This window comes from Massilia sp. TWR1-2-2, assembly GCF_049897565.1.
Lineage (GTDB): Bacteria > Pseudomonadota > Gammaproteobacteria > Burkholderiales > Burkholderiaceae_D > JAFCUW01.
Map to the genome: position 1 here is coordinate 56,989 of NZ_JAFCWM010000012.1, position 54,599 is coordinate 111,587.

Consider the following 54,599-nt stretch of genomic DNA (forward strand, 5'->3'; position numbering starts at 1 on the left):
GATCAACCGGTTTTGCTCATCGGGTCTGCAGACGATCGCCACCGCGGCGCAGCGCATCATTGCCGGCGAGGGCGATATTTACGCCGCTGGCGGCGTTGAGTCGATCTCGTGCGTGCAGCAGGAAATGAACCGCCATATGCTGGCCGATCCGTGGCTGATGGAGCACAAGCCGGAAATCTACTGGCCGATGCTGCAGACGGCCGAGACGGTGGCCAAGCGCTACAAGGTCAGCCGCGAGCGCCAGGACGAGTACGGCGTGCAGAGCCAGCAGCGCGCCGCCGCCGCCCAGGCTGCCGGCCGCTTCGACGCCGAAATTGTGCCGATGACCACCACCATGGGCGTGGCCGACAAGGCCAGCGGCATGCTGCTGACGCGCGAAGTGACGATTTCGGCCGACGAAGGCATCCGCGCCGACACCACGCTCGAGGCGGTCTCGAAGATCCGCTCGGCGGTCCCTGGCGGCGTGATCAGCGCCGGCAATGCCAGCCAGTTTTCGGACGGCGCCTCGGTGGCGATCGTGATGAGCGCGCAGACGGCGCAAGCGAAGGGCCTGCAGCCGCTCGGCATTTTTCGCGGCTTCGCGGTGGCCGGCTGCGAGCCTGACGAGATGGGCATCGGCCCGGTATTCGCGGTGCCCAAGCTGCTGAAAAAAGCCGGCCTGTCGGTGTCCGACATCGGCCTGTGGGAATTGAACGAGGCGTTTGCCGTGCAGGTGCTGTATTGCGCCGACACGCTCGGCATCCCGATGGACCGCCTGAACGTCAACGGCGGCGCGATCGCCGTCGGCCACCCGTACGGCGTGTCAGGCGCGCGCCTGGTCGGCCACGCGCTGATCGAAGGCAAGCGCCGCGGCGTGAAGTACGTCGTCGTCACGATGTGCATCGGCGGCGGCCAGGGCGCCGCCGGCCTGTTCGAAGTCGTCTAGAACCCCTTCACCGACGTTCCCGCCTTCGCGGGAACGACGTGGCTGAGCAACCCTCAACTATCGCGCCATGCAATCAAAAATCCTTTCGCGCCGCGACCTCGACTTTTTGCTGTTCGAATGGCTCGACGTCGAATCGCTGACCGCGCGCAAGCGCTTCGAAGACCACAGCCGCGAAACCTTCAGCGCCGCGCTCGACACCGCCGAGCAAGTGGCCACCGACCTGTTTGCGCCGCATAACAAAAAAAGCGACAACAACGAGCCGCACTTCGACGGCACCGCCGTCACCATCATTCCGGAAGTGAAGATCGCGCTCGATGCTTTCGCCGCTGCGGGACTCTTGGCGGCGGGGCAGGATTACGAGTTCGACGGCATGCAGTTGCCATCGGTGATGGAGAAGGCGACCGTTGCCTGGTTCACGGCCGCCAACGTTGCTACCTCGGCCTACATCTTCCTCACGGTCGCCAACGCCAACACGCTGCTCAAGTGCGCCACGCCGCGCCAGGTCGAGCAGTTCGTGCGGCCTATGTTTGCCGGCAAGTTCTTCGGCACCATGTGCCTGTCGGAACCGCAGGCCGGATCGAGCTTGTCGGACATCACCACCCGCGCCGAGCCGGATCCGGTGGAAGGCCCCGACGGCGAGCGCCAGTACCGGCTGACCGGCAACAAGATGTGGATTTCGGCCGGCGAGCATGACCTGGCGGGCAATATCGTGCACCTGGTGCTGGCCAAGATCCCCGGCACTGACGGGCGTCCAATCGCCGGCGTCAAGGGCATCTCGCTGTTCATCGTGCCGAAGTTCGTGCTCGATGAGAACGGTGCACCGGGCGAACACAACGACGTCGTGCTCGCCGGCCTGAACCACAAGATGGGTAACCGCGGCACCACCAACTGCCTGCTCAACTTTGGCGAGGGCAAGTACACGCCGCGCGGCAAGGCCGGCGCAATTGGCTACCTGGTCGGCAATGTGCACCAGGGCCTGGCCAACATGTTCCATATGATGAACGAGGCGCGCATCGGCGTCGGCCTCGGCGCCGCCGTGCTCGGCGTCACCGGTTACCTGCACGCGCTCGATTACGCGCGCAACCGTCCGCAGGGGCGTCATTCAGCCGAGAAAGATCCGGTCAAGCCGCAGGTGGCGATCATCGGCCACACCGACGTGCGGCGCATGTTGCTGGCGCAGAAGGCGTACGCCGAAGGCGCGCTGGCGCTGGTGCTGTACTGCGCGCGGCTGGTTGACGAGCAACGCAGCGCCGAGTCGGACGAGGCGCGCCGTCACGCCGGCCAGCTGCTCGATTTCCTGACGCCGATCGCCAAGTCATGGCCATCGCAATGGTGCGTCGAGGCAAACAGCCTGGCGATCCAGGTGCATGGCGGCTACGGTTACACGCGCGAGTACAACGTCGAGCAGTTCTACCGCGACAACCGCCTGAACGCGATTCACGAAGGCACGCACGGCATCCACGGGCTCGACCTGCTGGGCCGCAAGGTGTCGATCCAGGATGGCGCGCTGTTCCGTGCAGTCAGCGCCGAGATCGGCAAGACGGTCAACGACACGCGCGAACATGGCGCCTCGGTCGAACTGCACGCGTATGCCGACCAGCTCGATGCAATCTGGCAGCGCGTCGCAACCGTTACTGCTGTGCTGTATGCCTGCGGCGACATGAACAAGACCTTGGCCAACGCCAGCGTTTACCTGGAGGCGGTCGGCCACGCCGTGATCGCCTGGATCTGGCTCGAACAGGCCTCGCTGGCCGAACGCGCGCTCGATACCGCGGCCGACAGCGACCGGGATTTCTACCGCGGCAAGCTGCAGGCGTGCCGCTATTTCTTCAAATGGGAACTGCCGAAGGTCGGGCCGCAGCTCGACCTTCTGGCCAGCATCGACACCACCACGCTCGACATGCAGGACGCGTGGTTCTAACCAGGAACAACAATGATCAAGCACATCGTCATGTGGAAACTGAAGGATTTCGCCGAGGGCGCCGACCGCGCCACCAACGCCGCGAAGATGAAGGAAAAGCTCGAAGCGTGCGCCGCGCTGGTGCCCGGCACGCTCAAGTTCGAGGTCGCCCTGGCCCAGCCCGGCCTCGAAGCGACCTACGACATCGTGCTGTATTCGGAGTTCGACAGCAAGGGCGCGCTCGACGCCTACGCCGACCATCCGACCCACCAGGCGCTGAAACCGTTCATCGGCGCCGTTCGCGAGTCGCGCCAGTGCATGGATTACCACATCTAACCATCGGGGTCAGTGCCGACATTCGGACACGGACTCAACCACCCCCCGGGGTGATTTATACCAATAGTTTGGAGACAATCGAACATGCGTACTTCCCAACAATTGTTTTCCCTCGCCGGCAAGACGGCATTGGTCACCGGCGGCTCGCGCGGGCTCGGCCTGCAGATGGCGGAGGCGCTCGGCGAGCAGGGAGCCCGCATCGTGCTGTCGGCACGCAGACAATCCGAGCTCGATGAAGCGGTGGCCCACCTGAAGGCGCGCGGCGTCGACGCATCGGCCATCGCGGCGGACCTGTCGAAAGACGACCAGGTGCAGCCGCTGGTGGACGAAGCGATGAAGCGCCTCGGCCAGATCGACATTCTGATCAACAACGCCGGCGCCAGCTGGGGCGCGCCGGCCGAAGACTATCCGGTCGAGGCGTGGGACAAGGTGATGAACCTGAATATCCGCAGCATTTTCCTGGTGTCGCAGGCGGTCGGCAAGGCGTCGATGATTCCGCGTAAGTACGGTCGCATCATCAACATTTCGTCGATCGCGGGCTTGGCCGGCAATCCGCCGGGCCCGATGAAGACGCTGGCCTACAACACGTCGAAAGGCGCGGTGATCAACTTTACCCGCACGCTGGCGGGCGAGTGGGGCGCCTACGGCATCACCGTCAACTCGATCGCGCCGGGCTTTTTCCCGTCGAAGATGACGCACGGCCTGCTCGCTGCGGTCGGCGCCGACAACATGGCGAAGGAAGCGCCGCTGAACCGCCTTGGCGACGGCGAGGACCTGAAGGGCGCGACCGTGCTGTTCGCTTCCGATGCGGGCAAACACATCACCGGCCAGACGCTGGCCGTCGACGGCGGCGTTTCCGCGGTCTGACAGGGGCATTGATGAAACATTTCAACGACAAGGTCGCCGTCATCACCGGCGGCGCGAGCGGTCTGGGCCGTGAATTCGCCAACCAGGCCGCCGAGCGCGGCATGAAACTGGTACTCGCCGACGTGCAGCAGGACGCACTCGACCAGGCGCGAACCGAACTCGAGGCGCGTGGCGCCGACGTGCTCGCCATGCAGTGCGACGTGCGCAAAGGCGAGCAGGTGCAGGCGCTGGCGGACGCAACGATGGAACGCTTCGGCGCCGTGCACCTCGTGTTCAACAACGCCGGCGTCGGTTCGGGCGGCTTGATCTGGGAAAATTCGGAAGCGGACTGGGAGTGGGTGCTGGGCGTCAACGTCTGGGGCGTGATTCATGGCGTGCGCATCTTCACGCGCCTGATGCTAAAGTGCGCGGCGCGCGATCCGGCCTTCGAGGGGCACATCGTCAATACGGCGTCGATGGCCGGCCTGCTCAATGCGCCGACGATGGGCGTCTACAACGTGTCCAAGCACGCGGTGGTGTCGCTGTCGGAGTCGCTGTACCACGACCTGCAGCTGGTCGAGGCGCCGATCGGCGCTTCGGTGCTGTGCCCGTACTTTGTGCCGACCGGCATCAGCCAGTCGCACCGCAACCGGCCGCGCGACGTCAGGATGACGGCCGGGCCGACCGCCAGCCAGGTGGCGGCGCAAGCGATGACGGAGAAGGCGGTGGAATCGGGCAAGGTGTCGGCGGCGGACGTGGCGCAGATCACGTTCGAGGCGATCGGCGCCGGCCAGTTCTACATCTACTCGCACCCGGGCGCGCTGGGCAACGTTGCCGAGCGAATGGACGAGATCGTGCACCAGCGCAATCCGAGCGACCCGTACAAGGCGGCGCCCCACATCCGCGACATGCTGCGTGCCAAGATGAAGCAGTGAGCTTCAGCCGCTGCCCGAAAACCGTCCTTCTGGCTACTGCAAAACGCGCTCGTGCAGCTCGGCTGGCGCGTTGGCGTACAGTTTTACCACCGTCGACGTGCGCGTGCCGTAGCCCGGCGTCTCGATGCACACGGCCGACAGCACGCGCTCGAGGTCGATCGCGATGCCGGTGTCGGGCAGCCGCACGTCCGGCGCGCACGTGGTGTCGGCCAGCATCTCGAAGTAGGCGTCTTCCGGTGCACCCTGGCACAGCAGGCTGGCGAACTGCGCCTTGGTGCGCGTGACCTTCGGCCACGGCGAATCGAGCAGCCCATTGGAAATGCCGTAGATGCCCGGCTCCAGCGCCATGCCGTTGCGCTCGTCGCCGTCGCCGCGGTTGGAGAACCAGTACAGGCCGTTGCGGTCGCCCAGCACCAGATTGAAGCCGTTATACGCGCCGGCGCCGTCGGCAATGCGCGCGATGTAGTCGGGCGCCGACAACCCGCCGGCGAGAAAATCGGCCACCAGCGCGCCGCGCGACGGTGCGTCGGGACGGCGTTCCTGCGGCCCGCGGATATTGGTCAGCGCGGCAAAGCGCGGCCCGCCGGCGCCTTCGTCCTCGGTGATGCCCATCCAGCTGCCGCCACCCTTGAGGTCACGGCCGGCATACACCTGCGGGTGCTCGGGCCAGTTGCCGGCGGCACTGGCGGGCCGGTCATAAAACTCGTCGCGGTTGGCGGCGGCGATCAGCGGCGCGCCGGGCACAACCTGCCACGCAAAAACAATCAAGCACATGGGTGTAAATCCGTAAAAATTTCGATGTGGCGTTTGCCGGCAATCAGCTCCGCCAGCGCGGCATCCTGCACCGCGGCGTCCAGCGCGGCATCGAAGCCGGCCGCTGTGCCCGGATAGATTTCCATCCACGTCTGCAAGCCGTCGGCCGCTTCCGGGCGCCGCTTGAGCTGGGCGTTGACGCCCCGTTCCCCTGCGAGCCGCGCCTGCATCGCGCGCACGCGCAGTTCAAGTGCCGCGGCGTGCTCTTGAGTCACCTGATAATAGATGTACAGGTCGTTCATGGTTCAGACCTCGATGGCGTCGAGCGGGTAGGGCATCGGCTTGAAGACCAACGGCGCGCCATCGGCCGAGCCGAGCCGGATGTTGCCCTCTTCCAGCGCCGCGAGCTTCATTTCCACCAGCGCATCGACGCCGCCGGCGCCATTTGGCGCGGCATTGACAACCATGCCGCACGGCTGGCCCGGGTCGCTGAGGGCGAATACCTCATCGCCGGCCAGCGCCTCGGCATTGTCGATCGTCACCAGCGCGGCGCGCCGCTTGAGCTTGCCAAGATACTGGCTGCGCGCGACGATTTCCTGGCCCGGATAGCAGCCTTTCTTGAAATTGACGCCGCCCAGCAACTCGAAGTTAATCATCTGCGGCACGAATTGCTCCTGGGTCTTGGCAGTAATCTGCGGCACACCGGCGTGGATGGCCGATAGCTCCCACGCCTGGCTGCCGCCCAGCGCGAGCGTGTCGCGTAGCGCCGGCAAGATCGTCGCGGCTATGCCAGACGGCAACAGCCACAGGTAGCGTGGCGCGCCTAAAGCGTCGGCCACGCGGATCAAGGTGCCCAGCGGGTTATCGACCTTGCTGTATGGACGGTCGGGCAGGGTGCCGATATGCTGCTGCAAGGCAGCTTGCGCCGCGGCGCCGCCCAGGCCCAGCATGACGACGCCGGCGCCGGCATCGGCCAGTTTGGCCTTGGCGCGCAGCACGAACATCGACAGGCGTTTTTGCAGCGCGGGTTGCAGTTCGCGCGGCAGTTGCAGGTAGATCGATTCAGCGTCGCGCCACATCAGGAAGGTGGCCTGCAGCCGGCCTTTCGGCGTGCAATAGCCGGCCAGGCGCGCTTCGTCGGCGCCTAGATGCTCGACATCGTTGGTCAGCTGGTTATGCAGGAAACTGGCGGCGTCCGCGCCGGTCACAGAGATGAGGCCCTGGTCGCCGATCACGGCCACGAAGCCGGCGGCAAGTTCGCCTATGCTCAATGCATGCGCAAAATGTGCCGGTTGCAAGGTATCATCCGGGCTGACGCGTGCGCCTTGGGACAGCAGATAGTCGTTCCAGTTATCCATAAATTCCCAATAGTTTCTGTTTAAAGCATTATCATTACGGGTTCATTATAGAGATGTCGAGAAATTCCCGCCGGACTCCGCGCAAAACCAAAAGAGTGAGAATGGGCTTCATAAAAAAAACGATCATCGTCGGCACTATCGTCTCCGTCGCTGCCGTGTCCGCTTTTGCATGGTGGGCGAAGCAGCCGATCTCGACACAGGAAGCGCCGATTCCATTTACCGTGCTCGCCGGCAGCGGCGTCAGCGCCGCCTCACAGCAAATCGCCGCCGCCGGCGTGCCGGTCAACCCGGTATTGTTCTCATTGCTGGCGCGGGTGACGCAGAAAAGTTCGCGCATCAAGGCCGGCAGCTACGAGCTCAAGAGCGGCACGACGCCGCGCCGCCTGATCGACCAGCTGGTGCGCGGCGAATTCGCGCAGGAGTCGCTGACCATCATCGAAGGCTGGACCTTCAAGCAGATGCGCCTGGCCATTGCCGGCAACAAAGGCCTCAAGCACGAGACGGCCGAGCTGTCGGACAAGGATCTGATGGCAAAGATTTCGCCTGAATACAAGGCGCCGGAGGGCTTGTTCTTCCCCGACACCTACCTGTTCGCCAAAGGGTCGAGCGACATGCATATTTACAAGCAGGCGCACACGACGATGATGTCGCACCTGAAGACGGCGTGGGAAAAGCGCGATCCGAGCTTGCCGTACGCCAGTCCGTACCAGGCGCTGGTGATGGCCTCGATCGTCGAAAAGGAAACCGGGCAGAAGTCCGAGCGCGCGATGATCGCCGGCGTGTTCGTCAATCGACTCAAGCTCGGCATGCTGCTGCAGACCGACCCGACCGTCATCTACGGCATGGGCGACAAGTACGAAGGCAAGATCCGCAAGAAGGACCTGGAAACCGATACGCCGTACAACACGTACACGCGGCCGGGCTTGCCGCCAACACCGATCGCCTTGCCTGGCGTGCAGTCGCTGCAGGCGGCGATGGGGCCGGCCAGGACCGATGCGCTGTATTTCGTCTCGCGCGGCGACGGCACCAGCAAATTTTCCGGCAACCTGACCGACCATAACCGGGCAGTGAACCAATACCAACGATAAGCGCAGCAGCCTTCATGACCCAGGATAGCACCGCATTACCAGGCAAGTTCATCAGCTTTGAGGGCATCGACGGCGCCGGCAAGTCGACCCACATCGCTTTCGTCGCCGATTTCCTGCGCGCGCGCGGCAAGTCGGTCGTGTCCTCGCGCGAGCCGGGCGGCACCGCTGTCGGCGAAAAGTTGCGCGACATGCTGCTGCACGAAAAAATGCACCTTGAAACCGAGACGCTGCTGATGTTCGCCAGCCGTCGCGAACACATGGCGCAAGTGATCGAACCGGCGCTGGCGCGCGGTGACTGGGTCATCTCGGACCGCTTCACCGACGCCAGCTTTGCCTACCAGGGCGGCGGCCGCGGGCTCGACCGTGCCAAGATGGAAGCGCTCGAGCAATGGGTGCACCCGCACCTGCAGCCGGTGCTGACCTTGCTGTTCGACGTCCCGCTCGAGGTTGCCCGCGCCCGGCTCGACGCCACCCGCACGCTCGACAAGTTCGAGCAGGAAAAGGTCGACTTCTTCGCCGCTTGCCGAGCAGAATACCTTCGCCGTGCCGCCCAGTTCCCGGAGCGCATCGTCGTGGTCGACTCCACCAGAAGCATTGACGAGACCCGCGCGACATTAACTGGCGTACTTGAGAAACTACTTTAAGTCTGCTCCTTCGTGCCCGCAGGCGGAACCTGTACCACGCTAGATAAGACTTAAAGTGAATAATCACATTAGAATGTCCGCGTAACATACTGAATATATGAGTAATTCAATCTATCCTTGGCAAGCCGCCGCCTGGCAGCAGTTGCAAGAAATGCGCGAACGCCTGCCGCACGCGATCCTGTTCCATGGCGAAGCGGGCACCGGCAAGGCGCGCTTCATCGAAGCGTTCGCCCAATCGCTGCTGTGCGAAAACGTCCAGCCCGATGGCGTCGCCTGTGGCGCCTGCGTCTCTTGCGGCTGGTTCACCCAGCATAACCATCCGGACTACCGCCGAGTTCGCCCGGAAGCGCTGGAAGATGAACCGCCGGAGGCCGAGGAGGGCACCGACGCCGACACCGGCAAGAAGTCCAAGTCGACCAAGGCGCCGTCCAAAGAGATCAAGATCGAGCAGATCCGCCAGCTGGCCGACTTCATGAACATCTCGACGCACCGCCAGGGCCTGCGCGTGGTGGCGCTGTATCCGGCTGAAGCGCTGAACACGCCGGCGTCGAACGCCTTGCTCAAGACCTTGGAAGAACCGCCGCCGGGCACCGTGTTCCTGCTGTCATCGAACAGCCTGGATCGGCTTCTGCCAACCATTTTGTCGCGCTGCCGCAAGTTTGCGCTGCCGATGCCCGACAACGCCGCCGCGCTCGGCTGGCTCAAGGAGCAAGGCCTGGCCGACGCCGACAGCTGGCTGCGCGAGCAGGGCGGGGCGCCCTTGGCGGCACTGGCGCAATCGGAAGCGGGCAACCGCGAAGACCTCGACACGCTGCTGCAGTTGCTGGCGCGTCCGAACATCGAGGGCGCCCTGAAAATCGCCGACAAGTTGAGCAAAGCGCCACTCAGCGCGCTTGTTTCTTGGCAGCAACGCTGGCTCTACGACCTGTTTTCGTTCAAACTATCGGGCAGCATCAGGTATTACCCGCGGTACAAGAAGGAACTTGCGGCGCTGGCCGGCTCGGTGCACACTGCTAAACTGTTGCAGGCAATCAAGAGTGCGAACGAGCGCCGCGCGACTGCCGACCATCCGCTATCGCCGAAATTATTTGTAGAAGCAATGCTGCTTGATTACACTGCATGCTGTACCCCTTGAGAGGAATTGAATGACCGGCAATCCCACCGACCCGAGCGCACCGACGATTCCTCGGCCATCGGTGTTGTCGCTTGCCATCAAGGAAAAGGCGGCACTGTACGCGGCGTACATGCCCTTCCTCAAGAATGGCGGCATGTTCGTGCCGACCGCCAAACCCTACAAGATCGGCGACGAGATCTACCTGATCCTGGCGCTAATGGACGACGCCAACAAATATCCGATTGCCGGCAAGGTGGCATGGATCACGCCGCCGGCGGCCAACAACAACAAGGCGCAGGGCATCGGCGTGCATTTCCCCGACGACGAAACCGGCCAGCGCGCCAAGCTGCGCATCGAAGAAATCCTCGGCGCCGCGCTGCGTTCGTCGCGCGCCACCCACACTCTTTAAACTACCAAGCTGCTTCATGCCGTCCTATACCCATCGCCTCGCCCATCCCGCAGACCTGCCCGTCATTGTCGACATTTACAACTCCACCATCGCCTCGCGCGAAGTGACGGCCGATACCGAGCCGGTCACCGTGGAATCGCGCGAAAAATGGTTTTCCGACCATAATCCCGACCGCCGGCCGTTGTGGGTCATTCACGCCGCCGACGCTACCGACGCCGAGCGGGCAGTCATTGGCTGGATGTCCTACTCCAATTTTTACGGCCGGCCTGCCTATTCCGGCACCGCCGAGCTGTCGATCTACATCGCCGAGGCCTGGCGCGGCAAGGGCATCGGCCGCTATTGCCTGGAGCAGGCGATCGCGTTCGCTCCCAACATCGACGTGCACACCTTGCTCGGTTTCATCTTCGGCCACAACGAAGCGAGCCTGGCGCTGTTCCGCAAGTACGGCTTCGACACCTGGGCCAACTTGCCGCGCGTTGCCAACCTGGACGGCATCGAGCGCGACCTGATCATCCTCGGCAAGCGCGTCGCCTAGCATCCGGCTACAATCGCCGGATGTTTATCGATTCCCACTGCCACATCAATTTCCCCGAGCTGGCCGCTCGCATGTCCGAGCTGCTGGCCAAGATGGAAGAAAACAAGGTTACTCACGCGCTGTGCGTGTCGGTGGACCTGCCCGACTTCCCGCAAGTGCTCGCGTTGGCCGAGCAATATCCACACATCTACGCCTCGGTTGGCGTGCATCCTGATTACGTCGATACGCCGGAACCGACTGTCGAGCAACTGGTCGAACTGTCGGACCACCCGAAAATCATCGCCATCGGCGAGACCGGGCTCGATTACTTTCGGCTCGAAGGCGACCTTGAATGGCAGCGCGAGCGTTTTCGCACTCATATAAGAGCTTCAAGAATCACGCGCAAGCCCTTGATTATTCACACAAGAGCGGCCAGCGCGGACACCATCCGCATCATGCAGGAAGAGGGCGCTGGCACCGACAAGGGCGGCGTCGCCGGTGTGATGCACTGTTTCACCGAATCGCTGGAGGTGGCCGAAGCGGCGCTGGCGATGGGGTTTTACATCTCATTTTCCGGCATTGTCACCTTCAAGAGCGCCAAGGACTTGCAGGCGGTGGCGCGCGCGGTGCCGCTGGAGCGCACGCTCATCGAGACCGATTCGCCTTACCTGGCGCCGATGCCGCACCGCGGCAAGATGAATGAACCGGGTTTTGTACGCCACGTGGCCGAATACATTGCGTCGCTTAAGGATGTGCCGCTGACGCAGGTTGCGGCGCACACGACAGATAATTTCTTCAACCTTTTCAATGTGGTACGGGGATAATCTCATGTCGAACCTGATCCGCAACTTGCACGCCGTCTGCGGTATTGCCATCGCCGCGGCGGTGGGTATGGGGCCGGCAATGGCCGCCGATCGCGACCAGCTTGCCGGTTTCTTCCGCTCGGTGCAGATCGATGACGCCGGCACTGTCGGGAAAATGCTCGCGGCCGGCACCGTCGGACCGAACGCTGTCGACCCGACCAGCGGCGAGACCGGCCTGATCCTGGCGCTGCGCGAAGGTTCGGCGCGCGTGACCAATGTGCTGCTGTCCCAGCCGGCGCTAGACCTCGAGCAGAAGGCGCCTAACGGCAACACCGCCTTGATGATGGCAGCGTTCAAGCACAACAAGCCGGCCGTGCTCGCCTTGCTGGCGAAAGGCGCCATCGTCAATCGACCGGGCTGGACGGCGCTGCATTTCTCAACAGCCAGCGGGGATGACGACATCACCAAGACACTGATCGATCACCACGCCTACATCGACGCCGAGGCGCCAGCCAAATTCACCCCGCTGATGATCGCCGCGCGCGAAGGCCACGAGTCCACGGTCCAGCTGTTACTTGACGAAGGCGCCGACGCCAGCCTGAAGAATACCGAATCGCTGACCGCCGCCCAGATCGCCGAGCGCGCCGACAAGCCCCGTATTGCCGCCGCTATCGCCGCCCACCTCGCCACCCGCCCTCGCTAAAGCGTTTTGCGATCGCAAAATCGCCTCACAGAAACCGCGCAGCTGAAGTCGGCGAACAAACTTCGGCACTGTCTTATTCGTCAATCCCCGAACTGATAGGTAAATCCTTCTGACCTCGCGGCATGGGTCACGTGCGTTTGTAACGATAATTGCCATGTCGTACTAGAAAACACACAGGCGCCGGTCCGGCACAGGGCAGGGCGGCTGGACCAAAAGGAACCCTATGTTGAACGAACGCGAAATCGAAAGCTGCTACCTGGGGCAGTTCATCCCCGTCCACTACCACCACAACATGCTGATGGACCAGAACCGCATGCACGGTTTCAAGTCGGCCATCAACTACGCCGTCAAGCCTGGGGCCAAGGTGCTCGAGCTCGGCGGCGGCACCGGGGTGCTGTCGTGGTTCGCCGCGGCCAAAGCCGACAAAGTCTACTGCGTCGAATTCAACCCGGACATGGTCAAGGAAGCGCGCAAGATGCTGGCCATGAACCCGAACGGCCACAAGGTCGAAGTTGTCCACGCCGATGCTTTCGAATACCTGCCGCCTGAGCCGATCGACGTCGTCATCTGCGAAATGATCCACGTCGGCATGCTGCGCGAAAAACAGGTCGAAGTGATGGAATCGTTCAAGCGGCGCTACTTGGCGCGCTTTGGCGGCCCGTTGCCGATCTTCCTGCCGGAAGCGGTCATCATGGCGGTCCAGCCATTGCAACAGGAATACGACTTTGAAGGCTTCTACGCGCCGATCGTCCAGTTCCAGGAAACCACCGTCATTTACCCGGGCACGATCGAACTTGCCCAGCCAGCCGTCTACAGCGTGCTCGATTTCAGCCAGCCGACCGACACCCAGATCGCCTGGGAAGGCCAGTTCCTGATCGAAAAAGCCGGCACACTGAACGCGATGCGCTTCGTCACAAAGAACATCCTGGCCGTGGTGGAAGAAGAGTCGAGCACCATCGACTGGCTGAACCACTACATGACGCTGCCGCTCGCGCAGCCGATCGCCGTGCGCCCGGGCGACGTGCTGCAGGTCAGCTTCCAGTATCGCGCCGGCGGGTCGATTCCATCGCTGCAGGCGGCGATCCGCGCCGACCTGGTGGTCGACACGGTTGCCCAGCCAGCACTGCGCACCGCAGAGTTTGCCTAAATCGTCATCAGAGTTCGGTTCGGCCGCCGCGGCCGGACCGCTTTTCATCTGCGCAATTGGCCGCCAGGACGTAAAATGTGGCCCTTGATTCCCACATTTGAGCATCTCCCATGGAAAACCTCGACCAGCGCTACATCGTCCAGCAAAACAAACTCAGCGATGGCGAAAGCAAACCGCCCGTGTTCGCCAAAGTCATGCGTGGCAAGGAAGGCAAGTTCGAGGGCGTTTCCTTCATCAAGAACAAGGAAAAAGCGTCGATCATGACGGTCGGCCAGGCGCAGGAAGTGATCGACTGGGCGTCGAATCGCAAAGCCAACGCGACCGAATACGCCACCAAGATCATCTGCGTCGGCCAGTAACGCACCGGGCTTGTCCCGCTTATCGCCGATTTTTACCTTCCAGCGGCACCTGCGCGCGTTCCGTCGCATGTCATTTGCACCACACAGCGCGCGGCACTACAGTCATACTCACATAAACGTTATCCTGAATGGAGCGCTAGATGCTGAGTTTCCTGGTGTGGTTGCTGATGTTGTTCCTGTGCTGGCCGCTGGCTTTGCTTGCGCTGGTCCTCTACCCATTGTTCTGGCTGCTGTTGTTGCCTTTCCGCCTGATCGGCATTGGCGTCGAAGCAGTCTTCGACTTGCTGCGCGCGATCGTCATGCTGCCTGCCCGCATTCTCGGTGGCGGGCCGGGCCGCTAGGACCCAGTGTGCAGCACTTAACAGACAGCACAACGCTGCTGGCTTAAAGTGAGTCTCGGACTTCGCTTTCGCCCCGAAAGCATTGGTCCGTCTTCACTGATAGGAATACACACCATGCGCCTGGACATTTACCGCAGATCCGAGCCCGAGCACGACGGCAAGTTTTCATACTTGGCCGTCCCCGAGGCCCGGAATATCCCCGAAGAAGTGACCAACACCGACTGGCTGGTAGAGGCCAGGGCGTTTGAAATGGACGACAGCGCAAACAGCCTGGACGACTACGCGATCAACAAAGTGTCCGAGCAGATCGCCGAAAAAGGTTACGCGCTAACCGCATTGCATTAATCTCCTGGCCCGCCAGTTGCGTGTCCAGTCGAATTGCCTCCCGGTGCCGTCCGGGCTGGCTGGACACGCGGCGTTTACCTATCGCCGCCACCTGCAAGCGATTGCAAGCTCCGCTTCAGTTGTATAATCAGTAATGAAAATTTGGCTGAATATAGTCGGTTGCATTGCCGTCGCGCTCGCCATCCTTGGCGTTTTCCTTCCTTTATTGCCGACCACGCCTTTCCTGCTGTTAGCGTCGGCGTGCTTTGCGCGCGGGTCGGATGCGCATGCATCGCTGGCTGCTGTCCAATCGCCTGTTCGGGCAATATTTACGCAATATGGAAGAGGGCGTCGACATGCCATTGCGGGCCAAGATCAGTGCCTTGGCCCTGCTGTGGGCGTCCCTGGCGTTCCAGGCGTCTAATCTCAATAGCGTTCCGCTGGCCGTGCTGCTTTCGGCGATCGGTATCGGTGTAACGATTTATCTAGTCAAAATCCTGCCTGCCAGGCTCGGCAGGATCCGCAAGCTTCGCGCTGCCGATCGCGCGCTCTGACCATTCTGCGACGCTTGGCGCGGCGAGCTCCTTGCCCAGATTCGCGCCCTGATCCGCGCCGAGATCAGGCAGGCTGATCCAGCTTGGCGGTGACGTTGAGTTCAGCGAAGAAACCAACGCACGCTTACTGAGTGCATCAGATGACTTCGCATAATTTATATTATGTCAAATGTCGTTTGCTACAGTGTTATGGGCCCCTTCGGCCCGTTCGTCGGCTGAAGCAAAAGTGCCCGATTTGCTGAAGCAAAAGTGCCAATTACCGGTGGCTGTGAAGCAAAGTGCCAATGCTGTCGGGTTTCATTTAGCCCTCTCCGCTATTAAAATACTGCGCCATCCAGTGAAAAAGCGAACTGTGCGTCGATCAACCAGCCTTCTCGAAACCCTTCGTTGAAGGAATTGTGCCTGACTGGTATTGCTCCCAGGAGGTGATGGTTTGCTTTAATGGCTTCCGTTGCGACGCTGTGTCCAGCGCGCTAACTTCTGCGGCGCACGACGTGTGCCGGTTAACCAATGATTAAACAACACATAGCGATTTTTAGTAACAGATTTCTTTCAATAAAGAAATTTTACGGCTACAATTTGTGTGCAAGTCGCGTCCTCCCTACCGCCATAGTTCTCTTGCTTCCTGCCGGCCAAGCCTCAGCCTCAGCAATATCCAATTAAACCGTTTGCCCTCGCGCCTTCCGCCGCCCCCTGCCGGACGCGTCTGGGCCCCGCGCATTTCGTGTCTTACCTGTGCAAAAAGAACGAACAAGGATCCCCCATGTCTTTCGCTATCAGCAGCAGTACTGGCGCCGTCCGCACCGCCATGGCAGCGACGCCCAGCCAGCTTGAATTTCTCTCGTTTACACTGAGGTCGGAAGAATACGGCGTCGATATACAAAAGGTCCAGGAGTTGCGCGGCTACGACGCGGTGACCCGGATTGCCAATTCGCCGGCCTTCCTCATGGGGGTGGTGAATTTGCGCGGCATCATCGTACCGATTGTCGACATGCGCATCAAGCTCAATCTGGGAACGCCGACTTACGACCAGTTCACCGTCGTCATCATTCTGAACGTGGGGGCGCGCCTAATGGGAATGGTGGTCGATAGCGTTTCCGACGTGATCACGCTTATCCCGGAACAGGTCAAGCCGGCGCCGCAGTTGGGCGCGGCGCTCGATACCGATTACCTGGTCGGCATGGGCACGCTGAACGACCGGATCGTGCTGTTGGTGGACATCGAGCAACTGATGTCCACCAGTGAAATGGGATTGGTCGAACAAATCGCAGCCTGACGCGCCGGACGGATGCGTATTCTGATCGATATAGACCAATTGATGTCGGGCGCCGACTTCGAACTTATTGAAAAGCTCGCCGCTTAAGGCGGGTTGCCGGCTAAGCAAAAAAACTACTTAAGGTGAATACAGATGAATTCAGCAAACTTGAAAATCGGGGGCGGATTGGCGCTGGTTTCCCGTGGTCGATGGCGTCTCCGATTTCACCATGGTCAATCCTGACCAGATCAAGCCGCCGCCATCGCTCGATTGCGACATTAGCTACGTGACAGGGATTGCCTCGATCGAGGGGCGCCTGATGATGTTGATCGACATGAACCTGCTGTTATTCAGTTCGACCCTGCTGACGCTCGACGCGCTCGGGACCTGACTTTTTTTCTTTCAAAGGACTTCTATTATGTTTTTTTCGAAACTGACGATCGGCCAGCGCCTGTGCGTGGTGCTGGGCGCGATTTTGTTGCTTCTGGTTACGGTTGCTGTCACGGGTATTACCGGCCTGGCAGCAATGAACACGGAAATCCGGACAATTTCCGATGACCGCGTGCCCAAGATCATTGCCGCCACGGACTGGCTGTACCGTGTCATGGAAACAGCGCGTCACACAAGGAACATGCTGATCCTCGATGACGCGGCCAAGATCGCCAAGGAAGTCGATGGCGTTATGGAGGACAAGGCAGCGCGCAAGAAATTCATGGAGGAGCTTCAGGCAACGGTGCAGTCGCCAGGCGGCAAGGCGGCCCTGCAGGCGGTAGTTGATTCGCGCGCCAAGTACACGCCTGCCGAAGATGCGTACCTGAAGATGATCCGTGACGGCGACAGGGTGAGCGCAAAGGCGTATCTGCTCGGTACCATGCGGCCGCTGCAGCTGGACTACATCCAGAGCCTGCTCGCCTTCGTCAACTCGCAAAAGAAATTGATTGCCGACGCGTCGTTGAAGGCCGCCGACCACTACGCCAACAACCGCACCAACCTCATTGCAATGACCGTGGTGGCCCTGTTGCTGGGCGTGGCCGCAGCCTTACTGCTCATCAATAGTCTGCTGCGCCAGCTGGGCGGCGAGCCGGCTGCCACCGCCGCCATTGCAGAGCGCATCGCCAACGGCGAACTCGATTTCGAGATCACCACGCGGCCTGGCGACCAAAAAAGCCTGTTGTACTCGGTCAAGCACATGCAGCAGAGCCTGGCCGGCATCGTGTCGACCGTACGCCAGGGCACGGACGCCATCAGCAACGGCAGCAGTCAGATCGCGGCCGGCAACATGGACTTGTCGTCACGCACCGAGCAGCAAGCCAGCTCGCTGGAGGAAACCGCGTCGTCGATGGAAGAGATGGCCTCGACCGTCAAGCAAAATGCGGAAAACGCACGCCAGGCCAATACCTTGGCGGTGGCAGCGTCGGCAGTGGCTGGCAAGGGCGGCGAAGTGGTGGCGCGCGTAGTCAATACCATGGACGACATCAATGCGTCCTCGCGCAAGATCGTCGATATCATCAGCGTCATCGATGGCATCGCGTTCCAGACCAACATCCTCGCCCTGAACGCCGCCGTGGAAGCGGCGCGAGCCGGCGAACAGGGCCGCGGCTTTGCTGTCGTCGCCTCGGAAGTGCGCAACCTGGCGCAGCGTTCGGCTGCAGCCGCCAAGGAAATCAAGACCCTGATCAGCGACTCGGTCGAGAAGGTCGACTTCGGCACCCGCCTAGTGGGCGAAGCGGGCCAGACGATGGACGAGATTGTCGACAGCATCCGCCGGGTGACCGACATCATGAATGAAATCAGCTCGGCCAGCCGCGAGCAGGAAGCCGGCATTAGCCAGATTGGCGACGCCATCAACCAAATGGACACGGTCACTCAACAAAACGCTGCACTGGTGGAAGAAGCGGCGGCAGCGGCCCAGGCCTTGCTGGAGCAGGCCAGCTCGCTGTCCGACGCGGTCAGCGTGTTCAAGGTCGGCGCGGCAACGGGCAAGCCGGCTCCCCTAGCCGCGGCCAAGCCATCGCGTGCGCCCGCCACCAGCACGGCGCGTGCGACCAGAACAAGCCCGCTACCGGCGCGCCTGCGCATGGCCAGCGCACGTGGCGAGGCGGGTGACTGGGAAAGCTTTTAAGTCAACAGTATAGGCAAACCAAACGGCACCGGCGACCGGATATCCGTGCCGTTTCGGCGACGCCCTGGCAGAGCATGCCGCGGCGTTTTGCAAGAAGACTTAGCGCCGGCGTGCGTCGTCGCTGGAACCCCTGGCTACACCGTTTTACAGGCACCACGGAGATTGGTTTCAGTTACATGTATGAACTGAAATCGCGAGTTCCGGGCAGACAGTTTAGCTGCCCTGCATAGCGTCATGGAGAGCGCGCAGCTAGATCATGACACGGTCGCTGGCGCAGGCGGTCAGCGTCTTCAGGCTCGATGGCGACGGCAGCGCCGCGCTGAAGGTGGCCGGCGTGACAGTGCTGTCCGGAAAAATCCGGCCGTCCGCGCCCGGCCGAGCTGGCAGAGCGCCGTGCCGGCTAAGCGGTTGGCGGTCGCCAACGCGGCCGCCGACTGGGAAGAATTTTAGGCCCAGCGCGCATGGCGGATGGCAGGCGATGCGCCTGGTAATATTGCCCTTCAGGCGCGCGCCCAGTTCCGCTTCGAATTGCGGCGGCGCCGCCTCGCCGCGAACTGGCGCACGGTCAGCACGCCGTCGTGCCAGCAGCTCGCGGCAAATCCCGCATGAGCTACTTGAGCCATGCGCTGATGGAGAACCGCAACGGCCTGGTGAACGATGCAGAAACGACGCTGGCGACCTGCACGGCGGAGCGTGACGCGGCGCTGACGTAGGACTGCTTGCACAGATCGGACAGGCCGCTTTGGGGACAGCGGCCCTTCGCGCAGGCCAAAAAGGGGGCTTGCCGTTATGGGTGGGCCGTCATTTGCAGTTAGCGTGAGCCGGCGGCCACGGAATGCGAGCCGTCGCCGTCGATTGCAAGCTCATTTGCAGATAGCGTGAGCACGCACCTGCCTTCGTTTGCAGTTAATTCGAGCCGAAATCGGCGTCGAATGCGAGCACGGTCAGTTTGAAATGCGAGCCGCTACAGCTAGCAGGCAGACGTCGCGCACCTTGAACGAGTCGCCAGCGCCCGAGCCGTGTGGCACCCATGCCCAGCGGCACGCCCAACGCGCCGCTGGCGGAAATGGCCGCAAGAAGGAAACCGAGCGCATTGAAGCGGCGTCCGAATCGGTCGCCCAACAAGCCCCAGATGAGCGCGCCAAGCATCGATCCAACGTGCATTGCGGTCATGGTCTTGCCCACCATGTCGGGCGAAAATCCGTGGTCTTCCTTTAGAAAGGTCGTGATCCAGCCGTTGAAGGCCTGGAACGCGAAAAAATTCAGGCCGCACAGCAGTACCAGGCGCAATGTCAGTTTCCAGTAGCCGTGGGCGAACAGTTCGACGATCGCGAAACGCGGCGCTTTGAGGGTCTGCGCGCCCTCTCCGCCCCAAGGCCGCAAGGCGTGGTCAGCCGGCACGAGCAGGAATACGGCGAGCGAGGCGGCGATCGCGCCGCAGCCGCCGAATACCATCACCGACTGCCATTGGTCGGCGTAATGGCGCCCGAACCAGGACAGGATGGCGTCGCCGCCGTTATAGACCAGCTGGACGATGCCGCCGATCAGGCCGCGCGAGGTGGCCGCGAACAGGCCGATATACAGACTCACTGCGCATCCGAACACGCCGCCCATGAAAAAGCCGATGACGAAGCGCTGTGCCAGCGCGCTCGGATAGCTGTGGACACCAAGTGAAAAAATCGACGCGATGCCGAAGCCGGCCGCTATCAGCGCAAAAGTATTGCGGCGACTGTAGCGGTCGGCGAAGTGGGGAACGATAATAGCGCCCACCAACGCCCCCAATGCCTGCAGACTGTAGAACGAGGCAACCTGTTCCTTGCTCAGACCGAGCGACTGCGCCATATAAGGGCGCAGAAAGTTTTCGGTATTCCAGCAAAATGCATAAAATACCTACACCGACATGATGGCCGCGAAGATGAGGCAGCGGCTCGACGCGCCAAGGTCTTCGGCGCGCACCGCCGCCGCGCTGCTCATCGGATCATGCCCATCACGTCGCAGCCCATCTGCAACAGTAAATCGAGCTGGTCGATGAACACCCAGTTCTCGCGCAGCAAGTCATCCTCGCGGCGCCAGAAATCCATTACCCGCATGCCGATCCGCCGCTCTGTGGCTGCGGCTCCCAACCACGGGCCACGGTGGGTGGCCCGCACCGACGGCCAGCCGGTCGAACCCACATAGGCGCCCTCGCCGATGCGTGCCTTGTGATCGCCGCCGATCCGGTCGGGAAATGCCGTGAGAAAGGTGCGCTGGTGAACATCCTGGAAGCCTTTCAAGCCGCGGCTGGTGCCGATGCCGGACGGACCGTACCACAGCATGCGCGGGTGCCAGAAGCGTTCCTGCGCCATGCTATCCAGACTCTTGCCGTCGTACTCCATCAGCCCCTTGATCATGGCCTCGACCAGCTTCAGGCTGCGCAGCCCCTCGCTTGGCCTGTGGCTGCCCAACATCACGCCGTCCATGCTGCCCGGCCCTGGGACACGGTCGTCCGGACCAGGACTGCGTGGCAGCGCTGCCGGCCAGCGACCAGCTTGGCGGAGCACGTCAAGGATGTCGAGGATCAGGTAAACTTCGCGAATCTTGCCGTCGTCGATCCTGCTGAATTCCCCGTAGCGGACATTGAGCACCTGACCAGTAGCCGGGATGCCGAGCCAGTCAGCGCTGAATGTGCCGGTGTAATACCCAGTCGCCCCGACCCACTGTCCGTTCTTGAACTCGCCGGAAAGAAGGATATCGTCGCGCCGCTCAAGGTCCGGCAGCGCGGCCAGGAACGGCCGCCAGAAGTTGGCGAGAACGGCGGCCGCACCCTGGTGCGAGTTGATGGGGTGCGGGCAATGCCAGGCCACGTCGGCATGGTACATGTCGCCCAAGGCCTCGGGCCAGCCCTCGGGCGCCAACTTCGCCAGCCCTGCGAGCGCGCTGGCGTACTGTACTTTTCCGTCGGGGCTGCGCCGCGAGTTGCCAGCGCTGCCGGCACCGGCGTGGCTGGCGGCGCTGGAACGTTCGCACGCGGGAGCGCACTGATGCACCCGGGCTGCCGCATCGACCAGGTCTATCTGTGCCGCGATCCGGTCGACTTCAGGAAGTCGATCGACGGACTCTCCGCGCTGGTCGAGTAGGAACTAAAGCTCGATCCGTTCGGAAGCGGGTTGTACGTGTTTGTCAACCGGCACCGCAACAAGATCAAGGTCTTGTACTGGCATCGCAACGGTTTCTGCCTTTGGCTCAAGCGTCTGGAGGCCGAGAAATGCGCGTGGCCGCGTGAGGCCGAGGACGCCACCCCAACGGTGACGATGCAGCAGTTTGAATGGCTGTTGGAAGGCTTCGATTTATGGCGAAATTCCCCGCATAAATCCTTGCATTTCGGTTCCGTTCGTAGGGAGATTTGGTAAAATAGTGCATGCCAAAAGCTGTCGAAAAATCCTCCATTTTACCCCCGCGCTACCAGCTCCCGGAGCTGGTCTTGCCGCCCGTTTTGCCCACCGACGCAGCCTCCTTGACGGCCCTGCTGCACGCGGTCATTGCCTCGCACAACGACGTCAAGGCGCAGGCGCTGAACCACATGCAGCACATGCTTGAACAGTTCATCCTGGCGCGCCACCGCATGTTCGGCGCCAGCTCGGAGCAGTCGGCGAACCAGGGGCGGTTGTTCGACGAGGCCGAGACGCTCGCCGCCGACAGCACCGAGGCGCAAGATGTGGCGCCGTTGCCACCCGAGTCGGAGCCGGGCAAGGGCAAACCGGCATCCAAGCCGGCGCGCGGCAAGCGCGCGCCATTACCATCGGAGTTGCAGCGCGTCGACGTGGTCCACGTCGTCCCGGCTGCTGAACGCACCTGCCCATGCGGCACCCCGATGGTCGAGATCGGGCAGGACGTCAGCGAACAGCTCGACATCGTGCCGATGCAGGTACGCGTGCTGCGCCACACCGCAAGCGCTACGGCTGCCCCGGCAGCGAGCACTCGCCTGTGACGGCGCCGCTGCACCGCAGCCTCTGCCCAAGAGCAACGCCAGCGCCGACTTCCTGGCCATGCTGCTGATCGTCAAGTTCATTGACGGCCTGCCGCTGTACCGCTTCGAATACGTGCTCGACCGCCACGGCGTGACCGTGCCGCGCCAGACTTTGGCGCGCTGGGTCATCGGCGCCGGCCAGTTGCTGCAACCGCTGCACAACCTCATGCGCGACGCGCTGCTCGAGTCGCCCTTCATCCACGTCGACGAGACGGTGGTTCAGGTGCTTGAGGCGCCGGGGAAGCAGCCAACGTCGAACAGCTACATGTGGGTGCAGACGGGCGGACCGCCGGGCCAGCCGGTGGTGCTGTTCGACTACGATCCGGGCCGCGGCGCCCAGGTGCCGGTGCGCCTGCTGCACGACTATCGCGGCTTTATGATGACCGACGGCTACGACGGCTACAACCAGCTCGCGCGTACCGACGGCATCGAGCACATGGCGTGCTGGGCGCACGTGCGCCGACGATTCGTCGAGGCCGTCAAAGTCCAGCCCAAGGGCCGGCGCGGCCTGGCAGACGAGGCCGTCGAAATGATCGGCAAGCTGTATGGCGTCGAGCGCGACTGCAAGGACGTCAGCGACACACAGCGCTTGCTGGCGCGCCAGGAACACAGCGTGCCGGCGCTGGCCGCGCTGAAGACGTGGCTGGACAAGTCCTTGCCCGGTGTAACGCCGAAGAGCGCGCTCGGCAAGGCGCTGTCGTACATGCGCGACTACTGGAGCCGCCTGACACGCTACACGGAGCGCGGCGACCTGCCGATCGACAATAACCGCTGCGAGAATGCGATCCGTCCGTTCGTGATTGGCCGAAAGGCATGGTTGTTTAGCGACACGGTGGCTGGCGCCAACGCGAGCGCGGTTATTTACTCGCTCGTGGAGACGGCCAAAGCGAATGGCCTGGAGCCTTACACGTGGCTGCGCCGAGTGCTGCGCGACTTGCCAGCGGCGAAAACCGTCGATGACGCGGCGGCGCTGCTGCCGTGGAATATGAAAGATTTGCATACCCCGGATTTGACCAGCGGCATGACTTCCCGAACAGTCTGGGGTTGATGAATCGCTTACGATGGAAATCGTAACGCCAAACGCTGCTTGTCTTTACAAATCTGCTCTCAAGCCTGTGAAAAATTTTGGTTATGCGCCGGCCTTTAGAATCGGGCAGCTCCGGTAGCGGTTCAGACAAGCCAACTCCGGCCGCCACATTACAAAGTTGTAATCAAGCGGACGGCTTGTTGTCAGCAACGCATGGGTAGACTACAGAAAAACGTGACTCGGGCGGCTATTTGCCGACAAAGGAAACTACATGTATTTGAAATTATTTTGTCCACTCATTGCTCTTGCCATTGCTCAACCGATGGCACTGGCGCAAATGCCGGGGCACGCCGGTCCCGCTGCGGCGCCTTCCCCTTCCTCCCCGGCGTATCAGTCAGCATTTGCGGACTACCAACCGTACAAGGAGCCCGTGGTAGGGTCTTGGCGCCAGGCCAACGACCAAGTGCGCGACGCGGGGGGGATGCACGGCCATGACATGGCAACCATGAAGTCGCAGTCGGACGATCCGCACGCCGGGCATGACATGTCGAAGATGGCGCCAGCAATGCCGAGCGCGGCCGTCCCTGCACAGCCAGGCGCACCCGCCACTGCAGAAAAGGCAAGCGTAGACCATGCCGCGCATCGCGTGGAACAAGCCCAGAGCGAAGATCCGCATGCCGGTCACGACATGTCGAAGATGACGCCAGCGAAACCGCGCACCGCCGCCGCAGGCGTGCCCTCGAGTAAGAATAAGACCAATCCAGCCCATCCCGCACCGCCAGCGCAGAGCGCAGATCCTCATGCCGGGCACGACATGTCGAAGATGCCCGTGCCGGCCCCGAAGAAGGCGCCCTCCGGTACCGACAAGGCGGCTGATCACGCGGCGCATGGCGCGCCGCCGCAAAGCCAACCGAATAGCACAAAGGAGCCGGAATGAAGCGTACGGCACTGCTCTTGAGAACCACAGCGCTTGGTGCGGCGACGCTCCTGCTGGCCGGATGCGCGTCCTTTTCACGCGACGGCGGATTTGACAGTGTTCAGACGCTGACCAAGGAACGCATCGGCAAGAACACGCGATGGGTCAAGTCCGATGCGGACAAGGCCGACGTCGCAGCGACCATTGCCCCGATGCTCGCCAAGCCGTTGACCCTTGACGACGCCGTCACGGTCGCTCTGATGAACAACCAGGGGCTGCAGGCATCGTACGCGGAGCTGGGAATCAGCGAAGCAAATCTGGTGCAGGCGGGGCGGATCCGCAACCCGGTGTTCTCTTTCGGGCGCCTGACGCGCGGCAGCGAGATCGAGATCGAGCGCAGCCTCATGCTTCCGGTGATGAGTTTGTTGACGATGCCGGTCGCAACGCGCATCGAACGCAGGTCGTTCGAGCGGGCCCAGCTCCGCGCGGCCGGGGAAGCGTTGCGCGTGGCCGATGAAACGCGCAGGACGTACTTTTCGGCTGTCGCCGCCCAGGAAACCGCCGTCTACATGGAACAGGTTAAGCTGGCGGCGGAGGCCGCGGCCGAGCTGGCCGGCCGCCTGGCCGCCGCCGGCAATTTCAGTAAGCTCGACCATGCACGCGAGCAAGCCTTTTATGCCGACGTCGTGGTGCAGCTGGCGCGCGCGCGCCTTACCAGCGCCGAACAGCGCGAACGCCTGACCCGTTTGATGGGCCTGACCGGCGCGGCCGCTTTCCAGCTGCCCAACCGCCTGCCTGATCTGCCCGCCGCTCCGCGCGAGGCGCAGGCTCTGGAGGCCGGGGCCATGCAGAACCGCCTCGACGTCATCATAGCGCGGCGCGAACTGTCGGGCCTGGCCAGTTCGCTGGGCCTGACGAAAGCGACCCGCTTCGTCAACCTGCTTGACGTAACCTACCTGCGCAATTCATTCAACGAGAGCCCCACGCGCGAGAACGGGTACGAAATTGAACTGCAGATTCCCCTTTTCGACTGGGGCAGCGCCCGCGTGGCGCGCGCCGAAGCCATGTACATGCAGGCCGTCCAGCGCGCGGGCGAAACGGCCGTCAACGCCCGTTCGGAAGTGCGCGAAGCCTATTCGGCCTACCGTACCACGTACGACATTGCCCGCCATTACCGCGACGAGATCGTGCCGCTGAAAAAACGCATCTCCGACGAGCAGCTGCTGCGCTACAACGGCATGCTGATCAGCGTCTTCGAGTTGCTGGCCGATTCCAGAAGCCAGGTGTTGAGCGTGAACGCGGCCATCGACGCCCAGCGCGACTTCTGGATGGCGGAGTCGGCGCTGCAGATGGCGCAGACCGGGCGCTCCGCCGCCCCAGTCGCCCGCGGCAAGGCCGCCGCTGCCACTGCAGAGCCGGCCGGACATTAACGAGATATTTGAGGGAATAGACAATGGTTTCACGCAGAGATTTTTTTGGTGGCGCCGGCGCAGTGGCGCTGAGCGCCGGGCTGGTCAGCCGCGTTGGCGCAGCTTCGCTCCCCGAGGCGCCGCAGATGGACAAGGCCGCGACCCAACCGCCGCTGAGTCCGCCTAACGGACGCCCATACAACCCCGTCGTCACGCTCAACGGCTGGACGCTGCCCTGGCGTATGAACAACGGCGTCAAGGAATTCCACCTTGTGGCCGAGCCTGTGGTGCGCGAACTCGCCCCGGGCATGAAGGCCCATTTGTGGGGTTACAACGGACAGTCGCCTGGTCCGACCATCGAGGTGGTCGAAGGCGACCGCGTGCGCCTGTTCGTGACCAACAAGCTGCCCGAGCACACCAGCATCCACTGGCATGGCCAGCGCCTGCCCGCAGGGATGGACGGCGTCACCGGGCTGACCCAGCCGGGCATCAAGCCGGGCAAGACGTTCGTGTACGAATTCATTGCCAAGCGGCCCGGGACGTTCATGTACCACCCGCATGCCGATGAAATGACGCAGATGGCGATGGGGATGATGGGGTTTTGGGTGACTCACCCGAAAGACGTCAATGCGCACCGCGTCGACCGCGACTTCTGCTTCCTGCTCAACGCCTATGACATCGAGCCCGGCAGCGCCACCCCGAAGACCGCGACCATGACCGATTTTAATCTGTGGACTTTCAACAGCCGGGTGTTCCCGGGCATCGATTCGATGGTCTGCGGCCTGAACGACAGGGTTCGCATTCGCGTGGGCAACCTTACAATGACCAATCACCCCATCCACCTGCACGGGCACGAATTTGTCGTGGCCGGCACCGACGGCGGCTGGACCAACCCGGCGTCGCGCTGGCCGGAAGTAACAACGGACATCGCGGTTGGCCAGATGCGAGCGATCGAATTCGACGCGACCGAGCCGGGCGACTGGGCGTTCCACTGCCACAAGTCGCACCACACAATGAACGCGATGGGGCATGACGTTCCCACGCTGATCGGCGTCGATCACCGCGGCATCGCCGAGAAAATCAACAAGCTCGTTCCCGACTACATGGTCATGGGGGACAAGGGCGGCTCGATGGGCGACATGGAAATGCCACTGCCGGAAAACACCTTGCCGATGATGACCGGCACCGGTCCGTTCGGCGGCATTGAAATGGGCGGCATGTTCACGACCGTGAAAGTGCGCAAGGGACAGGCGCGCGGGGACTACAAGGATCCGGGCTGGTACAAGCACCCGGCCGGCACCGTGGCGTATGAATGGCAAGGCGGCGAAGCGGGTCTGCCGGCGGCGCAGCAGTCGCCGGGCACCGCAGCGGCCGCGCCTGAGCCAGGCGAGAAAGTCTTGAAGGTCCGCAAGGGAAGCGGTCACGGGTCCCACTAGCACCACAATTCATTGGAGCCGCAGGCGCTATTACAGGAGAGAACAACATGATGAAACATATTTTGATCGCGGCGGCAACATTAGCTTTGATAAACGGCGCCGCCGCGCATGAGGGCGAGCACCCCGCAGCCGCGCCGCAGGCGTCGCCCGTCCAGTATCAGCACGACAAGAGCGCCGCCCATCCGCATGGCGCGGCCAAGGCAGGCCCATCGCATGGAGCGCCAATCGGGATTCCCGGCCAGGGCGCGGATGCGAAGCGCACCGTAACAGTCGATATGACGGACGCCATGCGTTTCAACCCGTCGTCCATCAAAGTAAAACGCGGTGAAACCGTGCGCTTCGTTGTGACCAATTCAGGCAAGCTCAAGCACGAAATGGTGCTGGGCTCGATGAGCGATCTGAAAAAGCATGCCGACCTGATGCGCAAGAACCCGGAGATGGAACACGCGGAGGAGAACATGGCGTCGGTCGAACCGGGCAAGTCCGGTGAACTGATCTGGAAGTTCACCGCTGCCGGCAAAGTCGACTTTGTATGCCTGCAGCCGGGACATTTCGACGCCGGCATGAAGGGCAAGGTCGCCGTGAAGTGACCGATGCACCTGCGCTGAGACCCAATATCTGCGAGCCACACATCGTTACCCAAAGGAATCACCATGAAAACCATATCGAAAATAATGCTTGGCCTGATCGTCGCCGCAGGCATTCCCGCCCTGGCCAAAGCTTCAGGCCACGACCATGGCGCCCCTTCCGCTGCGACGAAAGCGGCTGCAACGCAGGCCGCTCAGCCGCAATCGGACGGCGAAATCAAGAAAGTCGACAAAGAAGTTGGCAAAATCACGATCAAGCACGGCCGCCTCGCCAACCTGGACATGGCGCCCATGACCATGGTCTTCAAGGTCAAGGATCCGACAATGCTGGAGCAGGTCAAAGTCGGCGACAAGGTCAAATTTACCGCCGAAAAGTTGAGCGGAGCCCTGACTGTCACCGCACTGCAGTCAGCGACCATCGCGGGTCAATCCAAGGTCGCCGAAACAATGCCAGCGGTTGACACGAAGGCCGTCGCACAGCTGCAATCGGATGGCGAGATCAAAAAAGTCGACAAGGAAGCCGGCAAAATCACTGTAAAACACGGCCCCCTCGCCAACCTCGACATGCCGGCCATGACGATGGTCTTCAAGGTCAAGGATGCTGTCATGCTCGAGCAGGTGAAGACCGGCGACAAGGTGAAATTCACAGCCGAAAAGATTAACGGCGCTTTTACCATCACAGCACTCCAAGCCTCAATGTAAAGAAGCGCCGGTGTGGTCAGTCGGCTGCGCCGTTTCAATCATTAACCGGAAAGGCTGGCCATGCAACATGATTCCCCGACATCCCACGACATGCAGGCATGCATTCACGCGTGCACCAAGTGCCATCACCTCTGCCTGCAGACCGCATTGACCCATTGCCTCGAAGTCGGAGGCAGCCATATCGAGCCTGCGCATTTTCGGCTGATGATGAACTGCGCCGAACTTTGTCAGACATCAGCCAATCTGCAACTGAGCGGTTCGGCCTTCAGTGCCCAGTTGTGCGCCGTGTGCGCACAAGTGTGCGAAGCGTGCGCGGCCAGTTGCGAACAGATCGGCGGCATGGAGGCCTGCGTGCAGGCCTGCAGGTCTTGCGCCGAGAGTTGCCGCGCGATGTCCGGCGCCGTGCACTGAACACAATCGACTGAACCATTCACACACTAGGAGCTGCACCATGACCTTGACAACCAACCGTCGTTTCCTCTCAACCACCGCAGCGAAACTGATCCTGTCGGCCGCCGTGTCTGCAGGCGCACTGGCTGTTGCCGGTCCGGCTCTGGCGCAAAGCGCCGGGCACGCCCAGCACGATATGAGCAAACCTGCGCACGCGGCAGGAAAAACGTCGATGCCCATGCATGCTTCGATGGATGAGATGCAAAAGAAAATGAAAAACATGGCCATGACTGGAAACCAGGACATGGACTTCGCCATGATGATGGTGGGCCACCACCAGGGTGCCATCGACATGGCGCAAGCCCAGATCGAGCACGGCAAGGACAAACAAATGATTAGCGCGGCGAAGAAAATCATCGCGGCGCAGAAAAAGGAAATTGCCATGTTCGAGGCGTGGATGAAGAAGCACCCGCATCCGGCGAAATAACGTCTGCGCAAGAAACCCCGCCGTGCGCGTCAGTTCGCTCTGCAAGGAGCGGGCAAAAGAGTCAGGCCGGGAAACTGAGGCAAAACGTGGACAGGCCGTCCTTTGAATAGGCGGCCGCGTCGCCGCCATGAGCCCGGACAATCGACCGGGTGATTGCCAGCCCGAGCCCGGCGCCGTCGCTTTGCCGTTGGCGCGCGAAGTCGATCCGGTAGAACCGGTCGAACAGGCGCGGGAGATGCTCGGGGGCGATGCCATCGCCCGCGTTCTCAACCTGCAGCTCGGTTACCGCCGCCCCACGTTGCACGATCCGAACAGTGATCGTGCCACCCTCCGAAGTGTGCCTGACGGCGTTCGACACCAGATTGTTGATCGCACGGCGGATCATGAGGCGGTCGCCCGAGATCGATCCCTCGCCCAACAGCGCGACGGCAATGCCTTTTTCGTCCGCGAGCGCTTCGTAAAATTCCAGAACGCTCCTGACCTCGTCGGCCAGGCTGACCGGTTCACGGTTGGGCACCACGAGGTCGTTTTCCGATTTTGCGAGAAAGAGCATGTCGGAGACGATGCGCGACAGGCGCTCGAATTCCTCCGCATTGGACGCAAGAATATCGCGATACTCGGTGACGGTGCGCGATTTCGACAGCGTCACCTGCGTTTGCGTCAGCAGATTGCTCACTGGAGTGCGCAGCTCATGGGCCAGGTCCGACGAAAAGTTCGACAGGCGCCTGAACGAGTCTTCGAGGCGCGCAAGCATGGTGTTGAGGGTGTCGGCCAGCTCGGCCAGTTCGGCAGGCACTGTATCGACCGACAGCCGCGTGTCCAGACGGCGCGCCGTGATGGCGCCGGCTTCGCGGCCCATAGCACGCAACGGCGCCAGACCACGCCTCGCCGCGCCCCAGCCGAGCAAACCCGTCAGCACGGCTCCGAGCCCCACCACGCCCCATAGCGTGCGTTGAAAATCGCCCATGAAGCGCGCGTGGTGCCCGATATCGGTCGCGATCGCGATCGTTGCAGGGCTGGCGCCAGCAATTCCCGTTGCGGCATGCTTGGTGATGCCGCGCACCGGATGATCAGCCCCCTTGCGCCATACCGCGCTCCCGCCCACTTTCGAACTGGCCGCGCGCAGCACCGAGTCCGGAAATTGCGCTCCCGTGGTCGAGAACAGCACGGTACCGTCCGGGGAAATGAGCAGAATGTCCAGGCTGTGGTGCCCTACAAGAGAATCGCTCAGCAGCGAAGGCAGCTGGGCAAGCTCGTCGCGCGAACGCACTTTCTGGAGGGCGTGTTCGACCAGCTCCATCTTTCCGCTTAGCACTTCCATATCCTGCTGCTCGAAATGCTGCCCCACCGAGGTGGCGACCAGGTAGCCGAGGAGGAGAAGCACCGCAGTCGAGGCGGTTGCAAACAGGACGGTGAGCCGGACAGTGAGCGAAGTGCGCCCGCTTAACCCTAATCGCATGGATCGGCCTCCAGCACATATCCCATCCCGCGCACCGTGTGGATCAGCTTGGGCTCGAACCCTTCGTCGACCTTTGCCCGCAGGCGCCGCATCGCGACCTCGATGACATTGGTGTCGCTGTCGAAGTTCATGTCCCATACCTGCGAGGCGATGAGGGAGCGCGGGAGGACTTCACCCTGGCGCCGCAACAGCAGCTCGAGCAGCGCGAATTCCTTGGCCGTGAGGTCGATTCGCTTACCGGCGCGAAGGACGCGGCGTCGGATCAGGTCCAGCTCAAGGTCGGCCGCCTGCAGAAATGCAGCCTCTTTCCCCTTGCTGCCGCGGCGCAGCAAGGTACGCACGCGGGCCAGCAGTTCGGAAAAAGCGAACGGCTTGACGAGATAGTCGTCGGCCCCTTCCTCGAGGCCGCGCACTCGGTCCTCGACCTGGTCACGGGCGGTCAGGAACAGGACTGGCACATCCTTGCCCGCCTTGCGTACGGCAGCCAGGACCGACCATCCGTCAAGGCCCGGCAGCATCACGTCCAGGACCAGCAGGTCGTAGGCTTCCGTCAGGGCGTAGTGCAGCCCGTTCGCCCCGTCGCGCACCAGGTCGACGACGAATCCTGCCTCGACCAAGCCCTGTTTCAGGTAGTCGCCGGTCTTGACTTCGTCTTCCACAATCAGAATTTTCATGCTTCTCCCGTTCCAAGCGACATTTTGCGCTTATCAGGGCGTGGCGACAAAAAATAACAAAAATGTAATCGGGCCGACAGATTTCTATTATCCGGGCGCCGCGCGCTTTTCATGTTTGACCCGGGCGGGCGCGGCGCCGCCATTCGGAACAGATCCGGTTTCAGGGTCGCGCAGCGCGGCCGCCGGCCCCGCTTGCGACGCCCCGCCGTGATGGTGCTCCGGCTTTCAGCTGCGTTTCATAGCTACCTCCAGATAACGGGCCAAAGCGGATGAATATGCCACTGTTGGAACGGCTGCGGCGCTTGGGGTTCAACGGATAACCATCACTTGGCCTTGCGCGATGACCAATGAACATGCGTAATGACCCACTGGGCGCCCGTCTTTTCCAGCAAGGCTGTTTCCGTACCAAAGGAGTGGACCGGATTTCCACGGGAGGTTCCGGTTGTTTCCGTTTCTTCCCAGATGATGGCGGTATTGCCTGCCATTTTCTCGGAATGCCTGAGCACCTTGCGCGTCGAGGTCTTCGCGAATGCGATATCGCCGTCCACATGGTGATGCGCATAGTCGTCCCGCGATGCCTCGACGAAGCCCGACTCGTAGATCGCCACATTTGGCGCCAGCAGCGAGAGGGCTGTCGCCTTGTCGCCTCTGGCAAGCGCCGCGTGAAATGCGGACAGCGACGCGTTCGGGTCCCCGGCGGCAGGCGCGGCGAACGCGTGGATCGATGCAACTGCGAGCAATACTGAGAGTACCGAATCTCTAATCATTTTATTTCTTCCTTTAATTGTTTTCGGATCGGAAGGTAGCGCTAAGCCGCGGTGGGCGGCGATGTCGCGCTCAGAATGGCGGCGGCGACCAGGACTGCGAATAACACAACGGCTTCAATGCGCAAATTGAGCGTAAAACGCCGCATGGGCGCCGCGGCCCCGGCATTCAGCCCGCGCAAGCCGGCAAGCAGCGAAGGCATCACGCTGAAACGGTTGAAGGCGCCGAGCATGGCGGCAAGCGCTACCAGGGCCAGCTTGAACAGCAGTACGTTGCTATAGGCATTTCCGCTCCAGCCCGCTATACCGCCCAGGTTGTGCCAGGCGCTGAACAGGCCCGTGGCGAAGATGCCGGCAAGCGCAACCGTTGCCGACGACGACAAGTGCTCGACGTAGCGCGCTGTTTCCGCATGTGCGGCCGCAGGCTGGGCGACCGTACTGCTGAGCGTTACAAAACCTGCGACAGAGACTTCGCCCACCCAGACGCTGACCAGACACAAATGCATCCAATCGACGACAATCGCCAAGCTCAGATCGCCTTCGGCCGCCGCGTGGCTCACCATGCTGCGCGTGTAAAGCGCCACGGCCAGGGCAAGTAAATTCACAAGCGCTGCGGCGCGCAGGCGTTGCCTGGATACCGGAACGGCCGACGCCAGCATGGCCGTGAAAAGCGCACCCATGCCCACTGCCCAGGCCAGTCCGAAGTGGCTTTCGGTGAGCATCGCGCCCATCGCTTCACCGGCCTCGGCGATCGGCACCTCGGCCATGGACGCCGAGACGAACGGCAGGAGCGAACCCAAAGCAGCCATGGCAGCCACGGTCGCGCCAATGCGCGCCGCACGGACGAGGCGCAACTGCGATGCGGACCAGGCCGTCGTCCCTGTGGCCAGCCACAGCGCTGCCATGACAGCCCCAACCGCCACTGCCAGCGTCAGATTGAGCACGACGGTGGCGCTGTAAATGGCCATTTGCACGTCGAACGCCATCTTATTTGACGTTGAAGCGGTATTCCCCCTTCACCTTGTGGCCGTCGCGAGACATGGTCGACCAACGGACCAGGTATTGCCCGGCGCGAAGCGCAGGAAGCTGGGCCGACATCGTTTTGATGTCGGCTTTGTCGATAACCGTTTTCGGCAACTTGATCGCGGCGCTTTTAGCATCGAACAACGTGATCTTGCTAAAGGCGGGCTCGAGCGTTTCATTAAAATGTAACCGGATCTGTTTTGGCGCCGCGCTCAGTTCGCTGTCTGCCTTTGGTTCGGCGGTGTCTATTTTTACGTGGGCTTGGGCCAGGTTCGCAGTCAGGCCACCGATTGCCAGACTGAGGGCCAGGATAATGTTTCTCGTGTTCATGTTGATCTCCTTTTCGATTATCGTGTTACACGGCATTTTGGCGCTTCCCATAGTGTCAAGGTTAAGCCGCCCCGGTTCATCCCGCGCTCCGCTCCTGCGGTAGCGTCATATCTTGGAATCGTCGAACGAGCGGCGGGTCTCGGGCACGCCCATCTCGGACAGCATGTTTCTGGTTGTGTGCAGCATCGCGGGCGGACCGCAAACGTAGAAATAGCAGGATTCCAGGTACGTATGACGGTTCAGCGGCACCACCGTCATATAGACGCCGCTGGCCATCCACAACAGCGCCTGCACGCCCACGACCAGGGCAATCCACTTGTGGCAGCGCCGAACCGAATACGAAAATCCCATGCTTTTCCTGAAAGTTGCCCGATGCGTAAGTTGGTACTGCACGTCCCCGTCCGGGTGGCGAAAGGGCCGACGAAAACGGCACATTTTAGACCAAAAAAATCAGTGAATTATTACATTCAGATAACACGAGCATTCCGGGCCATTCACAGCTCCCCGGGAATCGCGGGATACACGAGCGCGTCGTGCCCCATCAGCTTGGCCTTCTGGCGCGGGCTATCCCAATCCGGGAGCTTGGCGGATAAAAGCCGGGAAGTACAATGGCCGCGCAATCGAAACCACACGGCAATCCAGGCGCGCTCCCAGGCACGCGAGGCTTACTCCGCGTATCGGACAACCTTTGACCTTGCCAAGCACTACCGCGACCAGATTGTCCCGTTAAGGAAGTCGATGTCGGAGGAAACGCTCCTCAGATAGAACGGTATGCTCATTAGTGTGTTCGAGCTGCTGGCCGACTCGCGCGCTCAAATTATCAGTGTCAACGTGGCCATCGAAGCCCAGCGTGACTTCTGGCTTGCGGAAACTGACCTGCAGGCTGCAATCAACGGCACTGGCGGCTCCGCGCTGCAAATTCGGCAACCCGTTTCTGGCGAAGCTGCCCCGGCACATTAATTGAATTAATGGATCATCCATGACTTCACGTCGAAATTTCTTTACCGGTGCCGCCGCCATGGTCGGAGCTGGCCTCGTCAGTCGCGCAGGTGCCGCAACGCTGCCCGAAGCGCCGATGATGAACACCGCGCAGACACAGCCGCCGCTGGCGCCTCCCAACGGCCGTCCATACAACGGGGTGGTCACTCTGAATGGTTGGTCCCTCCCCTGGCGAATGAACAACGGGGTCAAGGAGTTCCACCTTATCGCCGAACCGGTCGTGCGCGAAATCGCACCCGGCATGAAGGCGAACCTGTGGGGTTACAACGGCCAGAGCCCGGGTCCGACCATCGAAGTGGTCGAGGGCGATCGAGTTTATCGCCACCGATCCGGGCGACTGGGCCTTTCACTGCCACAAGTCGCATCACACCATGAACGCGATGGGGCACGAAGGCCGACCATGCCGCGACGTGGCCAAGAAGATCAACGACCTGGTGCCGGACTACATGGTGATGGGCGACAAAGGCGGCTCGATGGGCGACATGGAGATGCCGCTGCCCGAGAACACCTTGCCGATGATGACGGGCCAGGGACCCTTCGGCGGAGTCGAGATGGGCGGCATGTTCACGGTCTTGAAGGTTCGCAAGGACCAGAAGCCGGGCGACTACAAGGATCCGGGCTGGTACAAGCATCCGGCCGGGACCGTCGCCTACGAATGGAAGGGCGAAGCACCGGCGCCGGTGCGCAACAACTCTGCTGGCGGACAGGCAATGCCTGTCGCGACCAGGCGCCCGGAAGTCGAGGTCAACGTCCGCAAGCCATCCGGCCACGGCGCACACCACTGATAGCTGATCGAAAACGTCCTCCTGGTGCAAGCCACTGGACGCACCGACGTGTACAAGCACTACCACTTAAACAAAACGAAAGGAATCACCATGAACACACTCTCGCAACTTGCAGTCGCCACTATCGTCGCCCTCTCCTGCGCCGCAACCGCGGTCGCGCAGGAAGCCGGCCACGGATCCCATGCGGCGCATGGGACGCCAGCGGCGACCGTGCCGAATGCAGCTAAATCGGTCACCAAGGGCGCCGTGGCAGGCCGGCTCGTTGATGGCGAAGTCAAAAAGGTCGACAAGGAGGCCGGCAAGGTGACGCTTCTCCATGGCGAACTGAAAGCGCTCGCTATGCCGGCCATGACGATGGTATTTCGCGCGCAAGACCCAGCCATGCTCGATCAGGTAAAGGTGGGCGACAAAGTCAAATTTATCGCTGAGAAAATCGACGGCGCGATTACCGTGGTGCACCTCGAGCACGTGAAGTAACCACCGCCGCGCGGGTTCCGGTTAAACAAACCCGTGCACACTCTTGCGCGAGGTAGGCTGAAAAGCAAAAGGAGAAAGACTTGAACATCAAACACTTGGCGGCACTCGCCACGATGACGATCGCAACGGCCTTCAGCGCAAGCGCGCAGGCGCACGCCAGGCTCGAGGCGTCGTCGCCAAAGGCCGGTTCCGTTGTCGCTGCGGCGCCCAAAGAAGTTCGCTTGCAATTCAACGAACCAATTGAACTACCGTTCAGCAAAGTAAGGCTGCTGGACCAAAAAGGTGTTGCGGTTGAACTTTCAAAGCTCGGCCTGGACAAATCGGATCCCAAGGCCATGATCGCCGCCATCCCGCCATTGCACCCGGGTTCGTATCAGGTCCAGTGGGCGACGGTGACTCGCGACGGCCACAAGGTCAAAGGCGCGTTCTCGTTCAAGGTCAAATAGGATGGTGCTGGAAATTCCGTCGGCTCAACTCGCCGCGACTGTGGCGTTGAACCTGTCCGTCGCGGTCGTTACCGGTTCCAGCATGTCGACCGCCTGGCTCCGCGCCGGGCAGTCGACATGGTCCGCGCGCTGCCTCGTCCGATTGCGCGCGCTCGCCCAGGCTGCAGTCGTGGCCGCCATACTTTCCTATGGAATGGTGTTATGGCTCGAGGCCGCGGCCATGGCTGAGGTCCCGGTCACAGCGGCCGGCCCCGCAGTGTCTTCGGTGCTGACGGCTACTCATTACGGGCTCGGCTGGACGATTGGCATGTCCGCGTTGGCTTTGGTTGCCATGGTTACCGCCGTCCCATGGCGGCCTGATCACGCCCGCGCCGCGAACCTGGTTCGACTCCTGGCGCTCGGCGTCTTTCTCTACAGCCGCAGCATTGTCAGTCACGCTGGCGCAGGGGGCGACGCCAGCTGGGCTGTGGCAGCCGACTGGATTCATCTCGTCCTGATCAGCTTGTGGCTTGGTGAGGTCGTTGTCGCCGGCCTGGTCACGCTCCGCGAAGCCGCGGGAAGCGCCCAGGACGAGCGGCAAGAACGCGCTCGATACATCGCAGCATTGTCGCGCTCGGCCACTATTGCGTTGGTTGGCATCTTCGTTACCGGCCTGGTCGGCGCATGGCGCGGGCTCGGCAGTGTCGAAAATACGATCGGCAACCCGTACGCGACGACCTTGCTGATCAAATTAACGCTCGTCGCCACCGCGACCATGTTGGGGGGAGCGAACCGTTTTTTTGTCATGCCTGCTCTGCTTGTTCAGTTACGCGACTCTGCTGACAGGACATTGGACACCGGGCGCCGGTTTACCCTGGTGCTGCAAATCGAAGCAATCGTCCTGTTCGCCGCGCTCATCCTCGCAGCGGTCCTTAGCTCGACATCCCCCCCCGCAGCGGGCTAGTCGGCTCGATCAGGTCGGCGCTATTCAATCCCGATTTCAACGACTTGTTGGGTATAAGCGCATACGACGCTCTAAGCTCCGTCAACTCCTCCCGGATGGTGCATGCATGCTGATGCTCAACTGCGACCAGGTCTGCCAGGCGCTCCAAGATGCATTCCGTTGCCCGAAGCTCATAACGCTGTTCCGCCGCCGCTGCGGCGGTCGGCTCAGCTCGCCAGTGTCTCGGTGCGGCTTTCGACCGTCATCGGCGCCCGAAAGCGCTTGAGCCGGAGCGCGTTGCCGATTACAAAGACGCTGGAGAACGTCATCGCGGCCGCGGCGAAGATCGGCGAAAGCAAGGTGCCGTTCACCGGGTAGAGCGCGCCGGCCGCGACCGGGATCAGCACGGCGTTGTAGGCGAAGGCCCAGAACAGGTTTTGCTTGATGTTGCGGATCGTCGCCTTGCTGAGCGCGATGGCATCGGGCACGCCACGCAGGTCGCCCGACATCAGCACCACGTCAGCCGCCTCGATCGCCACATCGGTTCCCGTGCCGATGGCGAGCCCAACGTCCGCTTCGGCCAGCGCCGGCGCGTCGTTGATGCCGTCGCCCACGAAGGCGACCCGCGCGCCATTGATCCGAAACTGCTTCAGCGCCGCGACCTTGCCGCCGGGCAAGACCTCGGCCGCGACGTCATCGATGCCTAGCTGCCTGGCGATCGCCGCGGCCGTCGCTGCGTTGTCGCCGGTGATCATCGCGACCTTGAGTCCGAGCGCGTGCAGCGCCTTGATCGCCGCCGGCGTCGTTTCCCTGATCGGATCGGCGACCGCGATCACCGCCGCCAGGCGGCCGTCGATCGCGGCATACAGAGGACTCTTGCCTTGCTCGCCGAGACGCTGGGCGGTCGGCAGGAAGCTCGACACATCAAGACCGAGCTGCGTCATGAACCGGTCCGCGCCGACGGCGACGATCCGACCGGCGACCTTGGCCGACACGCCGAAGCCCGGTGTCGCGTCGAAGCCGTCGATGGGTGCGAGCGTGATGGCTCGCTGCTTAGCGGCTGCGACGATCGCTTCGGCGATCGGATGCTCGGAGCGGGTCTCGACCGCCGCAACGAGGGCCAAAACTTCGTTATATTCGAAGCCCTCGGCAGTAACGAGGTCGGTCAGCTCGGGGCGGCCCTTGGTCAGTGTGCCGGTCTTGTCGAGCGCGATGACGCTCACATCGCGCAGCGCCTGCAAGGCTTCGCCCTTGCGGAAGAGAATGCCGAGCTCGGCCGCGCGGCCGGTACCGACCATGATCGAGGTCGGCGTGGCCAGCCCCATGGCGCACGGGCAGGCGATGATGAGGACCGCGACCGCATTGACGAGCGCGAAAGTCAGCGCCGAGTCCGGACCGAACATCAGCCAGACCAGGAAGGTCAGCGCGGCCGCTGCCATCACCGCCGGGACGAACCACATTGTCACCTTGTCGACCAGCGCCTGGATCGGCAGCTTGGAACCCTGCGCTTGTTCGACCAGGCGGATGATCTGCGCGAGCACCGTGTTCGCGCCGACCTTGGTGACGCGGAAACTGAAAGCGCCGGTCTTGTTGATCGTGCCGCCGACGACTTCGGCCCCCACCCCCTTCGACACGGGCACCGGCTCGCCGGTGATCATGCTCTCGTCAACATAAGAGGCACCCTCGACGACCTCGCCGTCGACCGGAATCTTCTCGCCGGGACGAACGAGCACGACGTCGCCGGTCGTCACCTGATCGAGCGCAATCTCGACCGTCTCGCCGTTGCGCTCGACGCGCGCGGTCTTGGCCTGAAGTCCGACAAGCCGCTTGATCGCCTGCGAGGTTCGCCCCTTGGCGCGCGCCTCCAGCGTGCGTCCGAGCAGAATCAAGGTCACGATGACCACGGCGGCTTCGAAATAGACGTTGGCGGTGCCCGGTGGAAGCACTTCGGGGACGAAGGTCGCGACCACCGAATAGCCATAAGCCGCCGCCGTGCCGAGCGAGACCAGCGAGTTCATGTCGGGGGCACCGCGCAGCAACGCCGGTACGCCCTTGCGGAAGAAGCGCAAACCCGGACCGAACAGCACAAGGGTGGCGAGCGCGAACTGGATATACCAGCTCGTCTGCTCACCCAGGACCCCCATTATCCAATGGTGCATGGCGGGAATGAGGTGAGAGCCCATCTCGAGGATGAAGACTGGCAAGGTGAGGATGGCTGCAATGAGCAAAGCGCGCCGCAGCGCCCGCGCCTCGCTCTCACGACGCTCGGCGTCCTGATCGCCCGCTGTCGCCGTTTCGGCGGACAAGCGGCGGGACTTGTACCCCGCCCGTTCGACGGCCGCTTCAAGGTCGGCCGTGGAGACGAGCCCGGCAAGGTGGCGCACCGACGCGCGCTCGGTTGCCAGGTTGACAGTGGCTTTGAGCACGCCCGTGATTTTTGCGAGCGCCTTCTCAACCCTGCCCACACACGACGCGCACGTCATGTCGTCGATCGCGAGCTCGGTGGTCTCTTCGCGAACGTTGTAGCCAGCACTCTTGATGGCGTTGACAGCTGCCTGCGGATCGGCCAAGCCGGTGAAAGTGATGTCGGCGCGCTCGGTGGCGAGATTGACCGCCGCCGTCTGCACGCCGGGGAGCGCTTTCAGCGCGCGCTCGACACGGCCGACACACGATGCACATGCCATGCCCTCGACCGGCAGGCTCAGACGAGTGACTGAAGACATGGATGGATGAGCGCCTTGTTGGGCCACGGAAGCCATTTAACTACCCCTTCTTATAGATGTTGAAAAGAGTTTACGGCTTCCCACGATGGGAAGGTCAAGGCTGTTTGGGGTATATTTCACGACGTGCGTGCGATATCGAGGAGCCAGGTGTGTCTGCCCTACCCCGCTTGGCTTCGTTGGGGCGCCGCCAGTGCTACATTACTGGGCTGGAGTCATTCCGCAAACCATGGAGGCGAATAATGAATATTGGACAGGCGGCGAAAGCGTCGGGCGTCAGCGCGAAAATGATCCGCTATTACGAAAGCATCGGCCTGATTGCCCAATCCGAGCGCACTAGCGCCGGCTATCGCCAGTATTCTGAGAGCCAAGTACAGGCATTCCGGTTCATTAAGCGTTCGCGCGACCTTGGCTTTTCGATCGCTCGCATCAAGACTTTGCTGGGACTGTGGAACGACCGGGATCGGGAGAGCGCCGACGTGAAAACGCTGGCGCACCAGTACATTTCCGAACTTGACCAGGACATCGCGAATCTTCAGTCCATCCGCGACCAGCTTCAGCATCTGTCGGATTGCTGCCAAGGCAACAGTAGGCCCGAATGCCCGATTCTTGATAACCTGTCCAGATCAAATGCGCATGGTGAGCAGTTGTACGCCGCATAAGCGTTAACCACCCACCGTTAGAAGCGCTACCGACTCATACCTTAAAATCGTCAAAAGCGATGTGCTCCTCGCTGACGCCCAACTGGTGCAGCAGCTCGCGCGTCGCCGCAAGCATCGGTGGCGGCCCACAGAGGTAAAAATCGCAGGAGTTCAAATCAGGGTGCAAGATCAGGAACGCATCGCGCGCAGCCTCATGGACCAGCCCGGTTTTTACGCCCCCGGCACCGTCGGTTTCTTCTGACAACACAAGCTGCCATCTGAAGTTCGTGTGCTTGTCGGCGAATGTCTTCATTTCTTCGAGATATGGCGCGTCCCGTTCGCTGCGCGCGCCATACCAGAAGTGCATCGGTTCATCCGCTCCGTTTTCAAGTAGCGAGTGGATCATCGCACGCAAAGGGGCCATACCTGCTCCACCTCCAATGAATATCTTTTCTCGTCCCCCTGGCCTGATTGCAAAGTCTCCGAAAGCGCCACTGAACTTTACGATGTCACCTTCCTTCAATGTGTACATGTAGCTCGAGCCTTTGCCCGGATTTTGCCCCGGCAAAAATCGCACTAGCAACGTGAGCTGGCCGCCAACCTTCTCAACCGGGATAGCCAGCGAGTATGATCGCCGGATCGGATCGGGATTCACCAGTTTCGGCGGAAGCTGCAATCGATCCCAGTCGCCGCGGTGATGCTCAGGCATCGTAATATGCGCCGCATCGCGTGCGTAATCAGGTACGTGGATCTGGATGTATGCTCCTGGGCGGCACGCCACTCTCGTCCGGGGACGGATCGTAATCTCGCGCAAGAATGGCGTCAATGCATTCACGCTTGTCACTGTCGCTTCGTATTCGGTCGTCAGGACTGCCTCGCCAGCGACTTCGATGTCGACACTGCCATCGACCGGCAGGTTGCAAGCGAGCCGGTATCCTGCCGCCAGTTTTTGCGCCGACAGCAGCGCGCGGTCGGCACTGGTCGGCGCCGGCGCCTTGCCGATGCAGCGCACCTCGCACAGCCCGCAACTTTGGCCACCACCGCAATTGGACGGCAACTGGAGGCCGTCCCGGGCGAGCGCCTGGAACACGGTGTCGCCGTTCGACGCCGGCACAGTACGAAGCTTGCTGCCACCGTTCGCGAAGACGTTCACAGCGCCCCTGCGGCGCAAGCGCGCGGGAATCATTTCGGACAGACGGAAACTGGCGAACAGCAGCCAGACGCCGGTCAGCGCCATCGACAGTCCAGCAACCGCGCTCGTGACCAACAGCTTGTTGTTGAAGTCGGCACGCTCGGCGTAATCCATGATGTGCAACATCCAGAAAAAGTCGAACAAGCGCCAGGTACTATTCCGGTGCTCGAGCACATTGCCGGTATTTGCCGACACGTAGACGGAGGTCTCATCGGCGTCGTTGAAATCGACGCGCCAGACCGGCTCCTTGTGGCTGCGCGTTTCGAGCGTGTAATTGAGCAGGCGCGGTGTCGACGGCGTTGCGGTACCGGAATAGGACGCCTGCGCAATCGCCATCACCAGTTTGGCGTTCAGTGCGATCGGCTGTCCATCACGTGCCTCCACCAACCATGTCGCCTTGTCATTGACGAGGCGATAGACCGGCATATCGAGCAGCCAGCCCGATGTAATCATCATGACCTGCTTGCCGCTAATTGCCAGCACTGCATCGACCGGCAGCGCGTCGACCGGCCACTGCGCGGCGGGCGCAGGCTTGACGCGGAATTCACGCCCTCTTACTTTTTCAGCGTCGAGCAAGCTCATCAAAACACCGCTCGACATCCACAGCACAAACTGGATGGCGATGATCAGGCCCACCCATTTGTGAATCTTTCGCATCCATGGCGTCATGCGCGATTCCTCCGCTTGAAACTGTATAGCAGCAACCAAGCTCCGCTGAGCGCGAATGCCAGTCCTGTCAGCGAAGCGATCCGGAGCAAGGTGTTGTTCACGTCTTCCCGTTCCTGATAGTCCATGATGTGGAGCATCCACACGAAATCGAACCAGCGCCAAAGATTGTGGCGCCGCGCGACCAGGTCGCCCGTATGCGGCGAATAGTAGAGCGTCGTGTCGCCGAATTCTTCGTAGTGCACGGCCCAAAGCGGCAAGGGGCGCGCGCCGACTTCGCGCGGCGCTTTGACGACCCATTCGATACCGCTGATACTGCCTTCGCCGACATAAGCGTCGTCAGCCAGGGCCTTGATGGTGTCGCGGTCTAGCGGGCTGATCTTTTTCCCGCTCGTCGCGTCAACGAGCGCCGCGTCCTTGCCCTGCTTGATCTCATAGACTTCCCTGCCCAACATGTTCTTCAGGCGCAGTGACGTGATGCCGGGATAGAGTTTGGCCAGTTCGCCGTGGTCCACGCGCCTGGCGGCAGGATTAAGTGGAATTGTGGAAACGTGCGCAAGGTGATCGCCATGGATGACCTCGAGCGGAACCACTACCATGTAGAGGCCGCTTATCATCCAAAGCAGCGCTTGCACGCCGATCACCAACCCGATCCATTTGTGAGTGCGGCGCACCCAGAAAGATAATTGCATGTCAGATTCGCCGATAGCTGCGCCTCTCGAGTGCTGGCTCGATGGCGAGGACAGGAAATACCGCGGCCCCCGAGGGACCGCGGCGCAGGGGCTGCTTAAAAGCGGTATGCCAGGCGCGCATGCCAGCGCCGGCCGAGCAGATCATACGTCATCGTATCGGTGTTACCGTCGGTCCAGCTCTGGATATACGGTGGCTTTTTGTCGAACAGGTTATCGACTCCAAACGATACCGACATCGCTTTGCTGAACGCATACTTCACGCTGGCGTTATGGTACTGCACGCTCGGTGCGCTCGCGCCGATGTCGGTTGGGGCGGCGTTAATGTCATCGGCAGCGCCGATGTACTGGATGTTGTACGAACCGGACCAGGCGCCGTTCACCAACGTCAGCCCGGTCGACGAACGCCACTCCGCGTAGCTGCCGCGCCCGCCAGTGATCTTTCCTGCGTAAACGATCGTATCGCCGCCCGGAAAAGGCGTGACGTCAAAGCGGTTCAGGCGCGAGACATCCGCCGTCGCAGACGCATTCCAGCCGAACAGTCTGAAGTCATACATCGCGCCGAAGTCGACGCCCGAAACCCGTTGCTGCGCGGCGTTTGCAGGCTGCGAGGAAAGGAAATTGATTTCTCCCGTTTGCGGATCGCGGGTGAAGCTCGACGGGCTGCAGAACAGGTGCGACAAGTTCGGCGAGTTGTAGCACACCGACAGCTTGGTCGACCCTGGAACGGTCTCGATAGCGTTGTTGATTTCAATATTGAAATAGTCGAGGGTCACGGTCACCGCCTTCGACGGCGTCCAGACAGCGCCCACGGTGAACGTCTTGGCATCTTCCGGTTCCAGGTTGACGTTGCCGCCGCCTGTCGTAAGGATCGACGGTCCGAACTGCCGGAAACCACGCGGTAGGCGCGCAGCCTGGCAATTTTTATACACGGCCGAATTTGGGTCCTGAGTATTCCAGCTGTTGCAAGGATCGGTCGTGGTCAGGTTGCCTTCCGAGACGCCGCCGAAGAGCTCCGGTACGTTCGGCACGCGGAAAGCGGTGGACTTGTTGGCCCGCACCTTAAGCGACGCAATGACTTGCCAATCGAGACCAACCTTGTACGTACTCTTCGAGCCAAACAGGCTGTAGTCGGAGTAACGCGCGGCGCCGTTAAGCGTCAGCGAGTCGATCAACGGCAGCTTCGCCAGCAACGGGACCGACAGTTCTGCAAACACTTCTCGGGCCGCGTATTCGCCGGCGATCGGATCTTGTGCGTTGGTATTGGCGGCACCGGACACGATGAGGCTGTCGGGATCGCGCCAGCCCTTTTCTTTACGGTATTCAAACCCGGTGGCGACCCCTACCGTGCCTGCGGGAAGGTCGAACAGCTGGCCACTGATGCTCGCGTTAAAGCTTTTCTGGTCGTTGCCACCGTTGTCGCGGGTATTCGTGTGGATGTAGTCGAGCACACCTTTCGTCAGATTGCCGTACCCCAGATAGTTGCCGCACGGCGCCGCGGTCGGGCTGGAGCCGCAAGTTGCCGCATTCAGCGTCGCGTCTACCCGATCGAGATTGATGATGTTCGTCATGCCGTCGACGCCAGTGTTGCGGCCCCAGTTGGCAGATGCCGACCAATCCCATTTGTCGTTCAGGACGCCTTTTAATCCAGTCACGACGCGAAACGTATTGGTTTCCTGGAAAAAAATGCGCGGGCCGACTTCGCCCACGCGGCGACGTTCCAGCACCAGGTCTTGCCCGGTCGGGTTGGTCGGGTGAGATGCGGAAATACGGATCGGCCGGGTTGCACCGATCGCGCCCGGTGTTGCCAGCTGCTCGGACTGGCGGTTCGTGAACATCAATTCGGTGAAGAGCTCTACCTTGTCGTTCAAGCGAAGGTTGCCGAAGGCGCTCATGCCGATCCGCTTGATCGGGTTGACGGCGTTGAGGGATGGGTTGCTGTTGTAGCCGTGTTTGGCTGCCGAATACGTCTCGTAGCCGCGCGGATTGCCGTTCGGATCCTGGTTGAAGTTGACGCGGCGTCCGTTGGCCAGGCGTGCGCGCCCGCCGAGTGTGGAGGAGCTTCCCGAGCATACCAGCTGACCGTCATCTTCAAACAACGCACAAGGTGCGCGGGAGGCCAGATTGACTGTACCGCTTTCAGAAAAATTGAGCGACCCGATCAGGGAGCCTCGTTCACTGCGCGTTCCCCAGGTGAGATCGAGCGCCTTTTCCGAACCGTCGCCGCGTTCGGTTTTTCCGTAGCGCGCCGAGATTTCAACCCCTTCAAACGCTTTCTTGGTGATGATATTGACGACACCGGCAACTGCGTCGGCGCCATAAATAGCCGATGCGCCGTCCTTGAGCACTTCCACGCGCTCGATCATCGCGATCGGAATCATGTTCAGGTCGACCGAGCTGTTCGCGCCAGTGCCACCAGAGACGACGCGGCGGCCGTTCAGCAGCACCAGCGTACGGTCAGTGCCCAGGCCGCGCAGGTTCACTTGCGTTGTGCCGTAGCCATTGCTAGTCCAGTACGCACTGGACTGGTTGCCGGCGGTGCCCGCGGATGAAGGCAGCCGCTGCAGCAAAGTTTCCACGGAAATCGCGCCAGACCGCTGGATGGTATCGGCATCGATCACGGTTACGGGACCTACACCGGAAAGCTGGGCTTGCTTAAGGTTGATGCGGCTGCCGGTGATTTGCACCCGTTCAATGGGGCCGGCGGTATCTGAGGCGGACTGCGAATAGGCGCCGTTACTGAAAATCAAAAGACCAAGGGCTGTTGCTGTTGGAACGTACCTGTTAGACATTTACTCTCCTGCCTGAATATTTCTTGTCAAATTGACCGCCGTAGAACCGCAGTCCTGATAGACCGCTTCTGTCGGCATCCGTTGTTTCCCGCTGAGTTAAACCGACCACCTCGTTGCTGCGGCGAATGCCTCCACCGATCGCCGTTGCAGATGCTAGCTTGTCTATACAAGCTTCAATTTATACACTCTAGTCGTTGATTTGCGATAGCGCAAGAACATTTCATTTTATTGCGCAACTCTTCACAAAATAAAAAAACAGACATCGTTGGGTGAATTTAGTTTGCTCATATTCACAATAAAACGAGTTTTGTCGCGTTATTGCAACTTAAATGTAGTGTTCAGGCAAGCGTACTCCGGCGAAACGGCGGGTTTGTTTTGTCGCACTGCTGCTTTGCGAGGACGGCGATCCATTCGGCTCAAGCAAATGCACGGCTTGCGATGACCGGAGCGCAAACTGTCACCACGCCGCGAAGAAGTGGCGAATTTTATGGATGTACACAGCTTCATTTGGCCGCGATCAGCGCGCGGCACACTCGATGGGAAAGTCGATGAACCTTTCGAACCAGACGCACGAGCACAGTCATCGGCAGGGCAGGCCACACCCGCTGTCGCGCCACCGCCACCGCCCAGCAACCGCTACACCTGTCCGATGCACCCGGAGATTGTGCGCGATGCGCCTGGCAGTTGCCCAAAATGCGGGATGGCGCTCGTCCTGGTTACGGGCACGGCGAAAACTGACGATTCCGAATTGCGTGACCGCATGCACCGACTATGGATCGGTGTCGCGCTGTCGATCCCGCTGGTGGTGCTGGCGATGTCCCCGATGATCGGCATTCACGAGTTGTTCGGCCTTCAGCCGCGATTGCGCGGATGGGTCGAATTCGTCCTGGGCACACCAGTCGTACTGTGGGTCGGAGGGCCGATTCTTCTTAAATTCTGGCTTTCTCTTACGCACCGCGCACGCAATATGTACACGCTGATCGGGCTGGGCGTTGGTCTCGCCTACCTGTTCAGCCTCGCAGCGGTGCTCTTGCCGGGTCTGTTCCCGCAGGAATTTCGCCAACACGACGGTGCGGTAGGGACGTATTTCGAAGCAGCGGCTGTCATCGTGACACTGGTGATCCTCGGCGGGCGATGGGACAGACCAGCCAGGCGATTCAACTATTATTGAAGCGCTCTCCGAACCTTGCCTGGCGTTTGCGTGATGACGGCGCCGAGGAACAAGTGCCGCTCGACACGGTCTCCGTCGGAGATCGCCTGCGCGTCAAGCCGGGAGACAAAGTACCCGTCGACGGCACCGTGCTCGAAGGCGCCAGTTGAGTAGCCGAATCGATGATCACGGGAGAGCCGGTTCCAGTGGCCAAGGTTGCGACCAGCAAGGTCACGGGCGCAACCGTGAATGGGAACGGCGCTTTACTGATTCGTGCCGAACGTGTGGGGGCCGACACGCTGTTGGCACGCATTGTCCATATGGTCGCAGAGGCTCAACGCACGCGGGCGCCAATTCAGCGCCTGGCCGATGTCATCGCCGCGTATTTTGTCCAGGTGGTGATCGTTATCGCTATCGTGACGGCGCTCGCATGGTGGTTTCTTGGCCCCGAGCCGCAATGTGCTTACGCTTTCCTCAACGCGATAGCCGGTTTGATTATCGCCTGCCCCTGTGCGGTCGGCCTCGCCACGCCGATCTCGATGACGGTCGCAATGGGGCAAGGCGCCCGCGCCGGGATTCTGTTTCGCAATGCCGAGGCAATCGAACGCATGCGCGATATCGACACGCCAGCGTTCGGCTTGCTGCTGTCGCCTATGCTTGCCGGCGGGGCAATGGCGCTCAGTTCGGTCTCTGTCGTTACCAACGCCTTGCGTCTCAACCGGATAAAACTATGACCGGGAGCGCACGCATTCACTGGACGCGCCGGCAGCCGATTGTCCTCCACCGCGATGGTGAGCGGAGCACCGGCGCCGATGGCGGTAGGTGCCTCAGATATTGGGCGGCAAACAATGCTAGACTTGCCCGATGCCAGCATCTCATTCACATGATAACAACACAACAGCACGATGGAAACGCCTGGCGCACCAGGTTGGGCAAGGCCTCGTCTTTGTAATAAATATATCTCGGTCTGCCGCCCTCTTGGGCGGCGCTTTTTTTAATGTTGCGTACGCTCATGCTGCTACTCCGACATTGGTCAGAATTTCCCTATCCGAGGCGCCAACGCCTGCCGCGCTCGTGGGCGACAAACAATCAATACCAATGTTGACGGAATTGTTGCAAGCGCTGTTTCACTTCATTCCCGGTTACACGCCAGAGTTCCATGCGTTCCCGTGGACCCGAGCGCAACAGCTTGTTGCAATTGGTCGAATGGACCTCTTCGCAACGTCGCCGTCTGCAAGTCGTCTGCGTTACGCAGATTTTTCCCGCGGCATACTTTACACGTCGGATTACGGGAATCTGGTTTACGATCGCAAGGGCGACAAAGGTGCGCAGATTGAATCGGCAAAGAGCTTCGCAGACCTGAAAAAGCTTGTGTTTGTCAGTCAGACAGCTATCGAGTGGGAGGCCGAAAGTGTTCCACCATACATCGAACGACACATGGTGAATGTGCCTGCGTCATTGATGCACATGACTTTCCATCGGCATATGGGGGATTTCTTCATCATGCCTGCCGAACAAGCTGTTCACTATGCAAAGCAACTCGGTTACGAAGATAGATTGGGCATGAAGAAAGTCAGTTTCATCCCGAATAGCCTCGTTCATTTTCGTGTCGGAATCCGCAAAACCTATCCCGACAATAAAGATCTGATGGCCGCGCTGGAAGCTGGATTAAAAAACCCAAAATTCCTCGCAGAAAAACGGGTCATCGAGCTTAAGTACCACGGGCACCACGTTTCAGGCGCCGTTTCGAGGCCGTAACGGTCGCCGATCCGGGCCGCACGCGGCGCCGGATCACGCTTCATGCCCGACCGCATCAGCGACCCGCACGGTTGCTGCGTCCTTGCGTACCTGGCGGCGCCGCAACAGCAGAAACGCCGCCGGCACCACGAACATCGACAGCAAGGGGGCGCTGATCATCCCCCCGACCATCGGCGCGGCGATCCGCTGCATCACTTCGGAACCGGTGCCCTCATCGACCATGATCGGCACGAGGCCGGCGATGATCACCGCCACCGTCATCGCTTTCGGACGCACGCGCAGCACTGCTCCGTCGCGAATCGCGTCGAGCAGATCCGCTTCGCTTGCCTTGCCTGCCTTCTGCTGCGCTGTCCATGCGTTCTTCAGGTATAGCACCATGATGACGCCGAACTCGGCCGATACGCCCGCCAGTGCGATGAACCCGACGCCACTGGCGACGGACAGGTGATGTCCAAGCAACCACAGCAGCCAAATGCCGCCCGCCAATGCGAACGGCAACGTCGCCATGATCAGCGCGGCCTCATCGATGCGCTTGAAGGTCAGGTAAAGCAGCACGAAGATGATGAGCAATGTTGCCGGCACCACGACCTTCAGCTTGGCCGTCGCCCGTTCCAGATATTCGAACTGGCCGGACCAGGCGATCGAATAGCCGGGCGGTAGTTTCACTTCCTTGGCAACGACTTGCTGCATGTCACGCACAACCTCGCTGAGGGCGCGGTCGCGTATATCGACATACACCCAGCCCGACAGGCGCGCGTTTTCGCTCTTGAGCATCGGCGGGCCGTCGTTGATGCCGATCGCCGCCACGTCGCCCAGCCGGATTTGCGCACCGCGCTCGGTCAGCACCGACAACTGGCGCAGCTTCTCGACCGAGTCGCGCACCTCGCGCGGGTAGCGCACGTTGATCGGGAAGCGCTGCAAGCCTTCGACCGTTTCGCCGATATTGTCGCCGCCGATCGCTGCCGACACGACGCTCTGCACATCGGCGATGTTCAATCCATAGCGCGCGGCTGCATCCCGATCGATGTCGATGTCGACATAGCGCCCGCCGTTCAAGCGCTCTGCCAGTGCGGACGACACGCCAGGTACCTGTTTGACCGCGCGCTCGATCTGGCCCGTGATCCGGTCGATCTCCCGCAGGTCGGCGCCGGCCACTTTCACGCCGACCGGGCTCTTGATCCCGGTGGCCAGCATGTCGATCCGGTTGCGGATCGGCGGCACCCAGATATTCGACAGGCCGGGCACCTTGACAATACGATCGAGTTCTTCGACCAGCTTGTCGGTCGTCAGGCCCGCGCGCCACTGGTCGCGCGGCTTGAATTGAATCGTCGTTTCGAACATCTCCAGCGGCGCCGGGTCGGTGGCGCTCTCTGCGCGGCCCGCTTTGCCGAAAACGCTCTGCACCTCGGGCACCGTCTTGATCAGCCGGTCAGTTTGCTGCAGCAGCTCGGACACCTTGCCCGCCGATAGCCCGGGCAATGCCGACGGCATGTAGAGCAAGTCGCCTTCGTCGATGGCCGGCATGAACTCGCTCCCTAGCCGCGACATTGGCCAGATCGTCAGCAGCGCAACGAGGGCGGCTCCCAACAGCGTCGCTTTGGGGAAGCGCAGAACGCCTTCGAGCAAGGGGCGGTACATCGCGATCAGGAAACGGTTCAGGGGATTTTTGTGTTCGTCGGGAATCCGTCCGCGAATCAGGTAACCCATCAACACCGGAATCAAGGTCACTGCCAGGCCGGCCGCAGCGGCCATCGCATACGTCTTGGTGAACGCAAGTGGCGAGAACAAGCGCCCCTCCTGCGCCTCCAGGGTGAACACGGGAATGAACGACAGAACGATGATCAGCAGCGAAAAGAACAGCGCAGGGCCGACTTCCGCCGCGGCCTCGCCGATCACGCGCCAATGCTCCTCGCCAACTAGTTTCTTGCCGGGGTGCGCGTGGTTCCACGCCTCGATGTGTTTGTGGGCATTCTCGATCATCACCACCGCGGCATCGACCATTGCACCGACCGCAATCGCGATCCCGCCGAGCGACAGGATGTTGGCGTTTACTCCCTGGTAATGCATCACGACGAACGCAATCAATATGCCGATTGGCAGCGTCACGATCGCCACCAGCGCGGAACGCAGATGAAACAAGAAAACCGCGCAGACAATGGCCACCACGATGAATTCCTCGATCAGCTTGTGCCCGAGATTGGTGACCGCGCGCTTGATCAGGTTCGAACGGTCATACACCGGCACGATCTCGACGCCAGGCGGCAGGCCGGCCTTCAACTTTTCCAGCTTGGCTTTCACCGCCTCGATTGTCTCCAGCGCGTTTTTGCCGGAACGCATGATAACCACGCCACCGGCGACTTCGCCCTCCCCGTTCAGTTCCGCGATGCCGCGCCGCATTTCCGGGCCGACTTGAATGCGTGCGACATCCCCGAGCCGCACCGCGACGCCGGTATCGCTCGTCGTCAACGGAATCTTGCGGAAGTCATCGAGCGATTTCAGATAGCCCGATGCGCGCACCATGTATTCGGCTTCGCCCAGCTCCATGACGGCGCCGCCGGTCTCCTGGTTTGCTCGCTGCACCGCGGCGATTACTTTGCCGTGCGGAATGTTGTAGGCTCGCAGCTTGTCCGGATCGAGCACAATCTGGTACTGGCGCACCATCCCGCCGACGCTGGCAACTTCCGATACATTCGGCACCGCCTTCAGTTCGAATTTCAAGAACCAGTCCTGCAAGGCCCGCAGCTGCGACAGGTCCATCTTGCCGGTCTTGTCGACCAGCGCGTACTCATAGACCCAGCCGACACCTGTGGCGTCCGGCCCCAGCGCAGTCTTCGCCTGGGGCGGCAGGCGCGACTGCACCTGGTTCAGGTATTCGAGCACGCGCGAGCGCGCCCAGTACGGATCGGTGCCATCTTCAAACAGCACGTACACGAAGGAGTCGCCGAAGAACGAATAGCCGCGCACCGTCTTCGCGCCCGGCACCGACAGCATCGTCGTAGTCAATGGATAGGTGACCTGGTTCTCGACGATCTGCGGCGCCTGGCCCGGGTAGCTGGTGCGGATGATGACCTGCACGTCAGACAGGTCGGGAATGGCGTCCAGCGGCGTGCGCGACAGCGACCAGATACCCCACCCGGCAAGCATGACGGTCGCCAGCAGCACCAGGAAGCGATTCGCGATCGACCAGCGGATCAGTTTGGCGATCATTGTGCGCTCCCCGGCCGGTCGCTTTTGATAGGCATGGCCGGCATGGCGTTTTTCGACACCGCGCCGGTGGGTGCGATCACGCTGATCTGGTATGCGCCATCGGTGGTCTGGCGAAACCTGAATGCGACCGTGCCGCCCACCGCGATATTGGCGGGCAGTGCGCCAGCGGGAAGCTTGAAAGCCATCGTCATCGCGCCCCATTGCAGCGTGGCGATCGGTCCGTGCGACAGGGTGATTTCGTCGCGGTCGATTTTTTCGACCCTGCCTTCGCCGCGATGCACCGGACCTTCGGGCGCCTTGCCCTCGTCAGCGGCCGGCAAGGCGCTCATGCGCGTGCTCGTTCCCTTCAGGCTCGCTTCCGAGTCGATCAGGAACTGGCCCGAGACCACCACTTTTTGTCCCGCTTCGAGCCCTTTGCGGATCTCGCTTCGGCCGTTTGCTTCAGTGCCGGTTTCGACATCCACCGGCAGGAATTTCCCCTCGCCTTGCACCACCATCACAACACTGCGCGTGCCGGTCTGGATCACCGCTTCCGACGGTACCGACAACACATCCTTGCCGGGCGCCGCGCTGAAACTGATGGACGCGAACATGCCGGGCACCAGCTGTCCGGACAGATTGGCCAGCTCGACGCGCGCCTTCAAGGTGCGCGTCGAGGCATTCACTTCAGGCAGGATTGCACTGACCTTGCCCTTGAAGACGGTTCCGGGCCAGGCAGGCGTACGCGCGGTCACCGTACTGCCCGGCCCTACCATCGCCGCTAGGTTTTCCGGCACTTCCGCGTTGACCCAGACGGTGCCCAGCCCGTTGATGCGAAACAGCGAAGCGCCCGTCGTCACAGTCATGCCTTCGCGCGCACCCAGTTCGGCGATGACGCCGCCAATTGGCGCCGAGATGGTCAAGCGGGAATGCGCCTTGCCGGTCGATTCGACCAGGCGAATCTGGTCGTCGGTCATGCCGACCAGTCGCATGCGCTGACGTGCCGCGTCCAACAACACACCGCCGGCGTTCGGCATGCGCTTGATCGACAGGTATTCTTCTTGCGCCGCCATCCATTCAGGCACATATAGCTCAGCGAGCGGCTGCCCTTTGCGCACCCGCTCGAGCGGCGCCCGCACATGCAGGCGTTCCACGTAGCCGTTGCTGCGCGCCTGCACCAGCGCCACGTCACGCTCGTTGTAAGCGACGCTGCCGACCGCTTCGACCGGCGCCGACAGCGGGCCTTTGCTGACGTCGGCCGTACGAATGCCCAGGTTCTGCTGGACGCGCGAACTGATGCTGACCTTGCCCTCGTCGCCCGCGTCGCCGGCGTAGACCGGAACCAGTGGCATGTCCATGAAGGGAGACTTGCCGGGTTTGTCGAATTTCTGTCCAGGCACCATCGGATCATGCCAGTACAGAACCTTCTTTCCGGTCGAGCGATCTGTGCCGACAACGCCGGCCGGCGCCGGTGCCGCCATCGACATGCCGCGCGACATGCCAATTCGGTAAAGGCCGTACCCGCCGGCAGCGACCAGGCCTGTCGCAAGCATGGCCAGGAGGAGCATGGTTCGACGCTTCATTGTGTGCCCTGTTTCATCGTGTGCGAATGCGCGCTCGCGCCGTTTTGCGGAAAAAGAAAGTTCAGCTGCGCCCACAGCCGTGCTGTTTCAGCGTCAAGCTGCAATGCCTGAAGCCGCACATCGATCTCACCGCGCCGCGCGGCCAGCACCTCCGGCAGGCTGGCCTTGCCGCCGCGGTAAGCGGTCAGTACGGCCGACGTGCGCTGCTGCGCGAACGGAATCAGTTCGCGGCCATAGCGCGCACTGCGCTCGCGCTTGCTTTCCCATTCATTGATCATGGTTCGCGTTTCGGCAACATGGGCGCGCAGCGTCTCTTCGCGTTCTGCCCTGGCCTGCTCCACCAGCGACAGCTTCGACGACAGTTCGCGATCCTGCCGGTGCTTTTGGTCCCATTGCAGCGGGATCGCCACCCCGACCGAGATCATGTTGGCATATGCTGGCCCGCGCTGTTGAAAAGCCACTTCCACGCTCCAGTCTGCCTTCTTGTTGGCTTGCGCCAGCCGCGCTTCGGTCTGGGCGATTTCTTCCTGTTTCGCCAGCACCGCAATCTGTGGATGATGCGCGAACTGCGCCTCGAGATTTGCCGCATCGATGCCGATCGTATCGACCGAGGGCTTGCCGGCGAGCGGCAATGCTGCCGCCGGGCCAACCCATCGTGCGAGCATGGCCTTCGCATTGCGGACGCGCAGCTGCAACTCGCTGGCGCGATCGTCGAATGAGGCAAGCGCGCTGCGCGCCACGTACAGGTCGGCCTGCATGCCGCGGCCGGAGCGATAAGCGCCTTCAGCGGCCTGCATTTCCAACTGCGCCTGCGCGCCCTGTTCAACAAAGACCGCCGCCATCGCTTCGGCGTAATACCGGTCTAGCCATGCGAGCGCGGTGTCGCGTTCGATGGCCGCTGCCGCCACGTCTTTTTCAGCGAGCGATTTTTCCGCCTCGCGCTCGAACCGCTC

General features: G+C 61.7%; 53 protein-coding genes and 8 pseudogenes (2 of these 61 only partly in view). 42 read left to right on the plus strand and 19 right to left on the minus strand.

Annotated features, from left to right (window positions below; genetic code table 11):
• The 5 genes from ACP7DD_RS13130 to ACP7DD_RS13150 form a co-directional block, all read left to right on the plus strand.
• On the plus strand, nucleotides 1-925 hold the 3' portion of the coding sequence (locus ACP7DD_RS13130) for an acetyl-CoA C-acyltransferase (protein WP_426175265.1). Its footprint begins 254 nt before the window's first position; only the last 925 of its 1,179 coding nucleotides appear in the window; its start codon lies beyond the left edge, outside the window; its stop codon occupies nucleotides 923-925.
• A gap of 67 nt (nucleotides 926-992) precedes the next feature.
• Nucleotides 993-2,846, plus strand: a complete 1,854-nt coding sequence (locus tag ACP7DD_RS13135; RefSeq protein ID WP_426175266.1) for an acyl-CoA dehydrogenase — start codon at nucleotides 993-995, stop codon at nucleotides 2,844-2,846.
• Nucleotides 2,847-2,858: 12 nt separating this feature from the next.
• Nucleotides 2,859-3,161, plus strand: a complete 303-nt coding sequence (locus tag ACP7DD_RS13140) for a Dabb family protein (RefSeq protein WP_426175267.1) — start codon at nucleotides 2,859-2,861, stop codon at nucleotides 3,159-3,161.
• An 84-nt stretch (nucleotides 3,162-3,245) separates the two neighbouring features.
• Nucleotides 3,246-4,028, plus strand: a complete 783-nt coding sequence (locus ACP7DD_RS13145) for an SDR family oxidoreductase (protein ID WP_426175268.1) — start codon at nucleotides 3,246-3,248, stop codon at nucleotides 4,026-4,028.
• A gap of 11 nt (nucleotides 4,029-4,039) precedes the next feature.
• Nucleotides 4,040-4,942, plus strand: coding sequence for an SDR family oxidoreductase (locus tag ACP7DD_RS13150; protein ID WP_426175269.1), 903 nt, complete (start codon nucleotides 4,040-4,042; stop codon nucleotides 4,940-4,942).
• 33 nt (nucleotides 4,943-4,975) lie between these two features.
• On the opposite strand, the gene ACP7DD_RS13155 is transcribed toward ACP7DD_RS13150, so the two are convergent.
• The 3 genes from ACP7DD_RS13155 to ACP7DD_RS13165 are packed head-to-tail and all read right to left on the minus strand — an operon-like array spanning nucleotide 4,976 to nucleotide 7,053.
• On the minus strand, nucleotides 4,976-5,716 hold the full coding sequence (locus ACP7DD_RS13155; RefSeq protein ID WP_426175270.1) for an NRDE family protein: 741 nt from the start codon (nucleotides 5,714-5,716) through the stop codon (nucleotides 4,976-4,978).
• Entirely contained in the window at nucleotides 5,707-5,997 is a 291-nt protein-coding gene (locus ACP7DD_RS13160; protein WP_426175271.1) for a DUF4936 family protein, read from the minus strand. Before ACP7DD_RS13160 ends, ACP7DD_RS13155 begins: the two co-directional genes overlap by 10 nt.
• A gap of 3 nt (nucleotides 5,998-6,000) precedes the next feature.
• The gene (locus ACP7DD_RS13165; RefSeq protein WP_426175272.1) at nucleotides 6,001-7,053 is read right to left on the minus strand and encodes a YgfZ/GcvT domain-containing protein; all 1,053 of its coding nucleotides are present in this window, start codon (nucleotides 7,051-7,053) and stop codon (nucleotides 6,001-6,003) included.
• A gap of 101 nt (nucleotides 7,054-7,154) precedes the next feature.
• Here ACP7DD_RS13165 and mltG point away from each other — a divergent pair, with 101 nt between their 5' ends.
• From mltG to ACP7DD_RS13250, 17 genes and pseudogenes are all read left to right on the plus strand, one after another.
• A complete protein-coding gene (gene mltG / locus ACP7DD_RS13170) occupies nucleotides 7,155-8,141 on the plus strand; it encodes an endolytic transglycosylase MltG (RefSeq protein WP_426175273.1) in 987 nt (328 codons plus the stop codon).
• A gap of 14 nt (nucleotides 8,142-8,155) precedes the next feature.
• Nucleotides 8,156-8,785 (plus strand): dTMP kinase, encoded by a 630-nt coding sequence (gene tmk / locus ACP7DD_RS13175; protein ID WP_426175274.1) that lies wholly within the window; start codon nucleotides 8,156-8,158, stop codon nucleotides 8,783-8,785.
• A 97-nt stretch (nucleotides 8,786-8,882) separates the two neighbouring features.
• Nucleotides 8,883-9,920 carry a DNA polymerase III subunit delta' gene (locus tag ACP7DD_RS13180; RefSeq protein ID WP_426175275.1) on the plus strand — a complete coding sequence of 346 codons (1,038 nt, stop codon included), beginning with the start codon at nucleotides 8,883-8,885 and terminating at the stop codon, nucleotides 9,918-9,920.
• Between the two features lie 10 nt (nucleotides 9,921-9,930).
• Nucleotides 9,931-10,308 carry a PilZ domain-containing protein gene (locus tag ACP7DD_RS13185; protein ID WP_426175276.1) on the plus strand — a complete coding sequence of 126 codons (378 nt, stop codon included), beginning with the start codon at nucleotides 9,931-9,933 and terminating at the stop codon, nucleotides 10,306-10,308.
• 16 nt (nucleotides 10,309-10,324) lie between these two features.
• Nucleotides 10,325-10,843 carry a GNAT family N-acetyltransferase gene (locus tag ACP7DD_RS13190; RefSeq protein WP_426175277.1) on the plus strand — a complete coding sequence of 173 codons (519 nt, stop codon included), beginning with the start codon at nucleotides 10,325-10,327 and terminating at the stop codon, nucleotides 10,841-10,843.
• A 20-nt stretch (nucleotides 10,844-10,863) separates the two neighbouring features.
• The gene (locus tag ACP7DD_RS13195; RefSeq protein ID WP_426175278.1) at nucleotides 10,864-11,646 is read left to right on the plus strand and encodes a TatD family hydrolase; all 783 of its coding nucleotides are present in this window, start codon (nucleotides 10,864-10,866) and stop codon (nucleotides 11,644-11,646) included.
• A gap of 4 nt (nucleotides 11,647-11,650) precedes the next feature.
• Complete coding sequence (locus ACP7DD_RS13200) at nucleotides 11,651-12,328, plus strand: ankyrin repeat domain-containing protein (protein WP_426175279.1); 678 nt, start codon at nucleotides 11,651-11,653, stop codon at nucleotides 12,326-12,328.
• A gap of 223 nt (nucleotides 12,329-12,551) precedes the next feature.
• On the plus strand, nucleotides 12,552-13,475 hold the full coding sequence (locus tag ACP7DD_RS13205; protein ID WP_426175280.1) for a methyltransferase domain-containing protein: 924 nt from the start codon (nucleotides 12,552-12,554) through the stop codon (nucleotides 13,473-13,475).
• A 110-nt stretch (nucleotides 13,476-13,585) separates the two neighbouring features.
• A complete protein-coding gene (locus ACP7DD_RS13210) occupies nucleotides 13,586-13,834 on the plus strand; it encodes a hypothetical protein (RefSeq protein WP_426175281.1) in 249 nt (82 codons plus the stop codon).
• Nucleotides 13,835-13,974: 140 nt separating this feature from the next.
• Nucleotides 13,975-14,175, plus strand: coding sequence for a hypothetical protein (locus tag ACP7DD_RS13215; RefSeq protein WP_426175282.1), 201 nt, complete (start codon nucleotides 13,975-13,977; stop codon nucleotides 14,173-14,175).
• A gap of 114 nt (nucleotides 14,176-14,289) precedes the next feature.
• A complete protein-coding gene (locus ACP7DD_RS13220; protein ID WP_426175283.1) occupies nucleotides 14,290-14,520 on the plus strand; it encodes a DUF6139 family protein in 231 nt (76 codons plus the stop codon).
• A 133-nt stretch (nucleotides 14,521-14,653) separates the two neighbouring features.
• Nucleotides 14,654-14,719, plus strand: a pseudogene (locus tag ACP7DD_RS13225) (DUF454 domain-containing protein); the annotation flags it as partial.
• A 67-nt stretch (nucleotides 14,720-14,786) separates the two neighbouring features.
• Entirely contained in the window at nucleotides 14,787-15,053 is a 267-nt protein-coding gene (locus ACP7DD_RS13230; protein ID WP_426175383.1) for a DUF454 family protein, read from the plus strand.
• Nucleotides 15,054-15,861: 808 nt separating this feature from the next.
• Nucleotides 15,862-16,329: a chemotaxis protein CheW gene (locus ACP7DD_RS13235; protein ID WP_426175384.1), complete on the plus strand. Its 468-nt coding sequence runs from the start codon at nucleotides 15,862-15,864 to the stop codon at nucleotides 16,327-16,329.
• A gap of 181 nt (nucleotides 16,330-16,510) precedes the next feature.
• A complete protein-coding gene (locus ACP7DD_RS13240) occupies nucleotides 16,511-16,699 on the plus strand; it encodes a chemotaxis protein CheW (RefSeq protein ID WP_426175284.1) in 189 nt (62 codons plus the stop codon).
• A 27-nt stretch (nucleotides 16,700-16,726) separates the two neighbouring features.
• On the plus strand, nucleotides 16,727-18,430 hold the full coding sequence (locus ACP7DD_RS13245; RefSeq protein WP_426175285.1) for a methyl-accepting chemotaxis protein: 1,704 nt from the start codon (nucleotides 16,727-16,729) through the stop codon (nucleotides 18,428-18,430).
• A gap of 596 nt (nucleotides 18,431-19,026) precedes the next feature.
• Nucleotides 19,027-19,137 (plus strand): annotated as a pseudogene (locus ACP7DD_RS13250) (IS5/IS1182 family transposase); the annotation flags it as partial.
• Nucleotides 19,138-19,336: 199 nt separating this feature from the next.
• On the opposite strand, the pseudogene ACP7DD_RS13255 reads toward ACP7DD_RS13250, so the two are convergent.
• Together ACP7DD_RS13255 and ACP7DD_RS13260 are read right to left on the minus strand one after the other, a co-directional pair.
• A pseudogene (locus ACP7DD_RS13255) lies at nucleotides 19,337-20,302 on the minus strand (MFS transporter); the annotation flags it as partial.
• Nucleotides 20,303-20,400: 98 nt separating this feature from the next.
• On the minus strand, nucleotides 20,401-21,288 hold the full coding sequence (locus ACP7DD_RS13260; RefSeq protein WP_426175286.1) for an ester cyclase: 888 nt from the start codon (nucleotides 21,286-21,288) through the stop codon (nucleotides 20,401-20,403).
• On the opposite strand from ACP7DD_RS13260, the gene ACP7DD_RS13265 reads away from it, so the two are divergent.
• The 11 genes and pseudogenes from ACP7DD_RS13265 to ACP7DD_RS13315 all read left to right on the plus strand — a co-directional run bounded on the left by ACP7DD_RS13265 (nucleotide 21,287) and on the right by ACP7DD_RS13315 (nucleotide 29,390).
• Nucleotides 21,287-21,451 (plus strand): hypothetical protein, encoded by a 165-nt coding sequence (locus ACP7DD_RS13265; protein WP_426175287.1) that lies wholly within the window; start codon nucleotides 21,287-21,289, stop codon nucleotides 21,449-21,451. The two genes, ACP7DD_RS13260 and ACP7DD_RS13265, sit on opposite strands and share 2 nt — an antisense overlap.
• Nucleotides 21,451-21,546 carry an IS66 family insertion sequence element accessory protein TnpB gene (tnpB, locus tag ACP7DD_RS13270; protein ID WP_426175288.1) on the plus strand — a complete coding sequence of 32 codons (96 nt, stop codon included), beginning with the start codon at nucleotides 21,451-21,453 and terminating at the stop codon, nucleotides 21,544-21,546. Before ACP7DD_RS13265 ends, tnpB (ACP7DD_RS13270) begins: the two co-directional genes overlap by 1 nt.
• A gap of 15 nt (nucleotides 21,547-21,561) precedes the next feature.
• Nucleotides 21,562-21,819, plus strand: a pseudogene (gene tnpB, locus ACP7DD_RS13275) (IS66 family insertion sequence element accessory protein TnpB); the annotation flags it as partial.
• 8 nt (nucleotides 21,820-21,827) lie between these two features.
• A pseudogene (gene tnpC, locus ACP7DD_RS13280) lies at nucleotides 21,828-23,484 on the plus strand (IS66 family transposase).
• Nucleotides 23,485-23,734: 250 nt separating this feature from the next.
• On the plus strand, nucleotides 23,735-24,400 hold the full coding sequence (locus ACP7DD_RS13285; protein WP_426175289.1) for a hypothetical protein: 666 nt from the start codon (nucleotides 23,735-23,737) through the stop codon (nucleotides 24,398-24,400).
• On the plus strand, nucleotides 24,397-25,809 hold the full coding sequence (locus ACP7DD_RS13290) for a TolC family protein (RefSeq protein WP_426175290.1): 1,413 nt from the start codon (nucleotides 24,397-24,399) through the stop codon (nucleotides 25,807-25,809). Before ACP7DD_RS13285 ends, ACP7DD_RS13290 begins: the two co-directional genes overlap by 4 nt.
• Nucleotides 25,810-25,832: 23 nt before the next feature.
• A complete protein-coding gene (locus ACP7DD_RS13295; protein ID WP_426175291.1) occupies nucleotides 25,833-27,224 on the plus strand; it encodes a multicopper oxidase family protein in 1,392 nt (463 codons plus the stop codon).
• Between the two features lie 50 nt (nucleotides 27,225-27,274).
• Nucleotides 27,275-27,814 (plus strand): cupredoxin domain-containing protein, encoded by a 540-nt coding sequence (locus ACP7DD_RS13300; protein ID WP_426175385.1) that lies wholly within the window; start codon nucleotides 27,275-27,277, stop codon nucleotides 27,812-27,814.
• Nucleotides 27,815-27,898: 84 nt separating this feature from the next.
• Entirely contained in the window at nucleotides 27,899-28,513 is a 615-nt protein-coding gene (locus ACP7DD_RS13305; RefSeq protein ID WP_426175386.1) for a copper-binding protein, read from the plus strand.
• 60 nt (nucleotides 28,514-28,573) lie between these two features.
• The gene (locus ACP7DD_RS13310) at nucleotides 28,574-28,924 is read left to right on the plus strand and encodes a four-helix bundle copper-binding protein (protein ID WP_426175292.1); all 351 of its coding nucleotides are present in this window, start codon (nucleotides 28,574-28,576) and stop codon (nucleotides 28,922-28,924) included.
• A gap of 40 nt (nucleotides 28,925-28,964) precedes the next feature.
• Nucleotides 28,965-29,390, plus strand: coding sequence for a DUF305 domain-containing protein (locus tag ACP7DD_RS13315; protein ID WP_426175293.1), 426 nt, complete (start codon nucleotides 28,965-28,967; stop codon nucleotides 29,388-29,390).
• A 61-nt stretch (nucleotides 29,391-29,451) separates the two neighbouring features.
• On the opposite strand, the gene ACP7DD_RS13320 is transcribed toward ACP7DD_RS13315, so the two are convergent.
• From ACP7DD_RS13320 to ACP7DD_RS13345, 6 genes are all read right to left on the minus strand, one after another.
• Nucleotides 29,452-30,849, minus strand: coding sequence for a heavy metal sensor histidine kinase (locus ACP7DD_RS13320; RefSeq protein ID WP_426175294.1), 1,398 nt, complete (start codon nucleotides 30,847-30,849; stop codon nucleotides 29,452-29,454).
• Nucleotides 30,840-31,523 carry a heavy metal response regulator transcription factor gene (locus ACP7DD_RS13325; RefSeq protein ID WP_426175295.1) on the minus strand — a complete coding sequence of 228 codons (684 nt, stop codon included), beginning with the start codon at nucleotides 31,521-31,523 and terminating at the stop codon, nucleotides 30,840-30,842. The genes ACP7DD_RS13320 and ACP7DD_RS13325 overlap by 10 nt, the downstream gene beginning before the upstream one ends.
• Before the next feature lie 323 nt (nucleotides 31,524-31,846).
• On the minus strand, nucleotides 31,847-32,290 hold the full coding sequence (locus ACP7DD_RS13330; protein ID WP_426175296.1) for a YybH family protein: 444 nt from the start codon (nucleotides 32,288-32,290) through the stop codon (nucleotides 31,847-31,849).
• A 41-nt stretch (nucleotides 32,291-32,331) separates the two neighbouring features.
• The gene (locus tag ACP7DD_RS13335) at nucleotides 32,332-33,273 is read right to left on the minus strand and encodes a CopD family protein (protein WP_426175298.1); all 942 of its coding nucleotides are present in this window, start codon (nucleotides 33,271-33,273) and stop codon (nucleotides 32,332-32,334) included.
• A 1-nt stretch (nucleotide 33,274) separates the two neighbouring features.
• Entirely contained in the window at nucleotides 33,275-33,640 is a 366-nt protein-coding gene (gene copC / locus ACP7DD_RS13340; protein WP_426175299.1) for a copper homeostasis periplasmic binding protein CopC, read from the minus strand.
• A 105-nt stretch (nucleotides 33,641-33,745) separates the two neighbouring features.
• Complete coding sequence (locus tag ACP7DD_RS13345; protein WP_426175300.1) at nucleotides 33,746-33,991, minus strand: hypothetical protein; 246 nt, start codon at nucleotides 33,989-33,991, stop codon at nucleotides 33,746-33,748.
• A gap of 279 nt (nucleotides 33,992-34,270) precedes the next feature.
• On the opposite strand from ACP7DD_RS13345, the pseudogene ACP7DD_RS13350 reads away from it, so the two are divergent.
• From ACP7DD_RS13350 to ACP7DD_RS13370, 5 genes and pseudogenes are all read left to right on the plus strand, one after another.
• Nucleotides 34,271-34,600, plus strand: a pseudogene (locus tag ACP7DD_RS13350) (TolC family protein); the annotation flags it as partial.
• A 19-nt stretch (nucleotides 34,601-34,619) separates the two neighbouring features.
• A pseudogene (locus ACP7DD_RS13355) lies at nucleotides 34,620-35,424 on the plus strand (multicopper oxidase domain-containing protein).
• 90 nt (nucleotides 35,425-35,514) lie between these two features.
• Nucleotides 35,515-35,901 carry a copper-binding protein gene (locus tag ACP7DD_RS13360; protein ID WP_426175301.1) on the plus strand — a complete coding sequence of 129 codons (387 nt, stop codon included), beginning with the start codon at nucleotides 35,515-35,517 and terminating at the stop codon, nucleotides 35,899-35,901.
• A gap of 80 nt (nucleotides 35,902-35,981) precedes the next feature.
• Nucleotides 35,982-36,347 carry a copper homeostasis periplasmic binding protein CopC gene (gene copC / locus ACP7DD_RS13365; protein ID WP_426175302.1) on the plus strand — a complete coding sequence of 122 codons (366 nt, stop codon included), beginning with the start codon at nucleotides 35,982-35,984 and terminating at the stop codon, nucleotides 36,345-36,347.
• 1 nt (nucleotide 36,348) lies between these two features.
• Entirely contained in the window at nucleotides 36,349-37,290 is a 942-nt protein-coding gene (locus ACP7DD_RS13370; RefSeq protein ID WP_426175303.1) for a copper resistance D family protein, read from the plus strand.
• 206 nt (nucleotides 37,291-37,496) lie between these two features.
• Here the strand turns inward: ACP7DD_RS13370 and ACP7DD_RS13375 are convergent, their stop codons facing one another.
• Nucleotides 37,497-39,992, minus strand: coding sequence for a heavy metal translocating P-type ATPase (locus ACP7DD_RS13375; RefSeq protein ID WP_426175304.1), 2,496 nt, complete (start codon nucleotides 39,990-39,992; stop codon nucleotides 37,497-37,499).
• Nucleotides 39,993-40,231: 239 nt separating this feature from the next.
• Between ACP7DD_RS13375 and cueR the strand changes: the two genes are divergently transcribed.
• The gene (gene cueR / locus ACP7DD_RS13380) at nucleotides 40,232-40,651 is read left to right on the plus strand and encodes a Cu(I)-responsive transcriptional regulator (protein ID WP_426175305.1); all 420 of its coding nucleotides are present in this window, start codon (nucleotides 40,232-40,234) and stop codon (nucleotides 40,649-40,651) included.
• Between the two features lie 34 nt (nucleotides 40,652-40,685).
• On the opposite strand, the gene ACP7DD_RS13385 is transcribed toward cueR, so the two are convergent.
• The 3 genes from ACP7DD_RS13385 to ACP7DD_RS13395 all read right to left on the minus strand — a co-directional run bounded on the left by ACP7DD_RS13385 (nucleotide 40,686) and on the right by ACP7DD_RS13395 (nucleotide 45,969).
• Complete coding sequence (locus ACP7DD_RS13385; protein ID WP_426175306.1) at nucleotides 40,686-42,491, minus strand: 2Fe-2S iron-sulfur cluster-binding protein; 1,806 nt, start codon at nucleotides 42,489-42,491, stop codon at nucleotides 40,686-40,688.
• Nucleotides 42,488-43,180 (minus strand): PepSY domain-containing protein, encoded by a 693-nt coding sequence (locus ACP7DD_RS13390; protein ID WP_426175307.1) that lies wholly within the window; start codon nucleotides 43,178-43,180, stop codon nucleotides 42,488-42,490. The genes ACP7DD_RS13385 and ACP7DD_RS13390 overlap by 4 nt, the downstream gene beginning before the upstream one ends.
• 95 nt (nucleotides 43,181-43,275) lie before the next feature.
• Entirely contained in the window at nucleotides 43,276-45,969 is a 2,694-nt protein-coding gene (locus ACP7DD_RS13395; protein WP_426175308.1) for a TonB-dependent receptor, read from the minus strand.
• A gap of 487 nt (nucleotides 45,970-46,456) precedes the next feature.
• Between ACP7DD_RS13395 and ACP7DD_RS13400 the strand changes: the two genes are divergently transcribed.
• A complete protein-coding gene (locus tag ACP7DD_RS13400; RefSeq protein ID WP_426175309.1) occupies nucleotides 46,457-47,140 on the plus strand; it encodes a heavy metal-binding domain-containing protein in 684 nt (227 codons plus the stop codon).
• Nucleotides 47,104-47,853 (plus strand): annotated as a pseudogene (locus ACP7DD_RS13405) (HAD-IC family P-type ATPase). The gene ACP7DD_RS13400 and the pseudogene ACP7DD_RS13405 overlap by 37 nt, the downstream one beginning before the upstream one ends.
• Nucleotides 47,854-47,998: 145 nt before the next feature.
• On the opposite strand, the gene ACP7DD_RS13410 reads toward ACP7DD_RS13405, so the two are convergent.
• Nucleotides 47,999-48,133, minus strand: a complete 135-nt coding sequence (locus ACP7DD_RS13410; RefSeq protein ID WP_426175310.1) for a hypothetical protein — start codon at nucleotides 48,131-48,133, stop codon at nucleotides 47,999-48,001.
• 60 nt (nucleotides 48,134-48,193) lie between these two features.
• Between ACP7DD_RS13410 and ACP7DD_RS13415 the strand changes: the two genes are divergently transcribed.
• The gene (locus ACP7DD_RS13415) at nucleotides 48,194-48,877 is read left to right on the plus strand and encodes a substrate-binding periplasmic protein (protein WP_426175311.1); all 684 of its coding nucleotides are present in this window, start codon (nucleotides 48,194-48,196) and stop codon (nucleotides 48,875-48,877) included.
• Nucleotides 48,878-48,910: 33 nt separating this feature from the next.
• Here ACP7DD_RS13415 and ACP7DD_RS13420 read toward each other — a convergent pair whose 3' ends face one another.
• The 3 genes in view from ACP7DD_RS13420 to ACP7DD_RS13430 are tightly spaced (each overlapping or abutting the next) and all read right to left on the minus strand, a layout consistent with a single transcriptional unit that may run on beyond the window.
• Nucleotides 48,911-52,084 carry an efflux RND transporter permease subunit gene (locus ACP7DD_RS13420; protein ID WP_426175312.1) on the minus strand — a complete coding sequence of 1,058 codons (3,174 nt, stop codon included), beginning with the start codon at nucleotides 52,082-52,084 and terminating at the stop codon, nucleotides 48,911-48,913.
• Nucleotides 52,081-53,646, minus strand: coding sequence for an efflux RND transporter periplasmic adaptor subunit (locus ACP7DD_RS13425; RefSeq protein ID WP_426175313.1), 1,566 nt, complete (start codon nucleotides 53,644-53,646; stop codon nucleotides 52,081-52,083). Before ACP7DD_RS13425 ends, ACP7DD_RS13420 begins: the two co-directional genes overlap by 4 nt.
• Nucleotides 53,643-54,599 carry the 3' portion of a TolC family protein gene (locus ACP7DD_RS13430; protein ID WP_426175314.1) on the minus strand. Its footprint extends 384 nt past the window's final position, so 957 of the gene's 1,341 nt are visible here — the last part of the coding sequence; the start codon falls outside the window, past its right edge; its stop codon occupies nucleotides 53,643-53,645. Before ACP7DD_RS13430 ends, ACP7DD_RS13425 begins: the two co-directional genes overlap by 4 nt.

Excerpts from the sequence above, each read along its gene's own strand:
- ACP7DD_RS13135 (WP_426175266.1), top strand. The coding sequence starts at position 993 with ATGCAATCAAAAATCCTTTCGCGCCGCGACCTCGACTTTTTGCTGTTC.
- ACP7DD_RS13140 (WP_426175267.1), top strand. The coding sequence starts at position 2,859 with ATGATCAAGCACATCGTCATGTGGAAACTGAAGGATTTCGCCGAGGGC.
- ACP7DD_RS13145 (WP_426175268.1), top strand. The coding sequence starts at position 3,246 with ATGCGTACTTCCCAACAATTGTTTTCCCTCGCCGGCAAGACGGCATTG.
- ACP7DD_RS13150 (WP_426175269.1), top strand. The coding sequence starts at position 4,040 with ATGAAACATTTCAACGACAAGGTCGCCGTCATCACCGGCGGCGCGAGC.
- ACP7DD_RS13155 (WP_426175270.1), bottom strand. The coding sequence starts at position 5,716 with ATGTGCTTGATTGTTTTTGCGTGGCAGGTTGTGCCCGGCGCGCCGCTG.
- ACP7DD_RS13160 (WP_426175271.1), bottom strand. The coding sequence starts at position 5,997 with ATGAACGACCTGTACATCTATTATCAGGTGACTCAAGAGCACGCCGCG.
- ACP7DD_RS13165 (WP_426175272.1), bottom strand. The coding sequence starts at position 7,053 with ATGGATAACTGGAACGACTATCTGCTGTCCCAAGGCGCACGCGTCAGC.
- mltG (WP_426175273.1), top strand. The coding sequence starts at position 7,155 with ATGGGCTTCATAAAAAAAACGATCATCGTCGGCACTATCGTCTCCGTC.
- tmk (WP_426175274.1), top strand. The coding sequence starts at position 8,156 with ATGACCCAGGATAGCACCGCATTACCAGGCAAGTTCATCAGCTTTGAG.
- ACP7DD_RS13180 (WP_426175275.1), top strand. The coding sequence starts at position 8,883 with ATGAGTAATTCAATCTATCCTTGGCAAGCCGCCGCCTGGCAGCAGTTG.
- ACP7DD_RS13185 (WP_426175276.1), top strand. The coding sequence starts at position 9,931 with ATGACCGGCAATCCCACCGACCCGAGCGCACCGACGATTCCTCGGCCA.
- ACP7DD_RS13190 (WP_426175277.1), top strand. The coding sequence starts at position 10,325 with ATGCCGTCCTATACCCATCGCCTCGCCCATCCCGCAGACCTGCCCGTC.
- ACP7DD_RS13195 (WP_426175278.1), top strand. The coding sequence starts at position 10,864 with ATGTTTATCGATTCCCACTGCCACATCAATTTCCCCGAGCTGGCCGCT.
- ACP7DD_RS13200 (WP_426175279.1), top strand. The coding sequence starts at position 11,651 with ATGTCGAACCTGATCCGCAACTTGCACGCCGTCTGCGGTATTGCCATC.
- ACP7DD_RS13205 (WP_426175280.1), top strand. The coding sequence starts at position 12,552 with ATGTTGAACGAACGCGAAATCGAAAGCTGCTACCTGGGGCAGTTCATC.
- ACP7DD_RS13210 (WP_426175281.1), top strand. The coding sequence starts at position 13,586 with ATGGAAAACCTCGACCAGCGCTACATCGTCCAGCAAAACAAACTCAGC.
- ACP7DD_RS13215 (WP_426175282.1), top strand. The coding sequence starts at position 13,975 with ATGCTGAGTTTCCTGGTGTGGTTGCTGATGTTGTTCCTGTGCTGGCCG.
- ACP7DD_RS13220 (WP_426175283.1), top strand. The coding sequence starts at position 14,290 with ATGCGCCTGGACATTTACCGCAGATCCGAGCCCGAGCACGACGGCAAG.
- ACP7DD_RS13230 (WP_426175383.1), top strand. The coding sequence starts at position 14,787 with ATGCATCGCTGGCTGCTGTCCAATCGCCTGTTCGGGCAATATTTACGC.
- ACP7DD_RS13235 (WP_426175384.1), top strand. The coding sequence starts at position 15,862 with ATGGCAGCGACGCCCAGCCAGCTTGAATTTCTCTCGTTTACACTGAGG.
- ACP7DD_RS13245 (WP_426175285.1), top strand. The coding sequence starts at position 16,727 with ATGTTTTTTTCGAAACTGACGATCGGCCAGCGCCTGTGCGTGGTGCTG.
- ACP7DD_RS13265 (WP_426175287.1), top strand. The coding sequence starts at position 21,287 with ATGTCGCCCAAGGCCTCGGGCCAGCCCTCGGGCGCCAACTTCGCCAGC.
- ACP7DD_RS13260 (WP_426175286.1), bottom strand. The coding sequence starts at position 21,288 with ATGTACCATGCCGACGTGGCCTGGCATTGCCCGCACCCCATCAACTCG.
- tnpB (WP_426175288.1), top strand. The coding sequence starts at position 21,451 with ATGCACCCGGGCTGCCGCATCGACCAGGTCTATCTGTGCCGCGATCCG.
- ACP7DD_RS13285 (WP_426175289.1), top strand. The coding sequence starts at position 23,735 with ATGTATTTGAAATTATTTTGTCCACTCATTGCTCTTGCCATTGCTCAA.
- ACP7DD_RS13290 (WP_426175290.1), top strand. The coding sequence starts at position 24,397 with ATGAAGCGTACGGCACTGCTCTTGAGAACCACAGCGCTTGGTGCGGCG.
- ACP7DD_RS13295 (WP_426175291.1), top strand. The coding sequence starts at position 25,833 with ATGGTTTCACGCAGAGATTTTTTTGGTGGCGCCGGCGCAGTGGCGCTG.
- ACP7DD_RS13300 (WP_426175385.1), top strand. The coding sequence starts at position 27,275 with ATGAAACATATTTTGATCGCGGCGGCAACATTAGCTTTGATAAACGGC.
- ACP7DD_RS13305 (WP_426175386.1), top strand. The coding sequence starts at position 27,899 with ATGCTTGGCCTGATCGTCGCCGCAGGCATTCCCGCCCTGGCCAAAGCT.
- ACP7DD_RS13310 (WP_426175292.1), top strand. The coding sequence starts at position 28,574 with ATGCAACATGATTCCCCGACATCCCACGACATGCAGGCATGCATTCAC.
- ACP7DD_RS13315 (WP_426175293.1), top strand. The coding sequence starts at position 28,965 with ATGACCTTGACAACCAACCGTCGTTTCCTCTCAACCACCGCAGCGAAA.
- ACP7DD_RS13320 (WP_426175294.1), bottom strand. The coding sequence starts at position 30,849 with ATGCGATTAGGGTTAAGCGGGCGCACTTCGCTCACTGTCCGGCTCACC.
- ACP7DD_RS13325 (WP_426175295.1), bottom strand. The coding sequence starts at position 31,523 with ATGAAAATTCTGATTGTGGAAGACGAAGTCAAGACCGGCGACTACCTG.
- ACP7DD_RS13330 (WP_426175296.1), bottom strand. The coding sequence starts at position 32,290 with ATGATTAGAGATTCGGTACTCTCAGTATTGCTCGCAGTTGCATCGATC.
- ACP7DD_RS13335 (WP_426175298.1), bottom strand. The coding sequence starts at position 33,273 with ATGGCGTTCGACGTGCAAATGGCCATTTACAGCGCCACCGTCGTGCTC.
- copC (WP_426175299.1), bottom strand. The coding sequence starts at position 33,640 with ATGAACACGAGAAACATTATCCTGGCCCTCAGTCTGGCAATCGGTGGC.
- ACP7DD_RS13345 (WP_426175300.1), bottom strand. The coding sequence starts at position 33,991 with ATGGGATTTTCGTATTCGGTTCGGCGCTGCCACAAGTGGATTGCCCTG.
- ACP7DD_RS13360 (WP_426175301.1), top strand. The coding sequence starts at position 35,515 with ATGAACACACTCTCGCAACTTGCAGTCGCCACTATCGTCGCCCTCTCC.
- ACP7DD_RS13370 (WP_426175303.1), top strand. The coding sequence starts at position 36,349 with ATGGTGCTGGAAATTCCGTCGGCTCAACTCGCCGCGACTGTGGCGTTG.
- ACP7DD_RS13375 (WP_426175304.1), bottom strand. The coding sequence starts at position 39,992 with ATGTCTTCAGTCACTCGTCTGAGCCTGCCGGTCGAGGGCATGGCATGT.
- cueR (WP_426175305.1), top strand. The coding sequence starts at position 40,232 with ATGAATATTGGACAGGCGGCGAAAGCGTCGGGCGTCAGCGCGAAAATG.
- ACP7DD_RS13385 (WP_426175306.1), bottom strand. The coding sequence starts at position 42,491 with ATGACGCCATGGATGCGAAAGATTCACAAATGGGTGGGCCTGATCATC.
- ACP7DD_RS13390 (WP_426175307.1), bottom strand. The coding sequence starts at position 43,180 with ATGCAATTATCTTTCTGGGTGCGCCGCACTCACAAATGGATCGGGTTG.
- ACP7DD_RS13395 (WP_426175308.1), bottom strand. The coding sequence starts at position 45,969 with ATGTCTAACAGGTACGTTCCAACAGCAACAGCCCTTGGTCTTTTGATT.
- ACP7DD_RS13400 (WP_426175309.1), top strand. The coding sequence starts at position 46,457 with ATGGATGTACACAGCTTCATTTGGCCGCGATCAGCGCGCGGCACACTC.
- ACP7DD_RS13410 (WP_426175310.1), bottom strand. The coding sequence starts at position 48,133 with ATGAGCGTACGCAACATTAAAAAAAGCGCCGCCCAAGAGGGCGGCAGA.
- ACP7DD_RS13420 (WP_426175312.1), bottom strand. The coding sequence starts at position 52,084 with ATGATCGCCAAACTGATCCGCTGGTCGATCGCGAATCGCTTCCTGGTG.
- ACP7DD_RS13425 (WP_426175313.1), bottom strand. The coding sequence starts at position 53,646 with ATGAAGCGTCGAACCATGCTCCTCCTGGCCATGCTTGCGACAGGCCTG.